The organism is Clostridium puniceum (assembly GCF_002006345.1).
Classification (GTDB): Bacteria; Bacillota; Clostridia; order Clostridiales; family Clostridiaceae; genus Clostridium; species Clostridium puniceum.
In genome coordinates, this window is sequence record NZ_LZZM01000223.1 from 57,672 (window position 1) to 115,342 (window position 57,671).

Sequence of the window (57,671 nt, forward strand, 5' to 3'; positions counted from 1 at the left end):
CCTCAAGAAGTTAAACCAGCATTAAAGGAAGTTATAAGAGATATATTGCTTGAAGGCGATTATGAAGATGATGGAGAAGGTAAAAAAGTAATGCTTGTAATTGGGGTTAATGGAGTTGGAAAAACAACTTCTATTGGAAAGTTGGCAGCTAAGAATAAAGAAGATGGAAAAAAAATATTATTGGCTGCCGCAGATACATTTAGAGCAGCAGCAATAGATCAGCTTGAAGTCTGGAGCAATCGAGCTGAAGTTGACATAGTAAAACATCAAGAAGGTTCGGATCCAGCAGCTGTTATTTTTGATGCTATACAGGCAGCAAAAGCTAGAGATGTTGATTTGTTAATATGTGATACAGCTGGAAGACTTCATAATAAAAAGAATTTAATGAATGAACTTGAGAAGATAAATAGGATAATAGATAGAGAATTAGAAGGATATAAAAAGGAAACTTTACTTGTTTTAGATGCAACTACAGGACAAAATGCTGTAATTCAAGCAAAACAATTTATGGAGGCTTGTCCGATTGATGGAATAATATTAACTAAATTAGATGGAACAGCAAAGGGTGGTGTAGTTTTATCTATAAAACAAAGCTTGAATATTCCAGTTAGATATATAGGTGTTGGAGAGGGAATTGATGATCTTCAAAAATTTGATGCAGAAGGATTTGCAGAGGCGCTAATTTAATTAAGTTAAGAGTTTAGGAAGAAATTCCTTAAGTATTTCAAAAGAAGTATGTATTGATTAGAAGATGCAAAGTGTAAGTAAAAATTTAACAGTGAAATATCAGGATGATTTGTCCTTGAAAAGAGTAGTAATAATTAAAAAGTTTAACCTGTAATTCTATATGAAATATATATTGCAAATTAATAGAATGCTTTTAAATTAGTGTTTTGATGATGTATTATAAAAAAATAGAAGTGTTAAGTAAAAGTACTTGACACTTATAAAAAATCCTGTTAAAATCTTTTTTGTGGGTAAGGTGATTAAATGGAAGATAGAGTTGAGATTTCGTTGCTTATGGATTATTATGGTCCGTTGTTAACTGAAAAACAGTGTGAAATTATGCAATGGTATTATAATGATGATTTATCTTTGGCGGAAATAGCTGAAATTAATAATACGAGTCGTCAAGCTACTCACGATTTGATCAAGAGATGTTATAAACAGCTTCTCGCCTATGAAAGTAAGCTTAACTTACTTCAAAAGAGTATGGACAGAGAAAAGGAAATTATAAATTTTTTAGAGGATTTAAAAAATAAGTATTCCATAGATAATGAGGATATTATAAAATATAAAGATAAACTAGAAAATTTATAAGGAGGAGATAAACATGGCTTTCGAAGGATTAGGTGAAAAATTACAGGAAACTTTCAGAAAATTAAAAGGTAAAGGAAAGTTGAATGAAAAAGATATAAAAGAAGCCATGAGAGAAGTAAAGCTTGCCTTATTAGAAGCAGATGTTAACTATAAAGTTGTTAAACAATTTATTTCTTCTGTTAGCACTAAGTGTGTTGGAGATGAAGTACTTGAAAGCTTAACACCAGGACAACATGTAATAAAAATAGTTAATGAAGAACTTACTAATCTTATGGGTGGAAGTGAAAGTAAACTTAATTATAGTAGTTCAGGGCTTACGGTTATAATGCTAGTCGGACTACAAGGAGCAGGTAAAACTACAATGTGTGGTAAACTTGCATTAAACCTTAGAAAAGATAATAAGAAACCATTACTAGTAGCATGTGACATTTACAGACCTGCAGCTATAAAGCAATTAGAGGTTGTAGGAAAACAAATTGAAATTCCAGTATTTTCAATGGGAGATAAAGTTAATCCAGTTGATATTGCAAAGAATGGAATAGCCCATGCAAAAGATAATGGAAATAATGTAGTTATTATAGATACTGCAGGAAGACTTCATATTGATGAAGAATTAATGCAGGAATTAAAAAATATAAAAGAAAATGTAAAGCCATCAGAAATATTATTAGTTGTTGATTCGATGACTGGTCAAGATGCTGTTAATGTAGCAGAAAGTTTTAATAATGATTTAAACTTAACTGGAGTTATATTAACAAAATTAGATGGTGATACTAGAGGTGGAGCTGCACTTTCAATTAAGAGTATAATTGATAAGCCAATTAAGTATGCTGGTATTGGTGAAAAAATGAATGATTTTGAAGTGTTTCATCCAGATAGAATGGCATCAAGAATACTTGGAATGGGTGATGTGTTATCACTTATTGAAAAGGCTCAAGAAGCTATTGATGAAAAAGAAGCTGCTGATTTAGGTAAGAGAATGTTAAATCAAGAATTTAATTTTGATGATTATCTAATGGCAATGGAACAAATGAAGAAGCTTGGACCTTTAAATAAAATTTTAGAAATGATACCTGGTATGAATTCAAAGGAACTTCAAGGAGTTGACTTTGATAAAGGAACGGAAGCACTTGATAAAACTAAGGCGGTCATTCAATCTATGACAGCTAAAGAGAGAAAAAATCCAAGTCTTATAGCAAAATCTGCATCAAGAAAGACAAGAATAGCTAAAGGATCAGGTACAAGTGTTCAAGAGGTTAATAAGCTTATGAAAGGCTATGAGATGATGAAGAAGAATATGAAACAAATGAAATCATTTCAAAAGCAATCAAAAAAAGGTGGCTTATTTGGAAAGTTACCATTTTAGAACTAAGGCATATTTGGTAAGTATTTTATCCGATAACTAGTAGTTTTAAAATTCAGCTTTTAATAAGAGCGGGATTGTAGTTGGTAGTTGATGGATAAGTTCAACTAAGATTCAAATGGATTAAACCAATATTGAATTAAGTTTCACTTAATGCGATACCTAAAATATATAAATACCTTTGAAGGAGGTGAAATTAAAATGGCAGTAAAAATCAGATTAAGAAGAATGGGATCTAAAAAGGCTCCTTTCTATAGAATAGTTGTTGCTGATTCAAGAGCACCAAGAGATGGTAAATTTGTTGAAGAAATTGGATACTATAATCCATTAACTGAACCAGTTGAAGTTAAAATCAACGAAGAAAAAGCTAATAAATGGTTATCTAATGGAGCACAACCAACAGACGTAGTTAAAAGACTTTTCACTAATGCAGGTCTTACTAAGTAATTTTTGGAGGTGAATTCTACAATTAGTACATACTGATTGTAGACGTTTATGAAGGAATTAGTTGAATATATGGCTAAATCTCTTGTTGAGAACCCAGCTGCAGTTATTGTTAAAGAAGTAGAAGAAGAGCAATCTATAATACTAAAATTAACAGTAGCACCAGAAGATATGGGGAAGATTATAGGCAAGCAAGGAAGAATTGCTAAGGCTATAAGGACAGTTATAAAAGCTGTAGCAGTTAAACAGAATAAACGAGTTATAGTAGAAATCATCTGAAAATTAAGAGTTAGGGTTAACCTAACTCTTTTTAGGTATATAAAAAAGAAATAAAAGTTTATAAATACTTATTGTAAAAAAATGAACTTGTATGTATATATTGTTGATATAGTAAGGATAAGCGTACGACGTACAGCTATAATTTAAATAATAATATTTATATACAAGTTTTAATTAATTTGCTACATTGAAAAACACATATACATTATCTAATTATATATAGTTTATTTAGGAGATTATATATAATTATAGCTTTAAGAGTGTATATTAAGTTGTGAAAATTGAATTAAGTATATTTTGAAGAATATACGTTAATTATTTTAATAAATTAAATATGAAAATAGAGGTGAAAATATTGGGACAATTATTTAAAATTGGTCAAATTGTGAATACCCATGGAATTAAAGGTGAAGTTAAAGTTTATCCATTAACAGAGGAACCTAATAAATTTAAGCGTCTAAAAACTGTTCTAGTAGGTGGTGTAGAAAAAAATATATTAGGTGTTAAATTTCAAAAAGATAGAGTTATATTAAAAGTAGAAGGAATAGATTCTATGAATGATGCTGAAACTTACAAGGGAAAATATATTGAAATACCTAGAGCTAATGAACCGGAACTTCCACCTGACACTTATTATGTTGTAGATTTAAAAGAGTGTACAGTATATGATACGAATGGAAAAGAACTAGGGAAAGTTTTTGATGTAATAAGTACTCCTAATAATGACGTATATTGGATAAAAGAACCAAAGGAATTATTAATACCAGTGCTTAAAGATATAGTGTTTACTATTGATATAAATGTGAAAAAAATAGTTATTAAACCAGTTGGTGAATGGCAAGATGAAGATTAGTATATTAACATTGTTCCCAGAAATGTTTTCTGTTTTTGATCATAGTATTATAGGAAGAGCAAGAGAAAACAATTTAATTGACTTAGATTTACTGAATATAAGAGATTATACTTTAAGCAAACATAAGAAAGTAGATGATTACCCTTATGGAGGCGGTCCGGGGATGGTTATGGCACCACAGCCAATAGTGGATTGTATAAGAGCTGCAAAAGAAACTAATAAGGGGAAGGTTGTATTTCTTGGGCCTAGGGGAAAAACTTTTAATCAAGAACTTGCAAAAGAACTTTGCACTGAAGAGAATCTTGTATTTTTATGTGGACATTATGAAGGCATAGATGAGAGAGTCTATAAACATATAGATATGGAAATTTCACTTGGTGATTTTGTTCTAACTGGAGGGGAAATGGCTGCAATTCCAGTTATAGATTGTATTTTAAGACTTATTCCTGGTGTTCTTGGAAAAGAAGAAAGTTTTATGGAAGAATCTTTTTACAATGGTTTATTAGAATACCCTCAATATACTAGACCAGAAGAATTTGAAGGTGGAAAAGTACCTGAAATATTGTTATCTGGACATCATGAAAACATAAGAAAGTGGAGAAGGTTACAATCTCTGAAAATAACTAAAAGAAATAGACCAGATTTATATAAAAATATAATCTTAACGAAGGAAGATGTTAAAATTTTAAAGGCAGATAAAAATAATATATAATTTTTGTTGAAAAATAAAATAATATGTGATATTATTAAGATTGTGCTAGTACGGGCGTTCCTCTGTCAATATTTATTATGTTAAGAACGTCAAATTATCGTTTTAAGGAGGGAATGCACAATGAACGAAATAATAAGAGCTATAGAAGCTGAACAAATTAGAACTGACTTACCGAACTTTAGAATTGGGGATACTATAAAGGTATACGTTAAGATTCAAGAAGGTAACAAAGAAAGAATCCAAATGTTCGAAGGTACTGTTATCAAGAAACAAAATGGTGGTTTAAGAGAAACTTTCACTGTAAGAAGAGTTGCTTATGGAACTGGAGTTGAAAGAACATTCCCAATGAATGCACCAATTATCGACAAAATCGAAATCGCAAGAAAAGGTAAAGTTAGAAGAGCTAAACTTTACTACTTAAGAGATAGAGTTGGTAAAGCTGCTAAAGTTAAAGAATTATTAACTAGATAGTATCAAAAGGGACTGTTTCAGTCCTTTTTTTTATATTTCCAAATAAAATTAAGGAGGAATCTACATGGTAATTAATTGGTTCCCAGGACATATGAAGAAAACTCAAAGAGAAATTAAAGAAAACTTAGCGTTAGTTGATGCTGTTATTGAAATAAGAGATGCTAGAATTCCAAGAAGCTCAGCAAATCCAGACATTGAAAAATTATTAGAAGGAAAGCCAAGAATTATACTTTTAAATAAAAGTGATTTAACTGATGGTACTGTTACAAAAGAATGGATCAAATATTTAACTAAGGAAGATGTCAGAGTATTAGAAGTAAACTGTATAAAAGGTGATGGGCTTAAAAATATAAAGCCTATGCTTCTTAATCTTTTAAAAGAAAAGCATGATAGATTAAAAGCAAGAGGTATGGTTAATATAACAACAAGAGTTATGGTTGTTGGAATACCTAATGTAGGAAAATCTACTTTTATAAATAAATTGGCAAGAAATAATATAGCTCAAACAGGAGACAGACCAGGTGTTACTAAGAGTAAACAATGGATAAAGACAGGTATAGGAATTGAACTTTTAGATACTCCTGGAGTATTGTGGCCTAGATTTGAAGATGATGAAACAGCTTTAAATTTAGCATTTACAGGGGCTATAAAGGATGAAATTATAGATATAGAAGAATTGGCGTTAAAACTTGTAGAAAGACTACAAATAAATTATACGGTTAAATTAAAAGAAAGATATAAATTAGCTGAAGTTTTTGAAAATCCACTAGATACTTTAGATGCTATAGGCAAAAGGAGAGGAACTCTAATTTCAGGAGGACAAATTGACTACAATAGAATATCAGTTATTTTACTTGATGAGTTTAGAGGTGGAAAAATGGGCAACGTTTCGTTAGAACGTCCAGGAGATGAGAAAATTGATAATAATCAATCAGGAGAAGAAAAAGCTAATGATAAGTAAAGATATAAAATCTTTGTCTTTTACAAAAATTAAAGAAGAAATAAATAAGATTTCAATAGTTGATTTATATAAAAATGAGGATAGTGCAAAAATTATTGATTGGCTAAAAAATGACAAAAGAAAGAATGTATTGGCACTTGCTAATAAAGTTCAACGGGAATTAGATTCATATTCTAATGAAGTAAAAAGAGTTAAAGCAATGTATGATTTTGACAAATCTTTTGGAAACCACAAATATGTAGCAGGCGTAGATGAAGTGGGTAGAGGTCCTCTGGCAGGTCCAATTGTTGCTTGTAGCGTTATTTTAGATTTAAATGTTTTAGATAAAGATTTGATTTTATATATAAATGATTCTAAAAAGGTGAAAGAATCTAAACGAGAAGAACTTTCTAAAATTATAAAAGAAAAAGCATTGAGTTACCATATAGCAGTTTCTTCTAATGAAGAAATAGATGAAAAAGGCATAGCCTTTTCAAATAATAAAGTATTTTTAGAAAGTTGCAATTCGCTTACTATAAAACCTGATTTAGTATTATCGGATGGATATTTAGTCAAGAATATTCAAATAGAAAATAAGTCAGTTATAAAAGGTGATACAAAAAGTGCATGTATTGCTGCTGCATCAATTGTTGCAAAAGTATATAGAGATAATTTGATGAAGGAGTATGCTAAAAAGTATTCTCACTATGATTTTGAAAATAATGTTGGGTATGGTACTTCAAAACATATAGAAGCTTTAAAAAGGTATGGAAAGTGTGAGATACATAGAAATAGTTTTTTAACAAAATTATTATAGGATAGATAATTGATAATCCTATAAGTTAATTGAACTTTATTTTTATAATACTTGAATTTAGTAAGAATAAAATGTCGAAGAAATTAGAAAACTCTATAACAATGCTAGAATAAATTAGTATTGTTATAGCGTTTTTATCTTTAAATAGCTTATAATCTAAAAGCATCCGTTATATGATTTATCTTAAAAAGTGTATTTTTTGAATTTAAATAAACTTCTATTACATCAAATCTTATGTTAATATTCATTAATTTTTTATGATATATATAAGAATTAGTAACTTTTATTATTGATTTTTGTTTGGAAAGGTTAATTGATTCTTTTGGCAATCCATAATTGTAATTATATCTTCCCTTAACTTCAACAATTATTAATAACTTATTTTGAAGGCATATAATGTCTAGTTCTCCTAAGAAATTTCTAAAATTACAATCCAATATATGATAATTATTTTTCTCTAAATATTTTTTAGCTAGAGCTTCACAATAGTTACCTATATCTTTATTTAAATTTTTCACTAAATCACTCCAATTCCGAGATTAAGATTGTAAAGGTATATAGATATTATTAACAATAAAAAAATAAATTAAACAAATTTAGTTTTTATAGGATTAATATTTAAATGTGTGTCTATAATTTTAAGGGGTGATTTATATGGCAGTAAAAATAATTAGTGCAACGCACAATGGTCTAGAAGGATTTTTGATAAATGTAGAAGTAGATATATCTAAAGGTTTGCCTATGTTTAACATAGTAGGATTGCCAGATACTTCCGTAAAAGAAGCTAAGGAAAGAGTTAGAGCAGCAATAACAAATTGTGGCTTTGAATTCCCACTAGGAAGAATTACTATTAATTTGGCTCCAGCAGATGTTAGAAAGATAGGTTCTCTTTTGGATTTACCTATGGCACTTGGTATTCTTATGGAGTCTAATCAAATATGTAGAAAAAGCATGGAAGACTCCATAATATTTGGAGAATTATCTTTGTTTGGTGAACTTAAGGGCATAAAAGGAACTATACCTATAATAGTTGAAGGTTTTAAAGAAAAAATTAGCAAATTTATTTTTCCTTATGATAATTTGGAAGAAAGCTGCTATTTAAATGGTGGAGAGTATTATCCATTGAAAACATTAAATGAAGTAATTTCTTATATTACATATAATGACGTACTTCCTTATGAAGCATCTGAAAAATTTGGTAATGAAGAAAATGATGATTCATTAGATTATGGAGAAATTATAGGGCAATATTCATCTAAAAGAGCAATGGAAATAGCAGCAGCTGGAAAGCACAATGTTATTCTTTACGGAGAGCCAGGATGCGGTAAGACAATGCTTGCTAAGGCTTTAATAACAATTTTACCAACATTATCTCAAGAAGAATTAATAGAAATTGCAAAGATTTATAGTGCATGTGGTTTAATAAATAAAACTTCACATATTACCAGGCCGTTTAGAGCCCCACATCATACAACTACAAGAGTGGCGTTAGTTGGAGGTGGAAAAGAAATAAAACCAGGAGAAATAACCCTTGCTCATAATGGAATATTATTTTTAGATGAAATTTTAGAATTCAAAAAAGAGGTTTTAGAATCTTTAAGAGAACCACTTGAAGAAAAATATGTAAACATAAATAGGCTTAGTGGTAGTTATCAAATGCCTGCTGATTTTTTACTTATTGGTGCATTTAATCCTGTTGAAAATAATGAAGATAAAGAAAATATTCACGATCAGTATTATTTAAATACTAAAATTAGAAAATACAACAAAAAATTTTCAAGTGCCTTATTAGATAGAGTTGATATTTTAAATTATGTTCCTAGATTGAATTATGATGAAATAAAGAATGAAAAAGATTCATATGATTCAAAACTTATGAGAGAAAATGTTCTTAGAGCTAGAGCAATTCAAAAAGAAAGATTTAAAAATACAGAATATAGATATAATTCTGATATAAAAGGGAAAAATATTTTTGAAATATGCAGGGTTACTAATAGAGGTGCAGAGATTTTAAAACACTACTATAATGATTCAAATGTATCTTTAAGAGGCTATGGAAAAGTAATTAAATTAGCGAGAACAATAGCAGATATAGAAAATAAAAAAGATATATTTGAAGGGCATATTTTAGAAGCATTTAGCTATAGAAAAAATATTAATGGAGAGATTATATAGGAAGGGATCGAAAAATGGATTATGATTTGTGGTTAATACTCGTTAATATATCAAATCTTCAAAAAAGAAGATTAATTGATGGATATAAAACAGCAGAAAATGTATATAATAATTTTGAAGACATATTAAAGGAAAATGAAACAATCTCAAAAAAATTAAAAAATTTTCAAAAGGAAGATTTATACTATGAAATTTTAAATCTTAAGAAAACATTAGCTAGAAAAAATATAGGATATATTACATACGCTAATCCTTTATATAGAGAGAAATTACGGGGAATTTTATCTGCACCATATTTTCTATTTTATAAGGGAAATATCGATGTTATAAATAAGAAATCTATAGGAGTTGTGGGAGCAAGAAAATGCTCAAATTATGGACTAACTGTAACAAAACTCTTGACAAAGGAGCTTATTACTAATAATATAACGCTTATAAGCGGAGGTGCAAGAGGGATAGATTCTGTTGCGCATAAAACCGCTTTAGATAATAATGGGTATAATATATCAGTATTAGGTTGTGGAATAGATATAGCATATCCATCTGAAAATAAAGACCTATTTTTCAAGATAGCAGAAAATGGTGTAGTAATTTCTGAATTTTTACTTGGAACACCACCATTAAAAGATAATTTTCCTAGGAGAAATAGAATAATTAGTGGTCTTAGTGAAGGAGTGATAGTAATAGAAGCTTCGGAAAAAAGTGGATCATTAATAACAGCAAGACTTGCTTTGCAGCAACATAAGACAGTTATTGCAGTGCCAGGTTCAATATTATATAGTGGTGCAAGTGGTTCTAATAAATTACTTAGGGATGGAGCTAGTATTTGTACAGATGTACAAGATTTAAGAACTATACTCAGCTTAGAGTATGTTAATATTACACCTATGAAAGTTACACCGGAAAAAAGTGAAATATTAGAATTTATAACAGATTCACCAATTCATATAGATGATATTTTTAAAAATACATCTTTTGATAGAGGATCTTTATATGCAATGTTATTTGAAATGCAAATAAAAAGTGAAATTATTTGTTTGCCTGGAAATTATTACGTAAGAACAATTTAAAATATATAGGGGGGTGAATACTTCATAAATTTTATGAAGTTATACTATGGGTCAAAAACTTGTAATTGTTGAGTCGCCAGCCAAAGCAAAAACAATTGGCAAATATTTAGGAAAGAATTATATTGTAGAAGCATCAATGGGACACGTGAGAGATTTACCTAAGAGTAGATTAGGTGTAGATGTAGATAATAATTATACTCCTAAATATATAACTATTAGAGGAAAAGGAGAATTAATAGATAAATTAAGAAAAGCTGCTAAAAAAGCAGAGAAAATTTATCTTGCTACCGACCCTGATAGAGAAGGAGAAGCCATTTCTTGGCATTTAGCGAATATCTTAAAAATTTCAGAAGATGAAACTTGTAGAATTGTATTTAATGAGGTTACAAAAACTGCCGTTAAAGCATCTATAAAGGAAGCTAGAAAAATTGACTTAGATTTAGTTGATGCACAGCAAGCAAGAAGGATATTAGATAGGCTTGTTGGGTATGAAATAAGTCCGATTTTATGGAAAAATGTAAAATGGGGACTAAGTGCAGGGAGAGTACAATCAGCTGCATTAAAATTAATATGTGATAGAGAAAAGGAAATAAAGGAGTTTATTCCTAGAGAGTACTGGTCTATAGACTGTATATTGAAAAAAGAAAAAAAGAAGTTTCCAGTGAGACTTTCAACATATAAAGGAAAAAAGATTGAAATTGAGAATGAAGAAACATCAAATGGAATATTAAAAGATCTTGAAGAGGGAAGCTTTGTTGTAAAAGCTATAAAGAAGGGAAAGAAGAGCAGAAATCCACTTCCACCTTTCACAACAAGTACGCTTCAACAAGATGCAAATAGAAAACTAAATTTTATGACTAAAAGAACTATGTCTATAGCTCAAGTACTTTATGAAGGTGTTGAAGTAAAAGGTTATGGTACAGTTGGGTTAATAACATATATGAGAACTGATTCTGTACGAATTTCAGAAGAAGCACAAGGAAGGACTAAAGAATTTATTGAAAATACGTACGGAGAAAAGTATGTGCCAGCGTCTCCACGAATGTATAAAGGCAAAAAAAATATTCAAGATGCTCATGAAGCAATAAGACCTACATATGTAGAAATTACACCTGAAATTGCAAAAGAAAATTTAAGCCCAGAGCAATTTAAATTATATTCGTTAATATGGAATAGATTTGTAGCAAGTCAAATGGCTTCATGTGAATTAAATACAAATTCAATTGATATACTAAATGGAGATTATAAATTTAAAGCGTCAGGTTCAGTGATTGCTTTTGATGGTTTTATGAAAATATACGAATATTCAAATGAAGATGATGAAAATTCGGTAATATTACCGGAATTAGATGAAAATGAAGAACTGCAAACAGACTCGCTTAAAGGCACGCAACATTTTACTCAACCGCTACCTCGATATACTGAAGCATCATTTGTAAAATTATTAGAGGAAAAGGGGATAGGGAGACCTAGTACTTATGTTCCAACTATTTCAACTTTGCTTGGAAGAAATTATGTTATACGTGAAAAGAAAAATTTAATACCAACAGAGCTCGGTGATATAGTAAATAATATTGTAAGTGAATATTTTAAACAAATAGTAGATGTGGATTTTACGGCAGATATGGAGAAAAAACTCGATGATGTTGAAGAAGGTAATGAAAATTGGACTAAAATAGTTGAGGAATTTTTTGATCCATTAAAAATTGCGATTGAGAAAGCAGAAAAAGAAATATCAAAGGTTGTAATTGAGGATAAAGTCAGTGATGTAAAATGTGAAAAGTGTGGACGGATGATGGTTATTAAAAGAGGCAGATTTGGTGAGTTTTTAGCATGTCCAGGATATCCGGAATGTAAAAATGCTAAACCTATAGTTGAAGAATTAGATGTACCATGTCCAGAGTGTGGAAAGAGCATTGTAGCTAAGAAGAGCAAAAAGGGGAAGAAATTCTTTGGATGCATTGGATATCCAGAATGTAAATTTGTAAGCTGGTATGAGCCGGTAAAGGAAAAGTGCCCTAAGTGTAATTCTTATATGGTTTTAAAATATTCAAAATCTAAAGGTAAGTATATAGAATGTACAAATAGTGAATGTCATTATAAAGAGGAAGTAAAAAAAGATATAGAAGAGGAAAGTTAGAATTTAATATTAAATAGATTTTCATAGTATGTTAAGTAATAATATTTTGTCGAATCAAACAAAAAGAGTGTTGAAAAGCAGAATTTTATATGATAAACTAGATTTAATAGCAACTTGTAAAAAAATTCAATAAATTAAGAATTTTCTAACAATTATATTGTTTCTATATTAAAGCATGTTGAACAGTTTGTTTTGATATGTTTAGATAAGAGTGTCATACAGTTGCCAAGGAGGATAATAATATGTCATCGTTATTAAGTAAAACTAGAATGTTAAATAAGATTCTGCAGAAGTCTGGTACAGAACCTGTAGCATTCCAAGATATATGCACATTATTAAGTCAAGTTCTTGAATGCAATGCATACATAATAAGTAGAAAAGGTAAAGTGCTTGGATATACCTTTGGTACAGAATTCGAATGTGAAGCTATGGAGAAAAAAGTAATAGAGGATAAGAAATTTCCAGAAGACTATAACAAGACACTTCTGGCTGTTAACGATACTTTGGCTAACAGTCCCAATGAAGGTAGATGTGTATTCCAGGAAATTGGCAAATGTAAAAAAGTAGATAAGCTATCAACAATAGTTCCTATTATAGGGAGTAGAGAAAGAATAGGAACACTGATTTTAGCTAGATTTGGGAATCCTTTTACAGATGAAGATTTAGTATTAGTAGAATATAGTGCAACTATTGTAGGTATGGAAATGCTTAGAGCTATGCAAGATGAAATTGCAGAAGAAACAAGAAAAAAAGCAGTTGTTCAATTAGCAATAGGAACTCTATCTTATTCTGAACTTGAGGCTGTTGAACATATATTTGAAGAGTTAAATGGAAATGAAGGATTGTTAGTAGCTTCCAAAATAGCAGATAAAGTAGGAATAACTAGAAGTGTTATAGTAAATGCACTACGAAAGTTTGAAAGTGCTGGAGTCATTGAATCTAGATCTCTAGGGATGAAGGGGACTTATATTAGAATATTAAATGAAAAATTGATTGAAGAATTAAAGAAGATTAAATAATTTAAGTGGCTATAGGAAAAAAAATCAACCTATGGCTGTTTTTTATTATTATGTATAAAATTTGATTCTTTTGATAAAACTTTAAAGTAAATAAGTTAGGTATTCAGTAGAATTTTTCGATTAATTTATGTTTAATTTTTTAAAAATTTGTTGATACATTAAACACCTTATGATATACTACTTAAGGAAATAAATACACACACTATCCAATTTATAGACTTGGTGCTCTTCAATGGAAGAGCAATTTATAAGCAAAAGATAGTGGAGGTAAAAACCAAGGAGGTAACAAAATGTCAGTAATATCAATGAAACAATTATTAGAAGCAGGTGTGCATTTCGGACACCAAACAAGAAGATGGAACCCTAAGATGGCTCCTTATATCTTCACAGAAAGAAACGGAATCTATATTATAGATCTTCAAAAAACAGTAAAGAAAGCAGAAGAAGCTTATAACTTCATCAAACAAGTATCAGAAGAAGGAAAAGATATACTTTTTGTTGGAACTAAGAAACAAGCTCAAGAAGCTATTCAAGAAGAAGCTGTAAGAAGTAACATGCATTTCGTAAATAACAGATGGTTAGGTGGAATGTTAACAAACTTCTCAACTATTAAAGGTAGAATAAGAAAATTAGAACAAATCGAAAAAATGCAAGAAGATGGAACTTTTGATGTTCTTCCTAAGAAAGAAGTTATTAAACTTAAGGGAGAAATGGAAAAGTTAGAAAAAAATCTTGGTGGTATCAGAAACTTAGATGCTGATAGAGTTGGAGCGATGTTCATCGTTGACCCAAGAAAAGAAAAAAATGCTATCTTAGAAGCTAAGATTTTAGGAATACCAGTAGTTGCAATAGTAGATACTAACTGTGATCCTGAAGAAGTTGACTATGTAATTCCAGGAAATGACGATGCTATTAGAGCTGTTAAATTAATAACTGCTAAAATGGCTGATGCTATCATGGAAGGAAGACAAGGCGAACAATTAGCTGAATAATTTATATAAAAAGGGTAAGTGGTTCACTTCAACTGCCCTTTTGTTGAATGTTAAGGATTACTTTATAATTGAGGAGGAATTTGAATAATGGCAAATATAAGTGCACAATTAGTTAAAGAACTAAGAGAAATGACTGGAGCTAAAATGATGGATTGCAAGAAAGCTTTAGTTGAAACAGAAGGAGATCTTGACAAAGCTGTTGAATTTTTAAGAGAAAAAGGTCTTGCAGATGCAGCTAAAAAATCTGGAAGAGTTGCAGCTGAAGGTGTAGTTAAGACATATATTGCAGCAGATAAGAAGACTGGAGCAGTTCTTGAATTCAACTGTGAGACAGATTTCGTTGCGTTAAATGAAGAATTTGCTGGTTTCGCTGATAAGTTGGCTAAAATGGTAGCTGAAACTTCAGTTACTACAGTAGAAGAACTTCTTAATGAAAAATTTGAAGGAGATTCTACAACTTCAGAAAGCTTAAAAGCGTTAATAGCAAAACTTGGTGAAAACATGACAGTAAGAAGATTCACTAAATTCTCAGTTGAAAAAGGAATAGTTAACAGCTATATCCATGGTGGCGGAAGAATTGGAGTTTTAGTAGAAGTTGCTTGTGAAAAAGATTCAGAAGTTCTTGATGAAGTTGCAAAAGAAGTTTGTATGCAAATTGCTGCAGCAAACCCGTTATTCTTAAGCAAAGATGATGTTGATACAGAATCTATGGAAAAAGAAAAAGAAATCTATAGAGTTCAAGCTTTAAATGAAGGAAAACCAGAAAATATCGTTGAAAAAATGGTAGTGGGAAGAATTCAAAAGTACTTTAAAGAAGTTTGTCTTTTAGAACAATTATGGGTTAAAGATGGTGATAAGTCAATCAACAAGTTCTTAGAAGAAAAATCTAAAGAGGTTGGTTCTCCAATTACAGTCACTAGATTCGTAAGATACGAAAGAGGAGAAGGAATTGAAGTTGAAAAAGTAGACTTTGCTGAAGAAGTTGCAAGACAAATGGGTAAATAGTTGAAGTCTAGAGAGAACACTTTGTGTTCTCTTTTTTTAGAGAATAAAGAAAATAAAGCCCTAAGATATTCAGGAGGTAAGAGTAAATGGCAGATTGTAAATACAAGAGAGTAATTTTAAAACTTTCAGGGGAAGCATTAGCTGGAGTTAGTGGATTTGGACTTGATTTTAATGTGGCTAAAAGAATAGCACTTGAAATTAAAGAATTAGTTGACATGGGTGTTGAAGTTGGAACTGTTGTTGGTGGCGGAAACATATGGAGAGGAAGAAGTGGGGAAGGAATGGACAGAACCACTGCTGACTACATGGGAATGATGGCAACTTGTATAAATGCACTAGCACTTCAAGATTCATTAGAACAAGTAGGTGTTAAAACAAGAGTGCAAACTGCTATAGAAATGAAAGAAATTGCAGAACCATTCATAAGAAGAAGAGCGATGAGACATTTAGAAAAAGGTAGAGTTGTTATATTTGCTGCAGGAACAGGAAATCCATATTTCTCAACAGATACGACTGCTGCATTAAGAGCCGCTGAAATTGAAGCAGATGTAATTCTTTTAGCCAAAAAAGTTGATGGAGTTTATGATAAAGACCCTCATAAGTATGCAGATGCTAAAAAATATGATACACTATCATATATACAAGTGCTAGAACAAGGATTACAAGTGATGGATTCTACAGCAACTTCATTATGTATGGATAATGAAATTCCAATTCTTGTATTTGGGTTAGATGAGCCAGGAAATATTAAAAAAGCAATGTATGGAGAAAGTATAGGTACATTAGTAACAAAGAAATAGGAGGAGAATCATGATTAAGGAAATCATAAAAAATGCAGAAGACAAAATGAAAAAAACAATATCTGTATTAGAGTCAGATTTGTCAACAATGAAGGCAGGGAGAGCAAACCCAACGATGCTTGATAGAATCCAAGTTGACTATTATGGAAGTATGTGTCCGCTTAGCCAAGTGGCAAATATTTCAGCACCAGAACCAAGAGTACTTATGATAACACCATGGGAAAAACCTTTATTAAAAGAGATAGAAAAAGCTATCTTAAAATCAGACTTAGGGTTAAATCCTTCAAATGATGGTTCGATTATTAGATTAGTAGTACCAGAACTTACAGAAGAAACTAGAAAAGTTCTTGTTAAGAATGTAAAGAAAACAGGAGAAGAAGCTAAGGTTGCGGTAAGATCAATTAGAAAAACTGCTAATGATAAAATTAAAGCTTTAAAAAAGGATTCTGATTTATCGGAGGATCAAATAAAAAAAGCTGAAGATGAAATTCAAAAGAAGACTGATGCGGTAGTAAAGCAAATAGATACTGTAATTGCTGCAAAAGAAAAATCAGTTTTATCAGTTTAGATCTTAAAACCTGCTAAGAAAGCAGGTTTTTTTCCTTAAGCAGGGAATCAAAATCTTTGATTTGGTTTGAGCCGCTTATTCCGTGAATAAGCAGATAAGAGAGAACATAAATTTGGTATTTGGTATTTGAACTTGGCTAACAACTGAAGTAAGTTATATTTGCAGGATAATGATTTGGTGTGAATAGCTTATTCGGGAAGTATGGATGAAGATGAATAAATTTTTTTGTTTTATAGTAAATTATAATAAAATAGAATCTATGACTTAGATTAAAAAATGATATAAAAAAAGCCAACGGCTTTCAATCTTAACTCTTCGCTGTTAATTTAAAACTGTTAATTGATAAAACTAGGGGGAGAAGTCATGTTAAAAATATTTAGAACCAAAAAAGAACATAAAGAAGATTTTGAATTAGATATGGATAATATGCCCAATCATATAGCTATAATCATGGATGGTAATGGAAGATGGGCGAAAGAACAAAGTTTGCCTAGAAGCATGGGGCATAAAGCTGGAATGGAGACCATTAGGTTGATTTTAAAAGAAGCTACTAGGCTTGGAATAAAGAATTTAACTTTATATGCTTTTTCAACTGAAAATTGGTCAAGACCTAAAGATGAAGTTGGAGCAATAATGAACCTTTTAGTCACTTATTTAAAGAAAGAATTAAGAGAATGTCATGAAAATGGAGTTAGAATGAATGTTTTAGGAGACACATCAAAGCTACCAGCAGAATGTCAGAAGGTTTTAAATGAAGCTATAGAAACTACTAAGAATAATATTAAGATAAACTTAAATTTTGCTTTAAACTATGGAGGAAGAGATGAAATAGTTAGGGCTATTAAGCTTATTAGTTCAGATATAAAAAACAATAAAATAAGTGAAGAGGAAATTAATGAAAAATTAGTAGAGAAATATTTATATACTAAAGGAATACCAGATCCAGATTTAATTATTAGACCATCTGGAGAACAAAGACTTAGTAATTTCTTGTTATGGCAATGTGCTTATTCTGAATTTTGGTATTCTAATATAAATTGGCCAGATTTTAAGGAAGTGGATTTAAAAAGAGCTATAGCGGATTATCAAAATAGAGATAGACGCTTTGGTAAAGTTAAATAGAGGAGTGGTTAGATTTTGAAGTCTAATAATAGATATTTAGGTGCGGTGATGATTGCCCCATTTATAATATTCGTTTTTCTTGGAGGAATTTATCTTAAGGGATTTGTATTTGCATTATCTATAATTGCACTTTGGGAGTTTTATAATGCAGTAAAAGAAAAGAATTTTAAACCAGTAAAAAGTGCAGGGTATATTCTTTTAATAATATATTATTTATTGAACCATAATTTTGAATTAATGATGTATGTTCTTGTTGCAACAGTATTTTTGATGCTAATAATTCCAGTTATAAATTTGAAATATACTTTTATTGATATTTCATTAACCCTATTAGGATTTATATATTGCGGAATTTTATTTGGATTCATATATGTAATTAATGCAAAACCAGCAGGAGAATTTTTGGTTTGGATTATATTTATTGGTTCATGGCTTTCGGATACAGCTGCTTTTTATAGTGGTAAGCTTTTTGGAAAACATAAACTTTCACCCAAAGTATCTCCTAAGAAAACCATAGAAGGTTCAATAGGTGGTCTTATAGGAGCAACAATTTTTACGGGTATTTATGGAATTATAGTTCAAAGATATATAAATATTATGCCGATATATAACTATTTCATAATAGGTGCTCTATGTGGAATATTTGGTCAACTAGGAGATTTAGTTGCATCTTCAATAAAAAGAAATGTGGGAATTAAAGATTATAGCAATTTAATTCCGGGTCATGGAGGAATATTGGATAGGTTTGATAGTATAATATTTTCTGCAACAGTTATTTTTTATTATTTAACATTTATTATAAAAATCTAATATATTATTAAAAAGAACAAATTAAAATAAAGCTATACCTATAGATTGAACACATGAAAAAGTGTTTGAATTTATAGGTATTTTTTTGCATGTTATGAAAATTAATTAGACTTATATATGCAAATTAAATTATAAAGTTTTTAATGTGAAAGTGTAAGCATATACTATAGAGTAAATCGTTTTTTTATTTTATACTTAAATACAAATTAGTGAGGTGAAAAATATCTTTAAAACATATAAAAAACTTTTTTCACTTTTATTTTCTCTTATATTTGCAGTAATAGGAACATTTCTAATAAAATATTATTTCGAACCTTTTTTGTCCATAATTATAATGTTTATAATTTGTACGCCTATATATAAAATTATGCTTAAATCCAAAATACCAAATAAAATTGCGGGTGCTTTGAGTATAATACTGGTTAATGTGATTATACTTTTAATTGGAATATATTTAGGAAGTGAAATTATAGATATTTTTAAAAGGGTATATTCACGAAATTTAGAGGTTATAAATAAATTTATTCAGGATATTTCTACTGCTATAAATATAGACTTTAAAGATTTTAAAATTGGGAAAAGTGTAGTTTCTATAATTAATGATCAAAATATAAGAAAAGGTGCAGTAAGTACAGGAGAAAGTATTTTAGCTTATTTTATAGGGAATATATGTACTTTTTTTGTATTAATAGATAAGAAAAAAATATTAGATTTGATTTCAAGGATATTTCCTAGTGAAATAATAATAAAATTTGGAGCACAAAAAGAAAATTTTATTCAAATGATTGTAATAGAAGGAATACTAGTATTAATTTCAACTTTAGAAATTGTTGTTGGTTTTATTATACTTAAGATACCTAATTCCTTTACATTAGCAGTAATATGTGGAATTTTAGATATTTTACCCTATGTTGGAACTATAATTGTATTTATTCCGATTATAATATACAATATTATAATGAAGAATTTTCTTTGCGCATTTGGATTAATATGTATATATATATTAGTGCAAGTAGTTAGAGAAATATTGGAGGCTAAATTTTTAGGGGATAAATTAAATATTCACCCACTTGTTATATTATTATCTATATATATTGGTGTGAAGGTTTTTGGGATTTTAGGAATATTGGTTGGGCCAATGTATAGTATCGTAGCAAAAGAAATAATTTATAATACAGATTGATTTATGATATGGCTAATTGATATTTGCTTTTAGGAGGAACAATGATGAGAAAAATTTCTATACTAGGGGTCACAGGGTCTATAGGAACCCAAACCTTAGATGTAATTAGAAAATCAAATGGAGAATTAAAATTAATAGGAGTAACTGCTAATACTTCTGTAAATAAAGTTATTGATATAATTGAGGAATTCAAACCTTCTTATGTAGCTATGATGGATTCTATAAGTGCTTTCGAAATAAAAAATTATTGTAGGGAACATAAGAAGTCAATTGAAGTTCTAGAAGGAATAGAAGGACTTAATAAAATAGCTTCTTTAGATGAAATTGACATCGTATTGACATCTGTAGTTGGTATGATAGGATTGGAACCTACTATGAAAGCTATAGAAGCTAAAAAAGATATTGCTCTTGCTAATAAAGAAACTTTAGTTGTTGCAGGGGAAATTGTAATGAAGGCTGCTAAGGAAAATAATGTGAAGATACTTCCGGTAGATTCGGAGCATAGTGCTATTTTTCAAGCTTTAAGAGGAAATTCTATAAATACTTTAAGAAAAGTAATATTAACAGCGTCAGGGGGGCCGTTTAGAGGGAAAACAATAAAGCAATTAGAGGAAATAAGAGTTGAAGATGCATTAAAGCACCCTAAATGGAATATGGGAAGAAAGATTTCTATTGATTCAGCAACACTTATGAATAAAGGTCTTGAAGTAATAGAAGCACATTGGCTTTTTTGTTGTGATTATGACAACATACAAGTTGTGGTACATCCACAAAGTATTGTTCATTCTATGGTAGAATATACAGATGGAAGTATAATGGCACAGCTTGGAGCTCAAGATATGAGATTGCCAATACAATATGCTCTTAATTATGAACAAAGGGAAAATCTTATTGCAGATACAATAAATTTTTATGAAATATCGAAATTAACTTTTGAAAAGCCAGATACAGATACTTTTAAAGCCTTAAAATTATCCTTTAGAGCAGGGAAAATAGGTGGACTTATGCCAACTATTTTAAATGGAGCTAATGAAGCAGCAGTAGAGTTGTTTTTAAATAAGAAAATAAAATTCTTAGAAATTTCAAGAATAATAGAAAATTGTATGGATGTGTTTAAAGAAGAGGTTCATAAGGAATTAACAATAGCAAATATTATTGACTTAGATAAAAGGGTTAAAGAATATGTAATAAAAATACAGCAGTTTAAGGAGGAAAATTAAAAATATGTATATAATTATGGCCATATTGGCTTTTGGAGTTTTAATAATTGTTCATGAATTAGGTCATTTTACTTTAGCAAAACTAAATGGTGTTAGGGTTGAAGAATTTTCTATAGGTATGGGGCCGAAAATTTTTTCAAAGCAAGGAAAAGAAACAAAGTATTCCTTAGCACTTTTTCCTATAGGTGGATATGTAAAAATGATGGGAGAAGAAGAAAATGTTGAAGATGAAAGAAGTTTTTCGGCAAAGTCTCCTTTAAGAAGAATAAGTATAATAATTGCAGGAGTTTTTATGAATTATGTATTAGCAATAGTGATTTTCGCTACTATAATACATAATTTTGGATATAGAAGTACAACATTAGCAGAGGTTCAGCCATCATCGCCAGCTCAGGAAGCAGGAATTTTAACTGGAGATAAAGTTTTAAAAGTAAATGGACTAACAGCTTTTTCATTTGAAAATATTCAAGCGGGAATAGCATTATCGTATGGAAATTCTATAAATATGATTGTTGATAGAAATGGAGAAAAAAAGGAAATAACAGTAACACCGAGAAAAAATGATGAAGGTCAATTGTTAATTGGGGTTAGTTTTCCTAAAGTACAAGATCCTACTTTAGGAGAAAGCTTTAAACAAAGTTTTAAGCAAACAGCATCACTAGTTACGCAGACATTTAAAGGTTTAGAAATGATATTTACAGGAAAAGCAAATCTTAAAACTGATGTAGGTGGACCTATTACAATAATTAAGATGTCAGCAGCAACAGCAGAATCAGGAATTTGGAACTTAGCTAGTTTTGTTGGATTTTTAAGTGTTAACTTAGCTGTGTTTAATTTATTACCATTCCCAGCATTAGATGGTGGCTGGTGTGTAATATTACTAATCGAATTAATAACTAGAAGAAAAGTTCCAGATAAGATAGTTGGAGCCTTAAATTATGTAGGATTTGCAGCACTTATAGGGTTAATGATATTAGTAACTATAAAAGATATATTATTTCCAGTAAAGTTTTAGGAAAAATAACATAAGAAATATTTTTAAATATGCTTAAAGTTTACGTCTATATAGATTTATAGGCGTAAGTTACTTATATAAACACATATAAGTAACAATATTTTTTGCGAAAAATAGGAGCGATGTACATATGGAAAGAAGAAAATCAAGAAAAGTAAAAGTAGGAAATGTATATGTTGGAGGAGATGCGCCTATTACATTACAGTCAATGACTAATACTCCAACTAAAAATGTTGAAGCTACTTTAAAGCAAATAGAAGCATTATATGATGCTGGATGCGATATTATAAGATGTGCAGTGCTTGATATGAAGGATGCTGAAAGCTTAAAAGAAATAACGGAAAAATCACCAATTCCAGTAGTTGCAGATATACATTTTGATTATAAACTAGCTTTAAAAGCAATTGAAAATGGGGTTTCAGCACTTAGAATAAATCCAGGAAACATAGGAAGTATAGATAGAATTAAAATTCTAAAAGAAGCTTGCACTGAGAAAAAAATACCTATAAGAATTGGGGTTAATTCTGGATCTTTAGAAAAGGATATTTTAGAAAAGTATGGTATGCCAACAGCCGAAGGTTTGGTAGAAAGTGCATTAAGGCATGTTAAAATTTTAGAAGATTTAGATTTTCATGATATTGTAATATCGATAAAGTCTTCTAATGTGGCAATGATGATAGAGTGTTATAGATTAATAGCAGAAAAATGTAATTATCCTCTTCATCTAGGTGTAACAGAGGCTGGAACTATTCAAAGGGGAACGATTAAATCAAGTGTAGGAATTGGAACACTTCTTGCAGAAGGAATTGGGGATACTATAAGGGTGTCTTTAACGACAGATCCTATTAATGAAATAAAGGTTGGTATTGAAATTTTAAAAACCTTAGGATTAAAGAAAAAAGGTGTTGAATTCGTGTCATGCCCTACCTGTGGAAGAACTCAAATAAATTTAATAAAGATTGCAGAAGAAGTTGAAAAGAGACTAGAAAATTATAAAAAAGATGTAAAAGTTGCAGTTATGGGATGTGTTGTAAATGGCCCTGGAGAAGCTAGAGAAGCTGATATTGGAATTGCAGGCGGAATAGGCGAAGGAATAATATTTAAAAAAGGTAAAGTAATAAAAAAAGTAAAAGAAGAAGAATTGGTTGATGCTCTTATGGAAGAAATAGAAAAACTATACACTGATTAAAAAAGCGTGAAACGCAATCAAGAACTCACATTAAAATAATAATAAAATCTGTAAAATAAATTTTAAAAATTATATTTGAAAGAATGCCAAAGAGTTTTAAAATAGATATATTTAAAATTTAAGAGTATCCCTTGTATTGTGAATTTATTTGTGATATCATATAAATAGATTTATTTCTAATAGCTAGAAAAAAGGAGTGGGAAAATTGCCCGCTCTTTCTGTTTGTAACGCAACTAATTTAAGATAGTTGCGTTTTTGATTACAAATTTTAAAAATGCATAAGATAGATATAAGTTATGTATTTTTAAAAAATGAAAGTGAGGGTTAGAAAAATGAAAAAGGATGTATTAATTGAAAAGATTGAAGAAATAGTTAAACCTATTACCACAGAATTATCATATGAATTGTATTATGTAGAATATATAAAAGAAAATGGAGAATTCTATTTAAGAATATATATAGACAAAGAAGAAGGTAGAATAGCATTAGACGATTGTGAAGCGGTCTCAAGAAGAGTAAGTGAAGTTCTAGATGTTCAAGATCCAATTAAAGATGCATATTATTTAGAAGTTTCTTCACCAGGACTTAATAGAGGTCTATATACAGAAGAACATTTTAAGAGATTTATAGGCAGTGAAGTATTAATTAAACTTACAAGTTCAATTAATGGAATGAAAAATGTAAAAGGAATATTAAAAGAGGTTTTAGAGGATTCAATAGTAATTGAATCAGAAACTGAAGTTAAAATTCTAAAAGATAAAATAAAAGCTGCCAATTTAGAAGGGGAAATATAACAAGGAGGGTATAAAAATGAATGAAGAGTTTGTAGGTGCTCTTAAAGAATTAGTTAAAGAAAAGGGGATTTGCGAAGATTTACTTTTTACAACAATTCAAGATGCAATGGTTGCTGCATATAAGAAAAATTATGCAAATGCTAATACAAATGCACAAAATGTAAAAGTTAATATCGATAGAGAAACTGGAGAAATACATGTATATGCTCAAAAAACAATAGTAGATGAGGTATATGATGATATAACAGAGATTTCAATTGAAGAGACAAAAGTAATTAGTCCTAAAAGTGAAGTTGATGATATTATAAGTATAGAAGTAACTCCTAAAAATTTTGGAAGAGTTGCAGCTCAACTTGCAAAACAAGTTGTTACCCAAAGAATTAAAGAAGCTGAAAGAAGCATAATATATGATGAGTACAAAGAAAAAGAATTCGATATAATTACAGGAACTATCCTAAGAAAAGATAAGGGCATTGTTTTTGTTAATTTAGGAAAATTAGAAGGTATAATAGGTCCTAATGAACAAATTCCAAATGAGGAATATAAATTCAACGAAAAGTTAAAACTATATATAGTTGAAGTGAAAAATGGAAGTAAAGGACCTCAAATACATGTTTCAAGAACACATCCAGGATTAGTTAAAAGACTATTTGAACTTGAAGTTCCAGAAATTTTTGAAGGTGTAGTTGAAATTAAAAATATTTCCAGAGAAGCAGGTTCGAGAAGTAAAATCGCAGTATACTCTAATAATGAAGAAGTAGATCCAATGGGAGCTTGTGTAGGTCCTAAGGGGGTAAGAGTACAAAGTATAGTTAATGAATTGAAAAATGAAAAGATAGATATAATAAAATGGAGTAAAAATCCAGAAGAATTTATAGCTAATTCATTAAGTCCAGCAAAGGTTTTAAGTGTAGTAGTTGATGAGGAAAACAAATCAGCAAAGGTTGTTGTTGAAGATAATCAACTTTCACTTGCAATTGGTAAGGAAGGTCAAAACGTAAGACTTGCTGCTAAACTTACAAATTGGAAAATAGATATTAAAAGTAAATCTCAAAAAGAAGCTCAAGATGAAGAAGAAGAAAGAATATTAAATACAGAAGTAGAGATAGAAAATGAAGCAACTACTGATTTAGCTGAATTGGAAATTTCAGAAGACATTGAAGTTGATGATTTAATTGATACAGAAGCTTCAATTGAAAAAATAGAAGAATAGTGGGGTGCTTTTCATGAAGGTTAAGAAAATTCCTTTAAGAATGTGCACTGGTTGCATGGAAATGAAACCCAAAAAAGAATTGATTAGAATAGTAAAAACTCCAGAAGGCGAAGTAGCAGTAGATTTAACTGGTAAAAAGTCAGGTCGAGGAGCATATATTTGTAAAAGTACAGAATGTCTTGAAAAAGCATTTAAAACAAAAAGACTTAGTAGAAATTTAGATATTTCTATAAGTGAAGAAATTTATGATAAATTAAAGGAAGAAGTAAGCAATGAATAAGTTTTTTAACTTTCTAAGTATTGCAAAGAAATCAGGAAATTTACTTGAAGGATATAGTAAATGTGATGATTATAGAAATAATACTAAGATTTATATGTTTATAATATCTAATGATTTGTCAAATAAGTCTAAAGATAAATTTAAAAAGCATTGTATAGAAAAGAATATACCATATATTGAAGATTTCTCAAAAGAGGAACTAGGAACTCCAATTGGACGTAAAGAAATTATGTTACTTGGAATACTGGATAAGGATATAGCAAAGAAAATGTTGTCGCTATATGAGGAGGAAAAAATATATGAGTAGATAATAATATGGGGGTGACTGCATGTCAAAAATAAGAGTACATGAATTAGCAAAAGAACTTAACATAGAGTCAAAGGAATTAATAACTATATTAATGGAAGAATTTAATATAGAAGTAAAAAATCACATGAGTACAATTGAAGATGAGGATGCTGTATTAATAAAGGAATTATTAGCAGGAAGATCAGATGAAAATTCAGCGGTATCAGAAGAATCTAATGGAGCAAAAAGTATCGTAGACGTATATGAAGATGAATTAGCAGATCAACTTAATAAGGCAAGTAAGAAAAAGAAAAAAACTAAAAAAGAAGAAGAAGCATTAATGGCTCAAGCTGAAAAGAATAGTGGAGACACTCAAATAATAGAGATAGGTAAAAGTATAACGGTTAAGGAATTAGCTGAAAAGTTAAATAAACCTACAAATGATGTAATAAGAACATTGATATTCAAGGGTGTTATGGCTGGAATAAATCAAGAAATAGATTTTGAAACAGCAGAAAAAGTATGTGCTGAATATGAAGTTCTTGTTGAAAAGAAAGAAGAAATTCAAGAGTTAGAAGTATTAGAAATAGAAGAAGATGATGAAGAAAATCTTCAAAAGAGACCACCAATTGTAACTGTTATGGGGCATGTTGATCATGGTAAGACATCTTTACTTGATTGTATAAGAAAAGCAAAGGTTACTGATTCAGAAGCTGGTGGTATAACTCAACATATAGGAGCTTATACTATAACATTGAATGGAGAAGAAATAACATTCTTGGATACTCCAGGTCATGAAGCCTTCACAGCAATGAGAGCTAGAGGTGCCCAAATTACAGATCTTGTTATATTAGTTGTTGCAGCAGATGATGGAATCATGCCACAAACTAAAGAGGCTATTGATCACTGTAAAGCAGCAGGAGTTCCAATTGTAGTTGCAATTAACAAAATTGATAAGCCAGGTGCAAATATTGATAGAGTTAAACAAGAATTAGCAGATAAAGGTTTGCTTACAGAAGATTGGGGTGGAGATACTATATGTGTAGAAGTATCTGCAAAACAAAATTTAAATATTGATAAGTTACTTGAAATGGTTCTTCTTTCAGCAGAAATGCTTGAACTAAAAGCTAATGAAAATAGAAGAGCAAGAGGAACTGTAATTGAAGCTAAGCTTGATAAAGGCAGAGGCGCAGTTGCTAGTTTATTAGTTCAAAATGGAACTTTAAGAGTTGGGGATTCAATTTTAGTTGGATCTACATATGGTAGAATAAGAGCTATGTTTGATGATACTGGTAAAAACATTAAATCTGCTGGTCCATCAATTCCAGTAGAAATTTTAGGTCTTTCAGAAGTTCCAGAAGCAGGGGATAGATTTAATCAAGTAAAAGATGAAAAAACTGCTAGAAATATGGCAGAGACTAGAAAAGATAAATTAAAGGCAGAAACTTTACTTGCAAATCATAGAGTTTCATTAGAAGACTTATATAATCAAATTAAAGAAGGTAAAGTTAAAGAACTTGCAATAATAGTAAAAGCAGATGTTCAAGGTTCGGTTGAAGCTATTAAGCAATCTTTAGAAAAGCTTTCTACAGATGATATTAAAGTAAGAGTTATTCACGGCGGTGTTGGAGCAATAACTGAAACTGATATAACACTTGCAACAGCGTCTAATGCAATAGTTATAGGGTTCAATGTAAGACCAGACAACAATGCATCATTCCAAGCAGATAGAGATGGTGTGGATATTAAGACTTATAGAATTATCTATGATGCAATTGATGATGTTAAAGCAGCTATGATAGGAATGCTTGATCCAATATATAGAGAAGTTATATTAGGATCTGCAGAAATAAGAGAAACTTATAAAATTTCCAATGTTGGAACAATAGCTGGTTGTTATGTATTAAATGGTAAACTTCAAAGAAATGCAGAAACAAGAGTTATAAGAGATGGAATAGTCGTTTGCGAATCAACATTATCATCACTTAAGAGATTTAAAGATGATGCAAAAGAAGTTAATGCTGGATACGAATGTGGTTTAACTGTAGATAAGTTCAATAACATTAAAGAAGGCGACATTATTGAATGTTTCATGATGGAAGCAATTAAGAGAAAAGAGCTTTAAAAGAGGTGAAATAAACATGGCCAATTATAGAGGTGGAAGAATTAACGAAGAATTCAAAAGAGAAATTAGTAATTTAATTCAAAATGAAATTAAAGATCCAAGACTTACAGCTATGATTTCAGTTACTGATGTTAAAGTTACTAAAGATTTAAGATATGCTAAGGTTTATGTAAGCATATTTTCAAAAGATGATGATGAAAAGAAAACTAACCTTGAAGCATTAAAGAGTGCAAGTGGGTTTATAAGAAAAACAGTAGGTCAAAAAATTAATTTAAGACACACCCCAGAAATAATTATTGAATTAGATGATTCTATAAACTATGGTATGCATATGGATGAATTAATTCAAAGAATAAGTAAAGAATAATGTATTTTAAGGCTATAAAAGAAGAAATTTTAAAATCAAAAAGAATAGGATTATCATTTCATACATCTCCAGATGGGGATGCCATAGGAAGTACATTGGCATTGCTTAATGCACTCAGATATTTAGGAAAGGATTCATACATTATATCAAGAGATGTTATTTCTGATAACCTCTCTTTCCTTTCTTTATCTAATGAGATTGATGGGAGTATTACAGAACCTAAAATAAATACAGATTTAGTAATAGTATTAGATTGTGGTAATGTTGACAGGATATCTGCAGATTTAAGTAATTATAATGGTAAAATAATTAATATAGATCACCATATTTCTAACGAAAATTATGGATTTATTAATTATGTGGATATAAAAGCAGCTTCTACGTGTGAAATATCATATTTATTAATTGAGGAATTTGGAATTAGTTTTGATGACAAAACTGATATAGAAGTAGCTATAGGAAATGCAATCTATACAGGGATTGTAACAGATACTGGTTCTTTTAGACATTCAAATGTTACAAGTAGAACTCACAATATAGCAGCAAAGCTTATAGAGAGTGGAGTAGATAACAGTAAAATTCACAGTAATCTTTTTGATAATAAGCCTTTTAACAAAGTAAAATTAATGGGAAGTGTTTTATCTGATATAGAACTTGTTTTAGACAATAAGGTAGCAATCCTTCAAATACCACAAGGAATGTTAGAAGATTTTAATTTATTAAATACTGATACTTCTGATATAATTTCAGTTGGACTTGGGATTAAAGGTGTGGAAGTTTCTATGCTTTTAAAAGAGGTTAAGGATGGAGTTAAAGGTAGTTTAAGGTCTAAAAATAATGTAGATGTACGAAAAATTGCAGAAGTATATGGCGGAGGCGGACATATAAAAGCTGCTGGTGTTATGCTAAAAGATGTAGGTATTGCAGAAGCAAAGGAAAGATTATTAAAGATACTTAAAGAAGAAATGCACTTATGAAAAATGGAATTGAAACTTCAGATATGAAGAAGGGAACAGAAATTTTAAATATGAAAAAAGAAATGGAAACTTTAATTATAGACAATGAAACAGATATTTCATCTATTAAAAAGGAAACCCTACATATAAATGGAGTATTAAACATATTCAAAAATAAAGGAATGACTTCTTTTGATGTGGTTAGAAAAATTAAATTCTTAGCTAATGAAAAAAAAGTTGGACATACTGGTACCCTAGATCCGGAAGCAACGGGAGTTCTTCCTGTTTGCCTTGGAAAAGCTACAAAAATTATCGATTATATCATGGATAGTAGAAAAGTATATGAAGTTAAACTGTTACTTGGAACAAAAACAACTACATATGATTTAGAAGGCGAAGTAATGGAAACAAGAGAAACAGATCAGCTTACAGAAGAGGAAGTTTCAGAAGTTGTGTTATCTTTTATTGGAGAATATGATCAAATCCCTCCAATGCATTCTGCACTTAAGAAAAATGGAATAAGACTTTATGATTTAGCTAGACAGGGTATTGAAGTAGAAAGAGAAGCTAGAAGAATTAATATATTTAATATATCTGACTTAAAAATTGATTTGCCTTATGTATATATGAAGGTAGCTTGCTCTAAAGGAACTTATATAAGAAGTTTATGCTATGATATTGGTGAAAAACTTAATGTGGGTGGAACTATGGCTGGGTTAAACAGAACTGAAACATCTATTTTTAAACAAGAAGATAGTATTAATGTAGGCGATTTGACTAAAGAAAATATACAAAATTATATAATAACAATTGAAGAAGCACTTTCGTTTTATCCTAAAATTACAATAAATAGTTCATTTACAAAGTTGTTAGTAAATGGAGTTAAAGTTTTTGATAAGAGGATTACAAATGAAAAGCGAGAAAAAAATGTTTTATATAGGGTTTATGATAGTGAAAAAATATTCATAGGTATTGGAAAGCAAGATGATGAAGGATTCAAAATTGAAAAATTATTAATTTAGGATTTTTAATTCACTATTTTCTTTCTAATGTCTAATTATTTTCTGGAATATTCCTTAATGTGGGAGTGAAGAAATGATTATTATAAATAAAGATATAAAAGATATTCAAAGTTCTAATAATTATATAGCTCTTGGGAGTTTTGATGGACTTCATATTGGGCATCTTTCTTTAATATATAAAGTGGTGGAAATTGCTAAAAAAAATGATGGGAAAAGCATGGTTTTTACATTTAAGAATCATCCTAAAACTCTTATAGATAAAGGAAGTATACCTAAACTTTTAATGAATAATGATAGAAAAGTTGAAATTTTAAGGAGTCATAAGGTAGATATCGTTTGCTTTCAAGAATTTAATCTTGAATTTATGAAAATGACACCTAAAGAATTTGTGGAATTTCTAGTATTTAAGTACAATGTAAAAGGATTTATTGTAGGTTTTAATTATAAATTTGGATATAAAAACTTAGGAAATGTAGAATTTTTAAAAAGCTTGCAAAGTAAGTATGGATATGAATTATATGTTATGGAGCCGTGTACATATAAGAATGAAGTTATAAGCAGTACTAGGATAAGAAAAGCTTTAGAAGCTGGAGAAGTATTAGATGCTGGTAAAATGCTTAGTTTACCATATACCTTGAGTGGAAAAATTATTCATGGAAGACAGATTGGAAGAACAATAGGTTTTCCTACAGCAAATTTACAATATGAAGAAAATTTCATTTTACCTAAAGCTGGTGTATATTATACTAATATAATGGTGAATAATAATATATATAAGGGAATTACATCTATAGGAAGCAATCCTACAGTGGATGGTAAGGCTATAACAGTGGAAACTTATATTTTAGATTTTGATAGAGAAATATATGGCGAAAAAATAAATCTAAGTTTTATAAAAAAAATTAGAGATATGGAGAAATTTAATGGGATAGAAGAATTAAAGAGTCAACTTGAAAGAGACAGATTTTTCGCTCAAAATGAGAATTACATGTCGAGTTTAAGAATATAGTTTACATTAATAGTTACTTTTGATATAATAACACAGGGAACCTAATTCTAAGTTTAAAGGTGCCATCTTTTTACTTGGAACTGGGGGATAATTAATATAATACACGGAGGTGCACTTATAATGGATAAGGCAACAAAATTAGAATTAATCAAAAAGTTTGGAAGAAGTGAAGGAGATACAGGCTCTCCAGAAGTTCAAGTAGCATTACTTACTGAAAGAATCAAATCTTTAACTGAACATTTAAAAGTTCACAAGAAAGATCACCATTCAAGAAGAGGATTATTAATGATGGTTGGTCAAAGAAGAGGTCTTTTAAACTACCTAAGTGATCAAGACATCGAAAGATACAGAACTTTAATCAAAGAATTAGGATTAAGAAGATAATTTTTAGAGCGGAGTTTTCCGCTCTATTATTTTAAAAATATATAACACATATAAATAACAAAAATAGATGAACCTAAAGGGAGGTCGAAATTATGAATAACGTTCTAACGACTGAAATCGCTGGAAGGGAATTGAAAGTTGAATTCGGAAAAGTAGGTATGTTATCAAATGCAGCAACATTTACCAGCTATGGAGATACAGTAATTTTAACTAATGTTAATGCATCAGAAAAACCAAGAGAAGGAATAGATTTCTTTCCTCTAAGTGTTGAATATGAAGAAAGATTATATGCAGTAGGTAAAATTCCAGGTGGATTTATCAAGAGAGAAGGAAGACCATCAGAAAGAGCTATATTAAATGGAAGAGCTGTTGATAGAACTCTAAGACCTCTATTTCCTAAAGGATACAGAAATGATGTTCAAGTAGTTACTACAGTAGTATCTGTTGAAAAAGACAACTTGCCAGAAATCTTAGCTGTTAATGCAGCATCACTTGCATTATGCCTTTCAAGTATTCCATATACAATTCCAACTGCAGCAGTTCAAGTAGGAATTATCGATGGTAAATTCGTTACAAATCCAGATACTAAAGGACGCGAACAAAGCACTCTTTTTCTAACCGTATGTGCGACTAAAGAAAAAGTAATGATGATTGAGGCTGGTGGAAATGAAATACCAGAAGATACTATGATTAATGCTATTAAATATGGCTTTGATGAGTGTCAAAAGATTATTGTATTCCAAGAAGAAGCTATAGCTAAGTTTGGAAAAACAAAGGATATACCAGTGTTGTATTCTGTAGATCCAGAACTTGAAAAAGACGTTAAAGAATTTGCTCATGATATGGTGAAAGAAGCAATGTACATCATGGAAAAAGATGAAAGAAATGCAGCCATAGACGAAGTGAATAAAAAAGTTAATGAAGAATTTGGAGAAAAATATGCTGATAAATCTGGTGAAATAAAAGAAGTTCTTTACAATATGCAAAAGAAGGTTGTAAGATACATGCTTTTAAAGGATAAAAGAAGGCCAGATGGAAGAGCATTTGATGAAATTAGACCTTTAGGGTGTGAAGTAGGTCTTTTACCTAGAACACATGGAACAGGATTATTTACAAGAGGATTAACTCAAGTAATGACTGTTGCAACACTTGGATCAATCAGTGAAATTCAAATATTAGATGGAATAGATGAAGCACAATCAAAAAGATATATGCACCATTATAACTTCCCAGGATACAGTGTTGGTGAAGTGAAACCTTTAAGAGGACCAGGAAGACGTGAAATTGGTCATGGTGCATTAGCAGAAAGAGCTCTTGAACCATTAATTCCATCAGAAGAAGAATTCCCATATACAATTAGATTGGTATCGGAAGTTTTAAGCTCAAATGGTTCAACATCGCAAGCATCAGTTTGTGGTTCAACATTAGCATTATTAGATGCAGGTGTGCCAATTAAGAGACCAGCAGCTGGTATTGCAATGGGGTTAATAACATCAGAAGATTTATCAGAAGAAGCAGTACTTACTGATATTCAAGGAATCGAAGATTTCTTTGGAGACATGGACTTTAAGGTAGCGGGAACAACAGAAGGGATTACATCAATTCAAGTTGATACTAAGCTTCAAGGTTTTAGCTTTAATGTAGTAGAAAATGCTATTAAAGATGCTAGAAAAGCAAGACTTACGATAATTGATAAAATCAATGAATGTATGGCAGCACCTAGAGAGGATGTTTCGTTATATGCACCAAAGACTGAAACAATCAGCATAAATCCAGATAAGATCAGAGATGTAATTGGAGCTGGCGGTAAGGTTATAAACAAGATCATACAAGACACAGGTGTTAAGATTGACATAAAGGAAGACGGAACTGTATTTGTAAGTTCAGCTGACCACGAAGGAGTTAAAGAAGCTCTTAAGATAATAGAAGGTTTAACTAAAGAAGTTAAATCAGGGGAAGTTTACTTAGGAAAAGTTACTAAAATAACTACTTTTGGAGCATTTGTGGAAATTTTACCAAGTAAAGAGGGATTAGTTCATATTTCTAAATTAGCTAAAGAAAGAGTAAATAAGGTAGAAGATGTGGTTTCTGTTGGAGATGAAATTTTAGTTAAAGTTACAGAAATTGATCCACAAGGTAGAATAAATCTTTCAAGAAAAGATGCTTTAGTTGAACAAGAAAATAAAGAAGAGAAATAAAGGGCAATTAATTGCCTTTTTTTTTCTAAATAGGAGGGCAAAGAAAAATGTATAATACATATACCCTTAAAAATGGATTAAGAATTGTAACTGAAAAAATAGAATATTTAAATTCGATTAGTGTTGGAGTTATGGTTCAAAATGGTTCTAGAAATGAAAACTTAGAGTTCAATGGAATATCTCATTTTATTGAACACATGTTTTTCAAAGGTACTGATAAAAGAACTTCAAAAGGAATAATGGAAGAAATAGAAAATGTAGGTGGGCAAATTAATGCATTTACAAGTAAAGAAGCTACTTGCTATTATATTAAAGCACTAAGTACTCATTTAGATTTATCTTTAGATGTACTTTCAGACATAATGTTAAATGCAAAGTTTGATCCGGAAGAAATAGAAAAAGAAAAAGGTGTAGTAATTGAAGAAATTAATATGAGTGAAGATTCACCAGAGGATGTATTAGATGATGTACATTCTAAGGCTTGCTTTGGAAAAGGAGCACTCGGATATCCTATACTTGGAACTATTCCTTTAGTGAAGTCATTTACTAGAGAAAAAATATTAGATTTCATTAGTGATAAATATACGCCTTATAATTCTGTTATATCAGTTTGTGGTAAATTTGACGATAAGGAATTGGAAGATTTAATTAATAAATATTTTGGTTCTTGGAAAAGCAAAAATGAATATAAACCACAATATGCTGAAACACCAATACATATTGATTCTGCATATGCTAAAAAAGAAATTGAACAACTTCATATTTCTTTAGGTCTAGAAGGATTACCATATGGAGATGAAAATAATTATGCATTAGTACTTCTTAATAATATATTTGGAGGAGGAGCTTCTTCAATCTTATTCCAAAAGGTAAGAGAAGAGTTAGGATTATGTTATTCTATAGCATCGTATCTTCAACCGTTTCAAGGAGTAGGGACATTAAATATATATGCAGGTTTAAATAGAAATTATGGAGAAAAAGCATTAGAAGTTATAGATAAAGAAATTGATTTATTTGGTAAAAATGGTATAACTAAAGAACAACTTGAAATAAATAAGGAAAAGATTAAAGCAAATTATATTTTAGGCTTGGAAAGTACTAGTTCGCGAATGTTTTCAAATGCAAAAACATATCTTTTTAGAAATAAAATAAAAACTCAAGAAGATGTTATAAAGAAAATAGATGAAATAAACGAAGATAATATTCAATATGTTTTAGATAAATGTTTTAAAAGGGGAGTTCTAAATACAGCTTATGTTGGTCAAGAAGTAGAGTATGATAAACTAAACTCTATAATTCTAAAAAATGCCAAAGCTTATGATAATTCAAAGCATAATAATATGCTTAAGTTATAAAAACAATGTAATAATTAACCTCCTTTTCTCATATTATTTTATGAGTACTAAAGGAGGTTTTTATTATGAGTGAAGAAAGTAAAGTGAAATATTTAAGTGAAATAGAGAGATATGAACTTATAAACATTAATGATGGGGAAAAATATGATTATCTTTTAAATAATGATTTAATAATAGATGAAGAAGGTAATTTCAAATATTTAATTATTAATTTAAGTGGTGGTAAATTCAATATTTTTAGTAATAAAGACTTTTTAGAAATTCCATGGGAATGTGTAAAAAAAATTGGAGCTAAAACAATTATTTTAGATGCAGATGATGAAGTAATTAAAAAGGTAAGATTATAATTAGGAGGAAATACAATGAAAATAGTTGTACAAAAATTTGGAGGAACTTCAGTATCAACTGATGAAAATAGAAAACAAGTAATCGAAAAGGTTAGAAATGCTATTAAGGAAGGATATAACCCTGTTGTAGTTGTATCCGCTATGGGAAGAAAAGGTGAACCTTATGCTACGGATACATTGTTATCATTAATAGATGATAAATTTAAAAATACAAATAAATTGGCTCAAGATCTACTTATGTGTTGTGGAGAAACTATAAGTTCTGTTGTTATGAGTAGTGATTTATATAGAGCTGGAATCGATACTATGCCTCTTAATGGTGGACAGGCGGGGATAATAACAGATAATAATTTCACAGATGCTGCGTGCATTGAAGTTAAACCAAAGAAGATTTTAGAATTAGTATCACAAGGAAGAGTTCCTGTAATAACAGGTTTTCAAGGGATTAGTGAAAGTGGATATTTAACTACTCTAGGCAGAGGCGGAAGTGATACTACAGCTTCTATTTTAGGTGTTGCACTTAAGGCCTCTTCTATTGAAATTTATACTGATGTAGATGGAATTATGACAGCTGATCCAAGAATTGTTGAAAATGCTAATTTAATTGATGTAATAAGTTATAATGAAGTATTTCAACTAGCAGATAAGGGAGCAACTGTAATTCATCCAAAAGCTGTAGAAATTGCTATGGAAGGTAATATTCCTATATTAATAAAAAACACTATGAGTAATTCTAAGGGAACTTTAATAAATAATTTTGGTGATAAAGATAAAGAAAGAATAATGACTGGAATTACTAGTCAAAAAAATAGGATTCAAGTTTCTGTTAAAGCTTCTGAAAATGAAGGAAATATTAAATATAGAAATGTTTTAGATTTAGTTGCAGCTAATAAAATAAGCTTAGATCTAATAAATATTTTTCCGAGTGAACAAATTTTTACCATAAATCAAAAAGATAAGGATGTTTTAGTGAAAATATTGAATAATGCTAAATTAAAATATAATTTAATAGAAGATTGTAGCAAGGTGGCTGTTATAGGTTCAAAAATGAAGGGGATACCAGGTGTTATGGCTAAGATTATAAAAGCTTTAAGTGACAATTGCATAGAAGTATTGCAAACAGCTGATTCACATATGACTATTTGGTGTTTAGTTCATGCTAAAAATGAAAAAGATGCAATAAATGTTTTACATAAGACTTTTAAACTTTAAAATAGATGCCTAAGAGGAAAACATAATTATAAGATTTTTAAGTTTTAACTGTGAATAAAATAATTCCTTTTGTACAAAATAAAATTGTATAGGAGGAATTTTTTATGTATAAAAATATTTTTAATAGCGAGAATACTGAAAATGAAAATAATAAATCAGAGTCAAATGATAAAATACAAAGTGTAAAGGAACTTGGAAATACAGCGTTAATAGATCCGAATAAAAGGATACAGGTTTTATCTATAATTGGGCAAATTGAAGGACATTCAGTACTTCCACCACAAACAAAAGCGACAAAATATGAGCATATTATTCCACAATTAATAGATATAGAGCAAAATGATGAAGTTAAGGGACTACTTATAGTATTAAATACTGTTGGAGGCGATGTAGAAGCAGGTCTTGGTATATCTGAAATGATTAGAAGTATGTCTAAACCTACAGTATCTATAGTAATTGGTGGAGGACATTCAATAGGAGTTCCTCTTGCAACTTCTGCAAAATTTTCATTTATAACTCCATCAGCAACTATGATAGTTCATCCAGTGAGAATGAATGGCTTTGTTATAGGAGTATCTCAAACTTTTGAGTATTTTAAGAAAATGCAAGAACGAGTAAATGAATTTATAGTTAGAACTTCTAATATTAAAATGGAAACTTTAGAACAATTCATGCTACAAACAGATGAATTACTAAATGATGTAGGGACAATGCTTATTGGAAAACAGGCGGTAGATTGTGGACTTATTGATCAAGTTGGAGGAATAAATGAAGCCTTAAATAAACTTAATCAATTTATAAAAGAATAGCTATATAATTGGGTTTCATTAATATATAAGTGGTTGTTTTATATTAAAATCTTTTCATCTGTTTGGCTTCAACCATGATATGAGCAAACTTGACATAATTTTGTTTTTAATATAGAATAAAAAGGAATACTGGTTTATCATATTCCAAATGCAGTGAGAAGAGTATGACACCTACTATACTTTCTTGTTAGTAATATAGCGAGAAAATAATAAATTAGGAGGTGTTTATGTGTTAACAGCGTTAATGATATTAGGGGATATAGTAATTCTACTAATATTGGGAATAGTGGTTTATAAAACGATTCAAAATACGTCAAAAGCTAAAATTGAATCGATTGAAAAGGAAACAGAAGAAGTTTTAATAAAAGCTAAAAAGGAAGCTGAATCAATAAAGAAAGAATCAATCCTTGAGGCAAAAGAGGAACTTCATAAATTAAGAAATGATTTTGATAAGGAATCTCGTGAAAGAAGAAATGAGATTCAAAGGCTTGAAAGAAGGGTAATCCAAAGGGAAGAATCACTTGATAAGAAAAGTGAAATTCTTGAAAAGAAAGACGAAACAATCAATCAAAGAATGCTTGAATTAGATCAAGTAGAAGCAAATGTACAGAAACTTTATGAAGAGAGAAGAGCAGAACTTGAAAGAGTATCAGCCCTTTCTGGTGAAGAAGCTCGTGAAATTCTTTTAGATGAAATTAGAAAAGAAATTACACATGATGCTGCTTTAATGATAAAAGATATTGAAAGTAAGGCGAAGGAAGAGGCGGACAAAAGATCAAGGGAAATAATTACAACTGCGATCCAAAGATGTGCTGCTGATCATGTGTCTGAAACAACTGTACACGTTGTTGCACTACCGAATGATGAGATGAAAGGTAGAATAATAGGTAGAGAAGGAAGAAACATTAGAACCTTAGAAACGTTAACAGGAGTAGATTTAATTATAGATGATACTCCAGAAGCAGTCATTCTTTCTAGTTTTGATCCAATTAGGAGAGAAGTCGCAAGATTGGCACTAGAAAAGTTAATAGTGGATGGCAGAATACATCCAGCAAGAATCGAAGAGATGGTTGAAAGAGCAACTAAGGACGTGGAATCTAGTATAAAAGAAGAAGGAGAGCAAGCAGCTCTTGAAACTAGTGTACATGGATTACATCCTGAGATTATAAGACTTCTTGGTAGATTAAAGTATAGAACAAGTTATGGGCAAAATGTTTTAAAACATTCCATAGAAGTTTCGTATTTGGCTGGCTTAATGGCTTCAGAGCTAGGTTTAGATGTTACTTTGGCTAAAAGGGCAGGATTGCTACATGATATAGGTAAAGCTGTTGATCAAGAGCAAGAAGGGCCTCATGCTTTAATTGGCGGAGATCTAGCTAAAAAGTATCATGAATCACCATTAGTAATAAATGCAATAGCAGCGCATCATTCAGATGTAGAAATGCAATCTTTAGAGGCCGTACTAGTTCAGGCAGCCGATGCAATATCAGCAGCTAGACCAGGGGCTAGAAGAGAGACATTGGAAGCATACATTAAGAGATTGGAAAAATTAGAGGAAATTGCAAATTCACATGAAGGTGTAGAAAAGTCATATGCCATTCAAGCTGGTAGAGAGATTAGAATTATGGTTAAACCAGATAAAGTTGATGATGCTGGAACAGTTGAGTTGGCACGTAGTTTAGTTAAGAGTGTCGAAGAAGAACTTGAGTATCCAGGACAAATAAAAATTAATGTTATAAGAGAAACAAGAGCAATAGATTTTGCTAAATAAAAAAATGAAGTATATTTTTTTAAGAAATATACTTCATTTTATAATATGAACAAAGATAACGTTTTCTCAAACTTGAAATTATCTCAAATAAATTAGTATATTTGTTTATTAAAGCAAAAATAATTTTAGAATTCTTAAAATTAAAAAAAGGAATTTGAGGAAAGTTATAGAATATATTACGATGTAAACGATTTGTAGAGTAAATTCTAGGAGGAATAATAAAAATGGACGTATTAAAAGTATCAACAAAGTCAAATCCTAACTCTGTAGCAGGTGCACTAGCAGCTATAATTAAGGATCAGAATATTGCAGAAATTCAGGCGGTTGGAGCAGGTGCTATAAATCAAGCAGTTAAAGCTATTGCTATAGCAAGAGGATTTGTGGCACCTAGTGGAAAGGATATCATATGTATACCTGCTTTCACAGATATAGAAATTGATGGAGAAGAAAGAACTGCCATAAAATTAATAGTACAACCTAGATAATTAAATTTTTTATTTTTAATTCATGAACAAGCAGTAATTTTAAGTTGAAATTATCTGTAAAAACGATTATACTATAATAGTTAAATGCTATATTTATTAATTTTTTGTAAAGAGGTGTATTTTAATGATAGCAAAAGAAGTTACAGTAAAAAACTCATCTGGTCTTCATGCTAGACCAGCAACATTATTAGTTAAGAAAGCTTCATCATTTAAATCAGACGTTAGTATAGAATACAACGGAAAGAAAGCAAATGTAAAGAGCTTAATAGGTGTTTTATCTTTAGCAGTAACTAAAGATGCTTTAATCAAAGTTGTTGCTTCAGGAGATGACGAAGCTTTAGCTGTTGAAGAACTTGTTAAATTAGTTGAAACTTTAGAAGACTAATATACAGAAATGGAACTGTCTTAAAGTAGAAATTTAATTTCTACTTTAAGACAGTTCATTTTTGTTTGAAAATAAAAAAATAATAGGCAAAAATCAAAAAAATATGATATAATACGAATATTGAAAGAAAAAGTATAAAATATATTCGTGTGGAGGTTTTTGAATGAGAAATTTATATAGCACACCTTTAAATTCAAGATATGCATCTAAAGAAATGAGTTTTATTTTTTCAGATGATATGAAATTTACAACTTGGAGAAAATTGTGGGTGGCTCTTGCAGAAGGTGAAAGAGAGCTTGGATTAAATATAACTCAAGAGCAAATAAAAGAATTAAAAGAGCATATTAATGATATAAACTATGAAGAAGCAGCTGAAAAAGAAAAAGAAGTTAGACATGATGTTATGAGTCATGTGCATGCATATGGTCTTCAATGTCCAACAGCTAAAGGAATTATTCATTTAGGAGCTACCTCTTGTTATGTTGGAGATAATACAGATGTTATAATAATGAGAGATGCATTAAATTTGGTTAAAAGCAAAATAGTTACAGTGTTAAACCATTTGAAAAATTTTGCATTAGAATATAAAGATATGCCAACATTAGGGTTTACGCATTTTCAACCAGCTCAATTAACTACAGTAGGTAAAAGAGCTACATTATGGATGCAAGATTTAGTGATGGATATCGAAAATGTAGATTTCTTATTATCAACACTAAAACTTTTAGGAGTTAAAGGAACTACTGGCACTCAAGCTAGTTTTATGGAACTTTTTGATGGAGACGAAAGTAAAGTTAAGGAATTAGATAAAATAGTAGCAGAAAAAATGGGCTTTAATAAGAGTTATGGAGTTACAGGTCAAACTTATCCAAGGAAACTTGATTCAATAATTTTAAATACTTTATCAGAAGTGGCTCAAAGTGCTTATAAATTTAGTAATGATTTAAGATTACTTCAAAACATGAAGGAAATGGAAGAACCATTTGAAAAAAATCAAATAGGGTCATCAGCTATGGCATATAAAAGAAATCCTATGAGAAGTGAAAGAATTAGTGCATTAGCGAGATATGTAATAGTAGATGCATTAAATCCAGCAATTACAGCAGGAACTCAATGGTTTGAAAGAACTTTAGATGATTCAGCTAATAAAAGATTATCTGTTGCAGAGGGTTTCTTAGCATTAGATGGAGTATTAAATCTATATATAAATATTGCAGAAAACATGGTTGTATATGATAAAGTAATAGCAGCGCATGTACTTAGAGAATTACCATTTATGGCTACTGAAAATATAATGATGGAAGCTGTAAAGAGAGGCAAGGATAGACAAGAATTACATGAGAATATCAGAATTCATTCAATGGCAGCAGCTCAAAGAGTGAAAGGTGAAGGTCTAGATAATGACTTGATAGAGAGAATTATAAATGATGATTCATTTGGTCTTTCTAAAGAAGAAATTTTAGCAATTATTGATCCAATTAAATTTGTTGGAAGAGCACCGAGCCAAGTTACAGAGTTTATTAGTGAATATGTAGATCCAATTATTAAGGTTAATGAAGAAGCCTTAAAGATCAAGAGTGAAATAACTGTTTAATATATATAATTTTTATTTAAATAATAAAAGTAATATATAACAAAAAACCATACGTAAATGGGAATACCCCCCTTATTTATGTATGGTTTTTATTCTGCATAATTCTAAAACCAAATGCAGTATTTAATCTTTGCTATAATTTAAGTGATAAATTAGGAGTTCCTTAACAAATACTAATGTATAACAATAGGATTCTAATTGAAAACATACAAGTCTTTATAAATATTTTAATTTATTTTCAAGGATCTAATGATTGGGTATCTATGAGGAAAAATCTGACTAAGAGGATAATTTAATTTATTATAGCTATGGCAGCAATATAAATAATCATTATTTGGAAGTTCATAAGTAATAAATCCATTATGAAAAAATCTTCCTATTTCAGGTTTTGAAAATTGAATTACACATCCTTTAGATAATGAATTTTTATTGGGAAGTTTTGTGGCTAACTTTTGTGTTGTTAAATATAAATAAATTTCTTCAACTCTAATCCAAGGCATAGTATATGGTTTCCAAAGTTTAGTTTGTTTTAAACCGCCAGCAAAAAGAATTTGTGAAATGAAATTTGTACAATCACCACCAGTGTTTTCGAAAGACTTATAGTTAGGATTTGGTTTTAAGGCAAAAGTTTCAGCATAAGCACAAGCATTTGCTATATTAAAAGTTGAATCTGTACGTTGAGTTTTATTATTATTGATAGTAGAGGAAATAGAAGTCCTAAATTTTTTATACAATAGTTCAAGGGAGGAAAGTTTATTTAACCATGAGCTTCGTTTAGTAGAAAAAATTAAATTAGTTAATTCATGCAAATCAGTTTTTAATATTGAGTTATATAAAAAAGGATTTTCCTCGTGCTCAATTAAAAATTGTATTTTAGATTTATTATTAAAGTGTTCTAAAATAACAATATATTCATAAATACATCCAGAAGGTATATTGTTTGGATGGTGCTCTATTGTAAAAAAAACTTTTAAGTTAAGTTTTACCTTTATAAAATTAGAATTTTCACTTAATATATCATAAGTATAATAAAATTTAAAATTGTTAAAGGAAGAATTAAAAAAATTTTTCCATTTAAAATAAAAAAGTTTCTCTAAGTATATTTCTTCAAAGATAAAATAACTTAAATGCTCTGTATTATTGTGGAGTAAATTTAGTTTTTCATAAGGAGTAGAAAGCAAAACACATAAATTATATAAGCTTGTAGTTAGCATAAATATTTCCTGTTCAAATTGATACTGCATATAAAAAGTTATAATAAGCAGACTATTGATATTTGATAATTATATTGCTAAAAATGAAATGGTATAGTAAATCAAAGTATTAGAATACTTTGTCTTTTTATATGCACTAGTTATTATATATCTATTAAAAATTTATAAAATTATACTAAAATATTAATAGAAAGTATATAAATAAAATAAATAATAAATGAAATTTAAATATAATAAAAAATAAGCAACATGAAAATTAATAAGTAGATATAATTGTAATTAATGTGCTATAATATAACGTGATTAAATTTAAAAAAACAATATCTGGTATTTTTATGTGTTAATATACATAACTTAAATTTTAAAATATAAATTTGGTGAATATACTTGTAAATAGTACTTGTTATAGGATAAAATCAAATTTGTTAAAGATTTTTAATAAAGGAGCTATCAAAGAATGCAAGAATTATCTAACGTAATAGCTAGCAAGTATGAAGAAATAATTAATAAGATAAAGAGTTTTTCAAACGAATATCTTAATGAAGAATATGAGAATATTTGTGTGAAAGCAACTGAAACTTTATTTTTTAATAATGAGGATAAATTGAAAAAAGGAAAAAGTTTTTCTTGGGCAGTAGGAATAGTTCATGCTATAGGAACTGTAAATAATCTATTTGATTCAAAAGAAGAGCCATATATTAAGGCTGTTGATTTATATAAAGAATTTGGTGTAAGTAGTAGTACAGGCTCTAGCAAATCAAAAGAAGTAAAGAATTTATTAAATTTATCAAAAGAAAATACAAAATGGTTAATAGAAAAAGAAAAGAGTATACAAGAGGCAGCGTTTACAGTAGATTCTGAAAAAAAGGTCAATAAAGAAGCTGAAAAAGAAATTTTTAAATTTGATATTAAAGAGGAGTATTTAGTAGCTCAAAATATTATTGAAAATGCATGGAAACAAAAGAATTATAAGAATAAAGCAAAATATGCAAAAGAAGCATTGGAAATATATGCAGATTGTTCTGATGCATATATTATCTTATCAAAAGATTCTAATTTAAATAATGTTCAAAAGAAAGAACTTTTAGAAAAAGCAGTTCAATCAGCAAAGAATGTATTAAAAATAGATGATTTAGAAGCTGCACCAACTGAAATTTTCAAACTAAAAATATCTGAACTTTTTTTTGGTGCTAAATATACTTTGGCAGTTCACTTATGGGAAAGTGGAGAAAAGGAAGCAGCAATAGAAAATGCCATTGATATTTTAAAATATAATGAGTACGATAACTTAATGGTTAGAAATTTATTAGCAAACTGGCTTTTAATAGAAGAAAGATATGTACAATTAAAAGATTTATTAGAAAAATATGAAAAAGATAATTCAGCAACCATAAACTATAGTAGAGTTGCATTTTTATATAAAACTAATGAAATCAAAGCAGCAGAAAATGCACTAAGAAGAGCATATAATAGAAATCCTTTTGTTATACAATATATAGTAAAACAAAAAAGAATTCCAAGCACATTGCCATACATAGCTAGATTTGGAAGTGAAGAAGAAGCAATAAGATATGCTAGTTTAGGGTTAGAAGTTTGGAAGGATCCTAAGATGATTCAATGGATTAAGGAAAAGAAAAAAGATTTTGATATAATAAAATTCAGTTAATACTTTACAATAGTATAATGATATGGTAATCTATAATAGAAAATTAAATAGTGTCTTCAGGGTTGGGTGAAATTCCCTATCGGCGGTACAGCCCGCAAGCTAAAAAAGCAGATTCGGTTAAATTCCGAAGCCGACAGTATAGTCTGGATGGAAGAAGATAGTAATAAATATTATTTATATTTAAAATTAAGAATTTAAATATTTATATTAATTTGTATTTTGCCCTGAATTTTTTTGAAATTCAGGGTTTTTGTTGTTTAAAGGCATACGGTATTCTGGAAAATATATAAACCAATGTAAGTTTATGATTATACCTTTATGTATGACAATCAAAATTTAGGCAAATTATTTTGAACTTTTAATTTTAAATAAAATTAATAATTGTGATTGTAATAAAAACTCTGAAGATTTTTAAAACTTCAGAGTTTTTTTGAATTTAGAAAATTATAATGGGTAAAAATATAGTAGAGGGAGATGATAACTTTTGGATGAGAAATATATGGAAAGAGCGCTAGAATTAGCTATGAAAGGAATTGGTAAAGTAAATCCTAATCCTTTAGTAGGAGCAGTTATAGTTAAAGATAGAAAAATAATAGGAGAAGGATATCATGAATGTTATGGCAGTGCACATGCTGAAAGGAATGCAGTTAAAAATTCTACGAGCCTAGTAGAAGGAAGTACAATCTATATAACTTTAGAACCTTGTGCACATTATGGAAAAACACCACCATGTGTAGATTTAATAATTGAAAAAAAATTCAAAAAGGTTGTAATAGGAATGTTAGATCCTAATATTCTAGTTGCAGGCAAGAGTATTGAAAAATTAAAGCAACATGGGATTGAAGTTGTAGTTGGTATTAAAGAAGAAGAATGCAAAAAGATTAATGAGATATTTATAAAATATATTACATCAAAAATACCTTTTGTAATTTTAAAAAGTGGAATATCACTTGATGGGAAAATAGCAACTTATAGTGGAAAATCTAAATGGATTACATCTAAAGAATCAAGAGAAGACTCACAAAAGTTAAGAAATAGATTGAATTCAATAATGGTAGGTATAAATACGGTTATTGCTGATGATCCAGAACTTACATGTAGAATTAATGATGAAAAAAAATTAATAAGAATTGTTGTAGATACTAAGCTCAGAATTCCACTGGATTCTAAAGTAATAAAAAATAATAATAATCTGACTATAATTGCAACTACGTTAAATTCAGATAAAAAGAAAAAGCAGAAGTTAATAGCTTTAGGAGTCAAAGTAATAGAAGTTTCGGAAAATAATAATAAAGTAGATTTAAAGGAACTTGTAAAAGAACTTGGTAAAGCAGGTATAGATTCAATTCTTATTGAAGGAGGAGGAACGTTAAATTTTTCTGCATTAGAAGAGAAGATAGTTGATAAAGTTATTTTTTATATATCACCTAAGATATTAGGAGGCAAAAAGAGCAAAAGCTGTATAGCTGGAATGGGATTTTCAGAATTAGAAGAAGCACCTAATCTGAAGGATATAAGTTATAGAACAATTGGTGAAGATTTAGTAATTGAAGGTTATATAAAATAATATTAACTAACAAAAAAATTAAAAATAAGTTTTATTATATTTATTAAAGTTAATGCAATTAAAATTTAAAAATATAGAAAATAAGGAGAAAAAATGTTTACTGGAATTATTGAAGAAATTGGAGTGTTAGAAGAACTTACTACAGATAATGGATTTGGAGTTATGAAAGTTAAATGCAATAAAGTTTTGAAGGATACTAAAATAGGAGATAGTATAGCAACAAATGGAGTTTGTTTAACTGTTAAGGAAATGGGTATACTTTCATTTAAGGCAGATGTAATGGGCGAAACTTTAGCTAAAAGCAATTTAGGAATCTTAAAAATAGGAGATAAACTAAATTTAGAAAGAGCTCTAAGCTTCAGTGATAGGCTAGGAGGTCATATTGTAAGTGGGCATATTGATGGAATTGGAGAAATAGTTTCAATAGAAGAAGAAATAAATGGAACTTGGCTTACAATTTCTGCATCAAAAGATGTTTTAAAATACATCATATATAAAGGCTCAATTGGGATTGATGGAATAAGCTTAACAGTTGCTTATGTTGATAATGAAGTGTTCAAAGTTTCTGTTATACCTCATACTTTAGAAAATACCATACTCCTTAACAAGAAAATTAATTCTAAAGTGAACTTAGAGTGTGATTTAGTTGGAAAATATATAGAAAAGTTATTTACTCCAAAAGATGAAAATGAAGAAATAAAAAAGAGCAATATAACCATGGAATTTTTGATGAATAGTGGTTTTAAGTAACCTTTCTATTGAAAAATAGTTTCTTACATTAATATTAGGTACAGTTATTATATATGCAGTCTATTTACTAAAGCATATACAGACAAATTTTAATAGAAAGGCAATCATATTAAAATTACGTGAAAATATATAAATTAAGGGGAGAAGAAGATGAAATTTAATAGTATAGAAGAAGGTTTAAAGGATATTAAAGAAGGAAAAATGATAATAGTGGTTGATGATGAGGGAAGAGAAAATGAAGGAGATTTGGTAATTCCAGCAGAAATTGCAACAGGAGAACATATTAATTTTATGATTAAGTATGCGAGAGGGTTAGTTTGTGCACCGGTAGAAAAAGAAATTGCAGTGAACCTAGGTTTAAATCCTATGGTTGAAAAAAATACAGATAATCATGAAACAGCATTTACAGTAGCTATAGATCACAAGGATACAACAACAGGAATATCAGCATTTGAAAGAGCTTATACAATAAACAAGCTTGTAACCTCAACAGAAGTAAATGACTTTAGAAGACCAGGTCATGTATTTCCGTTAATAGCTAAAGAAAAAGGAGTTTTAGAAAGAATTGGTCATACTGAAGCAGCTGTAGATTTAGCCAAAATTGCAGGGTTCAAAGGTGCAGCAGCTATATGTGAAATAGTAAATGATGATGGAACTATGGCAAGACGTGATGATTTAATCAAATTTGCTAAGGAACATGGTTTGAAAATTTTGACTATAGAAGAATTAATTAAATATAGAAAAGAAATACATTTAAGTGTAACTAAAGAAATAGAAGCTAAATTACCAACTAAATATGGAGAGTTTAAAGTTGTAGCTTTTAATGAAAAGGGTACAGAAAAATGTCATTTAGCACTAATTAAAGGAGAGATTAATGGAGAAGAACCTATCCTTGTAAGAGTTCATTCAGAATGTTTAACAGGAGATGCCTTAGGGTCTAGAAAGTGTGACTGTGGTGAACAATATGCAGCAGCAATGGAAATGATAAGAGAAGAAGGTCAAGGAATACTTTTATATATGAGACAAGAAGGTAGAGGAATAGGTCTTTTAAATAAACTAAAGGCTTATGCACTTCAAGATACAGGACTAGATACTGTAGATGCAAATTTAGCTTTAGGTTTTAAAGAAGATATGAGAGATTATAAAGTAAGTGCGGATATTTTAAAAATATTAGGAATTAATAATATTAGGTTAATTACAAATAATCCAGCAAAAATAGAGGGACTTAAAGGATATAATATTGAAGTATCTCAACGAGTTCCAATACAAATGCCAATAAATAAAAGTGATGAATTTTATTTAAAAACTAAAAAAGAAAGAATGAATCATATATTAAATATATAATATTAATATATTTTCAATTAGGCGTTTATTTTTATTGATAAATCACGACGTAGTTTAATTTTTGTAAGTAGTTATATTACTTAAATATATTATTTTTTAATACTGATTCAATATATAATTTAAGTTTAGTTTACTATAAAAATTAAAAGTAAAATAATATAACTAGTTAATAATTTTATGCAAAAATTTATATAAAATAATTAAAATTGGAGGAAAAATAATGAATATATTTGAAGGAAATTTAGTATCAGAAGGATTAAAATTTGGAATTGTAATAGGAAGATTTAATGAGTTTATAGGTAGTAAGCTTTTAGATGGAGCTTTAGATGGATTAAAAAGGCATGGAGTTAAAGAAGAGGATATTGATATTTCATGGGTGCCAGGTGCATTTGAGATCCCATTAATAGCTAAGAAAATGGCACAAAATCCAAAATATGATGGAGTAATATGTTTAGGTGCAGTAATAAAAGGATCGACTTCACATTATGATTACGTTTGTTCAGAAGTTTCAAAGGGAATTGCAAGTGTTTCTCTTGAAAATGGAAAACCAGTAATGTTTGGCGTACTTACAACAAATAATATAGAACAAGCAATTGAAAGAGCAGGAACTAAAGCTGGAAATAAGGGGTATGAATGCGCAGTTTCAGCTATTGAAATGGCTAATCTAATAAATAGACTGAAATAGAAGAAAATTGAAAGGAGTAGAGGAGTTACCTCTACTTTTCTGTATGGAAAGCTTAACGAAAATAATAGGCAGGTTTGAATAAAATTGTTAAAAAACACACAAACTATTTTTAATTTACAAAATATAATTTAAAATTTTCTAATATTTCAAACGTTGAGCCAAAATGATATTATCTATTTATGTAAATACAGAAAAATATAAACGTTTAAATTAAAAAGGAGGGTAAATGAGTAATTAATTTTATTGCTAAGTAAAAATAATAAAATTAGTTATAATTAAAAACAAGTATGTCATCTATTCTATAAAAAGATTGTATAAGACATTATAGTAATATTTTAACTTGCAAGAAAACGTTTAACATATTATAATAAGCAACATATAAAAAATAAAAACATAGGGGAGGAAAAGATGTGAGCTACAAATTATTAATAATAAATCCAGGTTCTACATCAACTAAAATAGCAGTATATGAAGATGAAAAGGAAATATTTGAAGAAACATTAAGACATTCATCAGAAGAAATAGGTAAATTTAAATATATATTAGATCAAAAAAGTTTTCGAATTGAGCTTATTTTAGAAATGCTTCAGCAGAACAAAATAGATATAAAAGAAATGAATGCAATTGTTGGGAGGGGGGGGCTTCTAAAGCCAATAGTTAGTGGTACTTATAATGTAAATGATGCAATGTTAAAAGATTTAAAAGAAAGTGTTCAAGGAGAGCATGCGTCTAATCTTGGAGCTATAATAGCTAATGAAATTGCAAATTCCATTAGTAAGCCATCATTTATAGTAGATCCAGTAGTAGTGGACGAAATGGAGGAAATAGCAAGATTATCAGGTATACCAGAGCTTCAAAGAAAAAGTATTTTTCATGCATTGAATCAAAAAGCAGTAGCTAAGAGATATGCTAAAGAAAATTCAAAAAAATATGAAGATATAAATGTTATAGTCGCTCATATGGGGGGCGGTGTTTCTGTAGGAGCACATAAAAATGGAAAGATAATTGATGTAAATAATGCTCTTGATGGTGAGGGGGCATTTTCACCAGAAAGAAGTGGTGGTGTTCCAGCTGGTGATTTAGCAAGAATGTGTTTTAGTGGGAAATATACATTAGAAGAAATTTTAAAGAAGATAACAGGAAAAGGCGGATTTGTAGCTTATCTTAATACAAATGATGCTAGAATTGTAGAAGAGGGAGCAGTGGAAGGCGAACCAAAAGCAAAATTAGTACATGATGCTATGGGATATCAAGTAGCAAAAGATATAGGAGGAGCAGCAGCAGTACTTAATGGTAAAGTAGATGCTATAATTTTAACTGGAGGTATGGCTTACGGTAAGCCAATGGTAAACTTAATTAGTGAAAAGGTTGGATTTATTGCTCCTATAGTTGTTTATCCTGGTGAAGATGAAATGCTTGCCCTTGCACAAGGGGTAATTAGAATCCTAAGTGGAGAAGAAGAAGTTAAAGAATATAAATAAATTGTAATGAAGTTTTTGCTAAAAAATGGAATTTTGGGCTCAGTTTAAGAACAAAAATTGAGTTGCTAAAAATTATTTAAAAGAAAAAGTTTATTAAATACATGCTCTCTAGTAAAAAATGAAAAATTTTACTAGAGGGTAAATTTTTTTGCTAAGGTTATCTTTATTCTATTTTATAAGTTAGCTTAATAAAAATATTAAGTAAGAATAAATTCTATAAGATAGAGAGGATGATATAATGATAAAACATAAAAGTTTAAAGAAAGTGTTAATAATTGCAATTGCTCTAACTGCATTATTTACATTTAGAGAAATTAAACTAATAGAAGCAAATGCAGAAGGTTGGATAAATGTAGATAATAGCTGGCGTTACTATAGTGGAACTGATATAGAAACTGGATGGTGTAAATCTAATGGAAATTGGTATTACTTAAATGAAGACGGATTGGCAAGAACAGGATGGATTAAAAGTGAAGGAAAATATTATTACCTTGATCAAAGCACCGGAAAGATGTTAACCGGTTGGATTCAAGATCAAGGAAATTGGTATTATTTAAATAGCTTTGGAGAAATGATCACAGGATGGTTTGAATACAAAGGGAATCTGTATTATTTAAATACCTCAGGGGTAATGGTTAGGGACATTTATATTGGGGAATATTATCTAGGGCCAGATGGTGCATGGAAAGAAGGCCAATATCACCATAGATAATTATATATTTATCTAATGTATATTTTAGTATAAACAATATTCTATTGTTTAAATTGACCAGTTTTACCCATAATATATGCAAGTTTTATTATAGATTTTTCTTCATCAGACATTTCTCTATTGTACATTTTTTCAAATTGTTTTATCAAAGAAATTGTATTTATTTTTTGTTTATGTTGAGCTGACTTCCTCTTGTCTGATGAAGAAGTATAGATTATAGGCTTCATATTGTGATTATGAATAATTTTAAAAATTTCTGCAGTGTAATAAGCATCATAAAAAGCATTATGGAAATCACCTTCAATTGCTATATTTAAAAGTTCAATTGCAGTTTTTAAGCCAATTTTAAATTTATTTTCTGTTTTAAGATATTTTGAAGCATATGCTTGAAGATCAATATATTTAAAAATTGGTGAGGTAGATAAACTGTAAAACTTAACATTTCTCATAAGTTCTTTAATGTCAACTGTGCCCCAAACACATAATATTGTTTCATCATCTCCAATAAAGTTTAGAAAATCTTTGTAAACAGCAATAAAATTTTTACAAGAAGAAACTTGTTCATCTGTTATTTTAGTTAAATTCTCTACAAGTGGATGAATAGTTTTATAAATAGTTGGTTTAATTAAAGCGTCGAATGTAGATATTGTTTCAAAGTTTTCGTTTAATTTTACTGCACCAATTTGAATTATTTCAAAAGGAATACTAGAAAATTGATTATTTTCATTTTCTATATATTCATTATTTTTTTGATTAAATTCTAAATCATAAATTATATAATTCATGTTTACGCACCTACTTTATTTATCTTTTTAATATTATATATGTTCTAAAAAATTTTGTTCATTAAGATTTAATTTCTATATTAGAGTGATTGGATAAGACAACCAACTAAATTATGAACTTTCTTAATTAGAACTTATATAGATCATTGTATTTTAAGATTTAATGATATAATATTTTTGTGATACTTTTGTTTTTTATCGGTATAATTTAACAATAATTAATATATGTTTAATTAGTAAATATAATGAGAAAAATGAACAAATGGTAAAATCATAAAAGCTCATTAGATTAAATGGGAAGGAGCCAATATGGAAAATTTAGAGTATGAAATAAAATATCAAAATTTAAATGTAAGTCAATTAATAAAAAATAAGGAACAATTTGACTATGACATAATAGAAGTATATATTTCAGAGTATAGTAAGGGTTTTAAAGTTAGTCAAATAGGAAAAACTCATGGAAGTGGAACTATTTTTACTTATGAAAAAATACACGATGCAGAAGAAGCGGAAATATATATAAAAGTAGTAATAGAGTTAATTAAAAAATATAATAATAAATATGCAACTTAAATAGTCTTGGATTGTTTTGAAAAAAGCGTGTAAAAATTTATTATGTGTTAATATAAAAAATATTGAAAGAATTTACGGAGTCATAAAGCAATATTATAATTTGAAATGTTAAACGATAAAAGTTATTAATTAATATAGACTTTTAAAAAATAATGTGTTAATATATAAATATACAAAAGATACTGATTTCATTAATTTAATTCTCCATAAATTTTTGAGGTGGCCATTATTTTTGCTACCTCAAAAATTATAAATTAAGTACAAAGATATAAATATTAGAAGTTTAGACAACAATTAAAAATAATATACTAGTTAAATATAAATTGTTTAAAAATTTATATTTATAGACACATAATTGACAAAAATTAATGGTATTATATGTTTTAAAAAGGATGTGAGGAATATGGGAAATTTAATAAAGATTAATATGTATGTAGAAAGAAAGAAAGCTAATAATAATCTTATAAATATAATGAAGATAGAAGAAAATATTTTAAATTACAATGAGTGGTTAGAAAAAAATCAAAGAGAGGATAAAATAGAGAATTATGAAAAGTTTTTGCAAGCTCAGTAATTATTCGTAAGGATAGGTTAGACGTTGATGTTTAATCTATTTTTTTATGTTAAATATCTGAAAATTAATATACTAAGCTTTAACGTATATCGAATATTTTACAGGTTAAATTCTAGATTAAGCTGCTTAAATTAAATTTTCACTTCTTTTAATAGTTGATAAAGATCTAGAAAAAGTGTATAGTAAGAGATTGTAAAGACATAGAAAGCGAGCTGTATATTATGGATAATAATTTTGCTAATCAATTATTACTTTGTCCTGTTTGCAAAGAAAATTTGATTAAAGACACTTTAAATAAAACATACAAATGCAAAAGTAATCATGCGTATGATATTGCAAAAGAAGGATATGTAAATTTATTAATTAGTAATCAAAAAAGAAGTAAAAACCCGGGTGATTCTAAAGAAATGGTTCTAGCAAGAATAGATTTTTTATCTAAGGGGTATTATAAGAAATTATCTGACAAAATCAATGAAAGGATTGTTCAATATTTAACTAAGCATGATAGAGACGAGTTTAATATTATGGATTTAGGTTGTGGTGAAGGCTATTATTTGATAAATCTTAAGAATTATATGGATGAAAAAAATATAAAAGCTAATTATTATGGTATAGATGTTTCTAAAGAAGCGGTGAAATATGCTGGTAAAACAAATAAAGATTGTGTTTGGGCAGTTGGTAATAATTTCAATATTCCAGTTGGTGAGAAATCTATGGATTGTATACTTTCAGTATTTAGTCCTATAGATATTGATGAATGTAATAGAATTCTAAAGGATGATGGAATTTTTATAAGAGTTCTTCCAAGAATTAATCATTTAATTGAACTTAGAAATATTATTTATTCAGAAGTTCATTTAAATGAAAAGGTATATAGAGCAAGTAATGAGGATAATGAATATGTGGAAGAATCTAATGTTACGTTTGAGATTGAATTAAATAAGGAAGAGATACTAAGTTTATTAAAAATGACACCACATTATTGGAAATCTACACCTGAAAATAAAGAAAAGTTAGAGTCTTATGAATCACTTTTTATTACTATAGATATGCGTATAGGTGTGTTTCAAAAGAAAATTGACAATTAAATTATTAATTTAGGAGGGGCTATTTTGGAAGAACGTATTGACAAAAAAGAAAACAATATTATTAAATTTTTTAAAGATTGGGTAATGCCAATAATTAGTGCGGCAATTATATACCTTTTGTTAAATAAATTTGTATTTTTTAATGTACAGGTACCAACAGGTTCAATGATTCCGACTATAAATATAGGCAATAGAGCAGTTGTAACTAGGATATACAATTTACATAATCTTAAAAGAGGCGATGTAATTGTATTTTATTCAGATGAACTTGGAGAAAGATTAGTAAAAAGGCTAATAGGACTACCAGGGGATAAAATAGAAATAAAAAAAGGTATAGTATCTATAAATGGAGAACAATTACAAGAAGATTATGTTAAAAATAAAGATAATTATAGTGGTACTTTTGAAGTGCCAGAAGGAAAATACTTCTTTTTAGGTGATAATAGACCAGTATCAAAGGATGCAAGATATTGGATAAACCCATACATAGATAGTTCTGCTATAGAAGGGAAAGCACAATTTATATTTTATCCATTTGCAGATTTTAAGTCTATAAAATAGTTTTTATCAAAAATTAATTATATCAATTTTACTTTTGAAATGGATAGGATTGTTGTTTTTTTGTTTCAGAAGGTTTATTGATTTTAGAAACTAAAAATGAAAAAAGTATTCTATAAAAACTTAAGTTATATAGGAATGCTTTTGTAAATAAATAAGTGTGAGTGTTAAACTAGAATAAGTGATTTAGCATTTGCACTTATTTTATTTATTAATAATTGGAATAATTATATGAATTTAAATTTAAAAATTAGTATTTTTAATATAATGTAGAATTTAAAAGAGATTTTCATATTGAAAATTATATTTAGAGGATTGTTTTTCAATAATTTTAATTACTATAATATTAAAAATGATTTGTCGAAAAAAAATTTGAAAAATTTTTGAAAAAATATAGAATATTTTGTCACAATGTGTTAATATATAGCTACACAAAAGAATAAAACTCAAAATCCCCCAATCCCAACCCCAATCCCTCATAATTTATATATAGGTGCAGTCATTAATTTGGCTGCACCTTTTGTTTGTATTAAAAAATATAATATAGCTAGAATTTAGAAGAAGAATTTTTTGCAGCGACTTTTGTAAATGATATGAATCAAATGCAAAAAGTAAGATTTTTTATTACATACGAAAGTGAAATAGGAGTAGCTTTTAGGATAGTTGTTTCATATATTATAGAACTAAAAGGCATTATATATAGGAAGAAGGAGTTTGTATGTTAAAAACAATGCTTGAAAAAATAGAGAAGGTTTTAAAAGGTAAATTAGATAGATCAAAATTGCAAGAAAAAATAGTAAAGCATCCTAATTATATTTTGAAAGCAAAAGAAATTTGGAATATGATAAATGCAGATTTAGGAATTTCAAATACAGTAGAAAATAAATTCATATCAAAAGTGGAAAAGTTTGAAAAAACAGTACTTGCTAAATTTCCAGAATTAACAAAGGCAGATGTTATAGAACTAAGGAAAACTATTATTGGAGGTGCTAATGCTGGGAAAGAGATGGTATTAAATCAAGTAGATAATCTAAAACAGTTGCAAATTTTTAATACTAAGTTAAAAGAAGAAAATGAAAAACTTAAGGAACAATTGAGTAAGTTTAGTATAAATGAAACTTTAAATATAGATAAAATATTAGAGGAAGAGCCAAAAACAGTGACTGAAGAAAAGACAGAGGAAGAATAAATAAAAAAATATATATATTGTAATAATAAAATTACATTCAAAAAAGTTATATGCTGAATAAATGACTAGACGCATGATGTAAAAAACTAATTGCAAAATATATAGGATAGTTTAAAATAATTTATTTATGGTTAAATAATGTAATGCATATGCAAATTTAATTGAAAGAGTAGCTGATATAGCTGCTTTTTCATATTATTTAGAATTAAAAATTTTAATGGAATTATTTATCAACGTATCATTAGGTTATATTTATTGCATTAGTGGAGCCGGTGCAGTAGCAATGAACTTTAAAATTTTTTTAGAAGATATTAAGAAAATATTCAGATAATTGACAAAGAACTGACAAAAAAGAATAATATAATAATTGTTAAAGAGGGAGTTGGTATTATGATAAAAGGTAATGAAGAATTAAAAATTAGAGATAAAGTTACAATAGATGATAAAAAAATATTAACTAGGGCATTAGATGGAATTAAGGGATGGAATTTTAATCCTGTAGCAGTAATTACTAATGAAGGGGAAGATTATTATTTTATTTGTAAGGTAAAAACAATAATAGAAAATTTGCAAATGACTATGGCAAAAATATATATTAAAATTCAAAAGGGTAATAAACCAAGATTATTGAGTATAGAAGAAATTGTATAAATAAAAATACTTATATGGATTATAGTTTAATTATTCAGTGTTAATTAAGCTATAATCCACTTTATTTTAGAAACTGGAATTAAGCAGAGATATTAGTAGGAGTATTGTTTTGGTTTATGTTGTAAGTTTAGCTAAATTAATATAAAATTTTAACTAGATTTATAGTTGAACTTTGAATAATTAGAAGAGACTTTTTTTATATTATTTAAGAAGTATATATATAAGATGTCAAATAATGAACAAAAAAAACCAAGAATTAAAATTAATTTATATTCATGAAAGACACCATATAAAATAGTAGGAGCTAGAGTACCTATCCATTTATATATTCCAATAGATAGATTTTGACCTTTAAGATTATTCCTATTTACAAGCATGTTAATAAATAAGATGGACATTATAAGATTTTGAAGAAATCTCGAATATACTCCTCCTAAGGTTCCAAAGTCTATGAAAAAATAGTATTGAATGAGAAAAGCCATTAGAAATATTACTATAGTCCAAGGCATGAAATATTTTTTGCTTGTATATTTTGGAAAATGTTGTTTTCCATATCTTAAGTATGTATATACAATTATAATATCTAAAAGAAACCAGACTAGGGTGATGAAGGTCTGAAGGTTTAAAATATCGTTTTTTAAATTAATAAAAGAATTAATTGATTCCCAAGCAAAGTTCAGTGCTAATGCAATAAATGGCATTCCGTAGGTTTTTTCCTTAAAACCTAGAATA

Annotated in this window: 60 protein-coding genes and 1 riboswitch (2 of these 61 cut by a window edge); of the genes, 56 read left to right on the plus strand and 4 right to left on the minus strand. The window is 28.8% G+C overall.

Annotation, left to right across the window (positions count from 1 at the left end; genetic code table 11):
- From ftsY to CLPUN_RS23665, 10 genes are all read left to right on the plus strand, one after another.
- Positions 1-687: the 3' portion of a signal recognition particle-docking protein FtsY gene (ftsY, locus tag CLPUN_RS23620; protein WP_077849658.1), read on the plus strand. The gene continues 222 nt to the left of window position 1, outside the view; 687 of the gene's 909 nt are visible here — the last part of the coding sequence; the start codon falls outside the window, past its left edge; the stop codon is at positions 685-687.
- 303 nt (positions 688-990) lie between these two features.
- The gene (locus tag CLPUN_RS23625) at positions 991-1,320 is read left to right on the plus strand and encodes a putative DNA-binding protein (protein ID WP_077849659.1); all 330 of its coding nucleotides are present in this window, start codon (positions 991-993) and stop codon (positions 1,318-1,320) included.
- Between the two features lie 13 nt (positions 1,321-1,333).
- Positions 1,334-2,686, plus strand: a complete 1,353-nt coding sequence (gene ffh, locus CLPUN_RS23630) for a signal recognition particle protein (protein ID WP_077849660.1) — start codon at positions 1,334-1,336, stop codon at positions 2,684-2,686.
- Between the two features lie 198 nt (positions 2,687-2,884).
- On the plus strand, positions 2,885-3,130 hold the full coding sequence (gene rpsP, locus CLPUN_RS23635; RefSeq protein ID WP_077849661.1) for a 30S ribosomal protein S16: 246 nt from the start codon (positions 2,885-2,887) through the stop codon (positions 3,128-3,130).
- A gap of 48 nt (positions 3,131-3,178) precedes the next feature.
- Positions 3,179-3,406 carry a KH domain-containing protein gene (locus CLPUN_RS23640; protein ID WP_077849662.1) on the plus strand — a complete coding sequence of 76 codons (228 nt, stop codon included), beginning with the start codon at positions 3,179-3,181 and terminating at the stop codon, positions 3,404-3,406.
- 355 nt (positions 3,407-3,761) lie between these two features.
- On the plus strand, positions 3,762-4,259 hold the full coding sequence (gene rimM / locus CLPUN_RS23645; RefSeq protein WP_077849663.1) for a ribosome maturation factor RimM: 498 nt from the start codon (positions 3,762-3,764) through the stop codon (positions 4,257-4,259).
- Complete coding sequence (gene trmD, locus CLPUN_RS23650) at positions 4,249-4,971, plus strand: tRNA (guanosine(37)-N1)-methyltransferase TrmD (RefSeq protein WP_077849664.1); 723 nt, start codon at positions 4,249-4,251, stop codon at positions 4,969-4,971. The genes rimM and trmD overlap by 11 nt, the downstream gene beginning before the upstream one ends.
- A gap of 120 nt (positions 4,972-5,091) precedes the next feature.
- Positions 5,092-5,442 carry a 50S ribosomal protein L19 gene (gene rplS, locus CLPUN_RS23655; protein WP_077849665.1) on the plus strand — a complete coding sequence of 117 codons (351 nt, stop codon included), beginning with the start codon at positions 5,092-5,094 and terminating at the stop codon, positions 5,440-5,442.
- Positions 5,443-5,506: 64 nt separating this feature from the next.
- Positions 5,507-6,403: a ribosome biogenesis GTPase YlqF gene (ylqF, locus tag CLPUN_RS23660; RefSeq protein WP_077849666.1), complete on the plus strand. Its 897-nt coding sequence runs from the start codon at positions 5,507-5,509 to the stop codon at positions 6,401-6,403.
- Entirely contained in the window at positions 6,393-7,199 is an 807-nt protein-coding gene (locus CLPUN_RS23665) for a ribonuclease HII (protein WP_077849667.1), read from the plus strand. The genes ylqF and CLPUN_RS23665 overlap by 11 nt, the downstream gene beginning before the upstream one ends.
- Before the next feature lie 149 nt (positions 7,200-7,348).
- Here CLPUN_RS23665 and CLPUN_RS23670 read toward each other — a convergent pair whose 3' ends face one another.
- Positions 7,349-7,717 carry a YraN family protein gene (locus tag CLPUN_RS23670; protein WP_077849668.1) on the minus strand — a complete coding sequence of 123 codons (369 nt, stop codon included), beginning with the start codon at positions 7,715-7,717 and terminating at the stop codon, positions 7,349-7,351.
- Between the two features lie 136 nt (positions 7,718-7,853).
- Between CLPUN_RS23670 and CLPUN_RS23675 the strand changes: the two genes are divergently transcribed.
- From CLPUN_RS23675 to purB, 33 genes are all read left to right on the plus strand, one after another.
- Positions 7,854-9,374, plus strand: coding sequence for a YifB family Mg chelatase-like AAA ATPase (locus tag CLPUN_RS23675; protein ID WP_077849669.1), 1,521 nt, complete (start codon positions 7,854-7,856; stop codon positions 9,372-9,374).
- 14 nt (positions 9,375-9,388) lie between these two features.
- On the plus strand, positions 9,389-10,444 hold the full coding sequence (gene dprA / locus CLPUN_RS23680) for a DNA-processing protein DprA (protein WP_077849670.1): 1,056 nt from the start codon (positions 9,389-9,391) through the stop codon (positions 10,442-10,444).
- Between the two features lie 46 nt (positions 10,445-10,490).
- On the plus strand, positions 10,491-12,584 hold the full coding sequence (gene topA / locus CLPUN_RS23685) for a type I DNA topoisomerase (RefSeq protein ID WP_077849671.1): 2,094 nt from the start codon (positions 10,491-10,493) through the stop codon (positions 12,582-12,584).
- A 242-nt stretch (positions 12,585-12,826) separates the two neighbouring features.
- Positions 12,827-13,603 carry a GTP-sensing pleiotropic transcriptional regulator CodY gene (gene codY, locus CLPUN_RS23690; protein ID WP_077849672.1) on the plus strand — a complete coding sequence of 259 codons (777 nt, stop codon included), beginning with the start codon at positions 12,827-12,829 and terminating at the stop codon, positions 13,601-13,603.
- A gap of 290 nt (positions 13,604-13,893) precedes the next feature.
- On the plus strand, positions 13,894-14,595 hold the full coding sequence (gene rpsB / locus CLPUN_RS23695) for a 30S ribosomal protein S2 (protein WP_077849673.1): 702 nt from the start codon (positions 13,894-13,896) through the stop codon (positions 14,593-14,595).
- An 87-nt stretch (positions 14,596-14,682) separates the two neighbouring features.
- Complete coding sequence (gene tsf / locus CLPUN_RS23700; protein ID WP_077849674.1) at positions 14,683-15,600, plus strand: translation elongation factor Ts; 918 nt, start codon at positions 14,683-14,685, stop codon at positions 15,598-15,600.
- An 86-nt stretch (positions 15,601-15,686) separates the two neighbouring features.
- Positions 15,687-16,400 carry a UMP kinase gene (gene pyrH, locus CLPUN_RS23705; RefSeq protein ID WP_077849675.1) on the plus strand — a complete coding sequence of 238 codons (714 nt, stop codon included), beginning with the start codon at positions 15,687-15,689 and terminating at the stop codon, positions 16,398-16,400.
- A gap of 10 nt (positions 16,401-16,410) precedes the next feature.
- The gene (gene frr, locus CLPUN_RS23710; RefSeq protein ID WP_077849676.1) at positions 16,411-16,968 is read left to right on the plus strand and encodes a ribosome recycling factor; all 558 of its coding nucleotides are present in this window, start codon (positions 16,411-16,413) and stop codon (positions 16,966-16,968) included.
- A 363-nt stretch (positions 16,969-17,331) separates the two neighbouring features.
- Positions 17,332-18,090 (plus strand): isoprenyl transferase, encoded by a 759-nt coding sequence (locus CLPUN_RS23715; RefSeq protein WP_077849677.1) that lies wholly within the window; start codon positions 17,332-17,334, stop codon positions 18,088-18,090.
- 15 nt (positions 18,091-18,105) lie between these two features.
- Positions 18,106-18,900: a phosphatidate cytidylyltransferase gene (locus CLPUN_RS23720; protein WP_077849678.1), complete on the plus strand. Its 795-nt coding sequence runs from the start codon at positions 18,106-18,108 to the stop codon at positions 18,898-18,900.
- Positions 18,901-19,114: 214 nt separating this feature from the next.
- On the plus strand, positions 19,115-20,083 hold the full coding sequence (locus CLPUN_RS23725) for an AI-2E family transporter (RefSeq protein ID WP_077849679.1): 969 nt from the start codon (positions 19,115-19,117) through the stop codon (positions 20,081-20,083).
- 44 nt (positions 20,084-20,127) lie between these two features.
- A complete protein-coding gene (gene dxr, locus CLPUN_RS23730; protein WP_077849680.1) occupies positions 20,128-21,303 on the plus strand; it encodes a 1-deoxy-D-xylulose-5-phosphate reductoisomerase in 1,176 nt (391 codons plus the stop codon).
- 4 nt (positions 21,304-21,307) lie between these two features.
- Positions 21,308-22,318, plus strand: coding sequence for a M50 family metallopeptidase (locus tag CLPUN_RS23735; RefSeq protein ID WP_077849681.1), 1,011 nt, complete (start codon positions 21,308-21,310; stop codon positions 22,316-22,318).
- A gap of 97 nt (positions 22,319-22,415) precedes the next feature.
- A complete protein-coding gene (gene ispG / locus CLPUN_RS23740; RefSeq protein WP_278281679.1) occupies positions 22,416-23,507 on the plus strand; it encodes a flavodoxin-dependent (E)-4-hydroxy-3-methylbut-2-enyl-diphosphate synthase in 1,092 nt (363 codons plus the stop codon).
- 332 nt (positions 23,508-23,839) lie between these two features.
- A complete protein-coding gene (rimP, locus tag CLPUN_RS23745) occupies positions 23,840-24,301 on the plus strand; it encodes a ribosome maturation factor RimP (protein WP_077849683.1) in 462 nt (153 codons plus the stop codon).
- A gap of 16 nt (positions 24,302-24,317) precedes the next feature.
- Positions 24,318-25,514, plus strand: coding sequence for a transcription termination factor NusA (gene nusA, locus CLPUN_RS23750; RefSeq protein WP_077849684.1), 1,197 nt, complete (start codon positions 24,318-24,320; stop codon positions 25,512-25,514).
- A 13-nt stretch (positions 25,515-25,527) separates the two neighbouring features.
- Positions 25,528-25,794, plus strand: coding sequence for an RNase P modulator RnpM (rnpM, locus tag CLPUN_RS23755; protein ID WP_077849685.1), 267 nt, complete (start codon positions 25,528-25,530; stop codon positions 25,792-25,794).
- Positions 25,787-26,101: a L7Ae/L30e/S12e/Gadd45 family protein gene (locus CLPUN_RS23760; protein ID WP_077849686.1), complete on the plus strand. Its 315-nt coding sequence runs from the start codon at positions 25,787-25,789 to the stop codon at positions 26,099-26,101. Before rnpM ends, CLPUN_RS23760 begins: the two co-directional genes overlap by 8 nt.
- Before the next feature lie 22 nt (positions 26,102-26,123).
- Positions 26,124-28,208, plus strand: a complete 2,085-nt coding sequence (gene infB / locus CLPUN_RS23765) for a translation initiation factor IF-2 (protein ID WP_077849687.1) — start codon at positions 26,124-26,126, stop codon at positions 28,206-28,208.
- A gap of 16 nt (positions 28,209-28,224) precedes the next feature.
- Positions 28,225-28,575 (plus strand): 30S ribosome-binding factor RbfA, encoded by a 351-nt coding sequence (gene rbfA, locus CLPUN_RS23770; protein ID WP_077849688.1) that lies wholly within the window; start codon positions 28,225-28,227, stop codon positions 28,573-28,575.
- Entirely contained in the window at positions 28,575-29,552 is a 978-nt protein-coding gene (locus CLPUN_RS23775; RefSeq protein ID WP_077849689.1) for a DHH family phosphoesterase, read from the plus strand. The genes rbfA and CLPUN_RS23775 overlap by 1 nt, the downstream gene beginning before the upstream one ends.
- A 125-nt stretch (positions 29,553-29,677) precedes the next feature.
- A complete protein-coding gene (gene truB / locus CLPUN_RS23780) occupies positions 29,678-30,553 on the plus strand; it encodes a tRNA pseudouridine(55) synthase TruB (protein ID WP_077849718.1) in 876 nt (291 codons plus the stop codon).
- A gap of 73 nt (positions 30,554-30,626) precedes the next feature.
- Positions 30,627-31,562: a bifunctional riboflavin kinase/FAD synthetase gene (locus tag CLPUN_RS23785; RefSeq protein WP_077849690.1), complete on the plus strand. Its 936-nt coding sequence runs from the start codon at positions 30,627-30,629 to the stop codon at positions 31,560-31,562.
- A 120-nt stretch (positions 31,563-31,682) separates the two neighbouring features.
- Complete coding sequence (gene rpsO, locus CLPUN_RS23790; protein ID WP_077849691.1) at positions 31,683-31,946, plus strand: 30S ribosomal protein S15; 264 nt, start codon at positions 31,683-31,685, stop codon at positions 31,944-31,946.
- Positions 31,947-32,038: 92 nt separating this feature from the next.
- The gene (locus CLPUN_RS23795) at positions 32,039-34,144 is read left to right on the plus strand and encodes a polyribonucleotide nucleotidyltransferase (RefSeq protein ID WP_077849692.1); all 2,106 of its coding nucleotides are present in this window, start codon (positions 32,039-32,041) and stop codon (positions 34,142-34,144) included.
- Between the two features lie 47 nt (positions 34,145-34,191).
- The gene (locus tag CLPUN_RS23800; protein ID WP_077849693.1) at positions 34,192-35,499 is read left to right on the plus strand and encodes a M16 family metallopeptidase; all 1,308 of its coding nucleotides are present in this window, start codon (positions 34,192-34,194) and stop codon (positions 35,497-35,499) included.
- A gap of 65 nt (positions 35,500-35,564) precedes the next feature.
- Entirely contained in the window at positions 35,565-35,846 is a 282-nt protein-coding gene (locus tag CLPUN_RS23805; RefSeq protein WP_077849694.1) for a YlmC/YmxH family sporulation protein, read from the plus strand.
- A 15-nt stretch (positions 35,847-35,861) separates the two neighbouring features.
- The gene (dapG, locus tag CLPUN_RS23810; protein WP_077849695.1) at positions 35,862-37,058 is read left to right on the plus strand and encodes an aspartate kinase; all 1,197 of its coding nucleotides are present in this window, start codon (positions 35,862-35,864) and stop codon (positions 37,056-37,058) included.
- 104 nt (positions 37,059-37,162) lie between these two features.
- On the plus strand, positions 37,163-37,867 hold the full coding sequence (locus CLPUN_RS23815) for a ClpP family protease (protein ID WP_077849696.1): 705 nt from the start codon (positions 37,163-37,165) through the stop codon (positions 37,865-37,867).
- A gap of 229 nt (positions 37,868-38,096) precedes the next feature.
- Entirely contained in the window at positions 38,097-39,638 is a 1,542-nt protein-coding gene (gene rny / locus CLPUN_RS23820; RefSeq protein ID WP_143329121.1) for a ribonuclease Y, read from the plus strand.
- Positions 39,639-39,862: 224 nt separating this feature from the next.
- Entirely contained in the window at positions 39,863-40,123 is a 261-nt protein-coding gene (locus CLPUN_RS23825) for a stage V sporulation protein S (RefSeq protein WP_077849697.1), read from the plus strand.
- 124 nt (positions 40,124-40,247) lie between these two features.
- Entirely contained in the window at positions 40,248-40,508 is a 261-nt protein-coding gene (locus CLPUN_RS23830) for an HPr family phosphocarrier protein (protein ID WP_077849698.1), read from the plus strand.
- 163 nt (positions 40,509-40,671) lie between these two features.
- Positions 40,672-42,102: an adenylosuccinate lyase gene (gene purB / locus CLPUN_RS23835; protein ID WP_077849699.1), complete on the plus strand. Its 1,431-nt coding sequence runs from the start codon at positions 40,672-40,674 to the stop codon at positions 42,100-42,102.
- Between the two features lie 227 nt (positions 42,103-42,329).
- Here the strand turns inward: purB and CLPUN_RS28970 are convergent, their stop codons facing one another.
- Positions 42,330-42,836: an amidase domain-containing protein gene (locus CLPUN_RS28970; RefSeq protein WP_242954242.1), complete on the minus strand. Its 507-nt coding sequence runs from the start codon at positions 42,834-42,836 to the stop codon at positions 42,330-42,332.
- Between the two features lie 937 nt (positions 42,837-43,773).
- Here CLPUN_RS28970 and CLPUN_RS23845 point away from each other — a divergent pair.
- The 7 genes from CLPUN_RS23845 (at position 43,774) to CLPUN_RS23875 (ending at position 51,521) form a co-directional block, all read left to right on the plus strand.
- Entirely contained in the window at positions 43,774-44,982 is a 1,209-nt protein-coding gene (locus CLPUN_RS23845) for a DUF6398 domain-containing protein (RefSeq protein WP_077849701.1), read from the plus strand.
- Positions 44,983-45,030: 48 nt separating this feature from the next.
- A riboswitch (FMN riboswitch) is annotated at positions 45,031-45,145 on the plus strand.
- Between the two features lie 321 nt (positions 45,146-45,466).
- The gene (ribD, locus tag CLPUN_RS23850; protein ID WP_077849702.1) at positions 45,467-46,549 is read left to right on the plus strand and encodes a bifunctional diaminohydroxyphosphoribosylaminopyrimidine deaminase/5-amino-6-(5-phosphoribosylamino)uracil reductase RibD; all 1,083 of its coding nucleotides are present in this window, start codon (positions 45,467-45,469) and stop codon (positions 46,547-46,549) included.
- A 93-nt stretch (positions 46,550-46,642) separates the two neighbouring features.
- Positions 46,643-47,299 carry a riboflavin synthase gene (locus CLPUN_RS23855; protein ID WP_077849703.1) on the plus strand — a complete coding sequence of 219 codons (657 nt, stop codon included), beginning with the start codon at positions 46,643-46,645 and terminating at the stop codon, positions 47,297-47,299.
- 150 nt (positions 47,300-47,449) lie between these two features.
- The gene (locus CLPUN_RS23860) at positions 47,450-48,643 is read left to right on the plus strand and encodes a bifunctional 3,4-dihydroxy-2-butanone-4-phosphate synthase/GTP cyclohydrolase II (RefSeq protein ID WP_077849704.1); all 1,194 of its coding nucleotides are present in this window, start codon (positions 47,450-47,452) and stop codon (positions 48,641-48,643) included.
- Positions 48,644-48,863: 220 nt separating this feature from the next.
- Positions 48,864-49,328, plus strand: coding sequence for a 6,7-dimethyl-8-ribityllumazine synthase (ribH, locus tag CLPUN_RS23865; RefSeq protein ID WP_077849705.1), 465 nt, complete (start codon positions 48,864-48,866; stop codon positions 49,326-49,328).
- Positions 49,329-49,738: 410 nt separating this feature from the next.
- A complete protein-coding gene (gene buk / locus CLPUN_RS23870) occupies positions 49,739-50,809 on the plus strand; it encodes a butyrate kinase (RefSeq protein WP_077849706.1) in 1,071 nt (356 codons plus the stop codon).
- A 238-nt stretch (positions 50,810-51,047) separates the two neighbouring features.
- Positions 51,048-51,521, plus strand: coding sequence for a cell wall-binding protein (locus CLPUN_RS23875; RefSeq protein ID WP_077849707.1), 474 nt, complete (start codon positions 51,048-51,050; stop codon positions 51,519-51,521).
- Between the two features lie 41 nt (positions 51,522-51,562).
- On the opposite strand, the gene CLPUN_RS23880 is transcribed toward CLPUN_RS23875, so the two are convergent.
- On the minus strand, positions 51,563-52,306 hold the full coding sequence (locus CLPUN_RS23880) for a 3'-5' exonuclease (protein ID WP_077849708.1): 744 nt from the start codon (positions 52,304-52,306) through the stop codon (positions 51,563-51,565).
- 309 nt (positions 52,307-52,615) lie between these two features.
- On the opposite strand from CLPUN_RS23880, the gene CLPUN_RS23885 reads away from it, so the two are divergent.
- From CLPUN_RS23885 to CLPUN_RS23905, 6 genes are all read left to right on the plus strand, one after another.
- Positions 52,616-52,879 (plus strand): hypothetical protein, encoded by a 264-nt coding sequence (locus CLPUN_RS23885; protein ID WP_077849709.1) that lies wholly within the window; start codon positions 52,616-52,618, stop codon positions 52,877-52,879.
- A gap of 403 nt (positions 52,880-53,282) precedes the next feature.
- Positions 53,283-53,453: a hypothetical protein gene (locus tag CLPUN_RS28260; protein WP_198944401.1), complete on the plus strand. Its 171-nt coding sequence runs from the start codon at positions 53,283-53,285 to the stop codon at positions 53,451-53,453.
- A gap of 221 nt (positions 53,454-53,674) precedes the next feature.
- The gene (locus CLPUN_RS23890) at positions 53,675-54,541 is read left to right on the plus strand and encodes a putative RNA methyltransferase (protein ID WP_077849710.1); all 867 of its coding nucleotides are present in this window, start codon (positions 53,675-53,677) and stop codon (positions 54,539-54,541) included.
- A gap of 84 nt (positions 54,542-54,625) precedes the next feature.
- Positions 54,626-55,102 carry a signal peptidase I gene (gene lepB / locus CLPUN_RS23895; RefSeq protein WP_143329123.1) on the plus strand — a complete coding sequence of 159 codons (477 nt, stop codon included), beginning with the start codon at positions 54,626-54,628 and terminating at the stop codon, positions 55,100-55,102.
- 715 nt (positions 55,103-55,817) lie between these two features.
- Positions 55,818-56,288, plus strand: a complete 471-nt coding sequence (locus tag CLPUN_RS23900) for a hypothetical protein (RefSeq protein ID WP_198944402.1) — start codon at positions 55,818-55,820, stop codon at positions 56,286-56,288.
- A gap of 390 nt (positions 56,289-56,678) precedes the next feature.
- Complete coding sequence (locus CLPUN_RS23905; protein WP_077849712.1) at positions 56,679-56,939, plus strand: cupredoxin domain-containing protein; 261 nt, start codon at positions 56,679-56,681, stop codon at positions 56,937-56,939.
- Positions 56,940-57,088: 149 nt separating this feature from the next.
- On the opposite strand, the gene CLPUN_RS29845 is transcribed toward CLPUN_RS23905, so the two are convergent.
- On the minus strand, positions 57,089-57,671 hold the 3' portion of the coding sequence (locus CLPUN_RS29845) for a transmembrane-type terpene cyclase (protein ID WP_077849713.1). Its footprint extends 65 nt past the window's final position; the window shows 583 of its 648 coding nt (coding positions 66-648); its start codon lies beyond the right edge, outside the window — the gene reads right to left on this strand; the stop codon is at positions 57,089-57,091.

Excerpts from the sequence above, each read along its gene's own strand:
- CLPUN_RS23625 (WP_077849659.1), top strand. The coding sequence starts at position 991 with ATGGAAGATAGAGTTGAGATTTCGTTGCTTATGGATTATTATGGTCCG.
- ffh (WP_077849660.1), top strand. The coding sequence starts at position 1,334 with ATGGCTTTCGAAGGATTAGGTGAAAAATTACAGGAAACTTTCAGAAAA.
- rpsP (WP_077849661.1), top strand. The coding sequence starts at position 2,885 with ATGGCAGTAAAAATCAGATTAAGAAGAATGGGATCTAAAAAGGCTCCT.
- CLPUN_RS23640 (WP_077849662.1), top strand. The coding sequence starts at position 3,179 with ATGAAGGAATTAGTTGAATATATGGCTAAATCTCTTGTTGAGAACCCA.
- trmD (WP_077849664.1), top strand. The coding sequence starts at position 4,249 with ATGAAGATTAGTATATTAACATTGTTCCCAGAAATGTTTTCTGTTTTT.
- rplS (WP_077849665.1), top strand. The coding sequence starts at position 5,092 with ATGAACGAAATAATAAGAGCTATAGAAGCTGAACAAATTAGAACTGAC.
- ylqF (WP_077849666.1), top strand. The coding sequence starts at position 5,507 with ATGGTAATTAATTGGTTCCCAGGACATATGAAGAAAACTCAAAGAGAA.
- CLPUN_RS23665 (WP_077849667.1), top strand. The coding sequence starts at position 6,393 with ATGATAAGTAAAGATATAAAATCTTTGTCTTTTACAAAAATTAAAGAA.
- CLPUN_RS23675 (WP_077849669.1), top strand. The coding sequence starts at position 7,854 with ATGGCAGTAAAAATAATTAGTGCAACGCACAATGGTCTAGAAGGATTT.
- dprA (WP_077849670.1), top strand. The coding sequence starts at position 9,389 with ATGGATTATGATTTGTGGTTAATACTCGTTAATATATCAAATCTTCAA.
- topA (WP_077849671.1), top strand. The coding sequence starts at position 10,491 with ATGGGTCAAAAACTTGTAATTGTTGAGTCGCCAGCCAAAGCAAAAACA.
- codY (WP_077849672.1), top strand. The coding sequence starts at position 12,827 with ATGTCATCGTTATTAAGTAAAACTAGAATGTTAAATAAGATTCTGCAG.
- rpsB (WP_077849673.1), top strand. The coding sequence starts at position 13,894 with ATGTCAGTAATATCAATGAAACAATTATTAGAAGCAGGTGTGCATTTC.
- tsf (WP_077849674.1), top strand. The coding sequence starts at position 14,683 with ATGGCAAATATAAGTGCACAATTAGTTAAAGAACTAAGAGAAATGACT.
- pyrH (WP_077849675.1), top strand. The coding sequence starts at position 15,687 with ATGGCAGATTGTAAATACAAGAGAGTAATTTTAAAACTTTCAGGGGAA.
- frr (WP_077849676.1), top strand. The coding sequence starts at position 16,411 with ATGATTAAGGAAATCATAAAAAATGCAGAAGACAAAATGAAAAAAACA.
- CLPUN_RS23715 (WP_077849677.1), top strand. The coding sequence starts at position 17,332 with ATGTTAAAAATATTTAGAACCAAAAAAGAACATAAAGAAGATTTTGAA.
- dxr (WP_077849680.1), top strand. The coding sequence starts at position 20,128 with ATGAGAAAAATTTCTATACTAGGGGTCACAGGGTCTATAGGAACCCAA.
- CLPUN_RS23735 (WP_077849681.1), top strand. The coding sequence starts at position 21,308 with ATGTATATAATTATGGCCATATTGGCTTTTGGAGTTTTAATAATTGTT.
- rimP (WP_077849683.1), top strand. The coding sequence starts at position 23,840 with ATGAAAAAGGATGTATTAATTGAAAAGATTGAAGAAATAGTTAAACCT.
- nusA (WP_077849684.1), top strand. The coding sequence starts at position 24,318 with ATGAATGAAGAGTTTGTAGGTGCTCTTAAAGAATTAGTTAAAGAAAAG.
- rnpM (WP_077849685.1), top strand. The coding sequence starts at position 25,528 with ATGAAGGTTAAGAAAATTCCTTTAAGAATGTGCACTGGTTGCATGGAA.
- CLPUN_RS23760 (WP_077849686.1), top strand. The coding sequence starts at position 25,787 with ATGAATAAGTTTTTTAACTTTCTAAGTATTGCAAAGAAATCAGGAAAT.
- infB (WP_077849687.1), top strand. The coding sequence starts at position 26,124 with ATGTCAAAAATAAGAGTACATGAATTAGCAAAAGAACTTAACATAGAG.
- rbfA (WP_077849688.1), top strand. The coding sequence starts at position 28,225 with ATGGCCAATTATAGAGGTGGAAGAATTAACGAAGAATTCAAAAGAGAA.
- CLPUN_RS23775 (WP_077849689.1), top strand. The coding sequence starts at position 28,575 with ATGTATTTTAAGGCTATAAAAGAAGAAATTTTAAAATCAAAAAGAATA.
- CLPUN_RS23785 (WP_077849690.1), top strand. The coding sequence starts at position 30,627 with ATGATTATTATAAATAAAGATATAAAAGATATTCAAAGTTCTAATAAT.
- rpsO (WP_077849691.1), top strand. The coding sequence starts at position 31,683 with ATGGATAAGGCAACAAAATTAGAATTAATCAAAAAGTTTGGAAGAAGT.
- CLPUN_RS23795 (WP_077849692.1), top strand. The coding sequence starts at position 32,039 with ATGAATAACGTTCTAACGACTGAAATCGCTGGAAGGGAATTGAAAGTT.
- CLPUN_RS23800 (WP_077849693.1), top strand. The coding sequence starts at position 34,192 with ATGTATAATACATATACCCTTAAAAATGGATTAAGAATTGTAACTGAA.
- CLPUN_RS23805 (WP_077849694.1), top strand. The coding sequence starts at position 35,565 with ATGAGTGAAGAAAGTAAAGTGAAATATTTAAGTGAAATAGAGAGATAT.
- dapG (WP_077849695.1), top strand. The coding sequence starts at position 35,862 with ATGAAAATAGTTGTACAAAAATTTGGAGGAACTTCAGTATCAACTGAT.
- CLPUN_RS23815 (WP_077849696.1), top strand. The coding sequence starts at position 37,163 with ATGTATAAAAATATTTTTAATAGCGAGAATACTGAAAATGAAAATAAT.
- CLPUN_RS23825 (WP_077849697.1), top strand. The coding sequence starts at position 39,863 with ATGGACGTATTAAAAGTATCAACAAAGTCAAATCCTAACTCTGTAGCA.
- CLPUN_RS23830 (WP_077849698.1), top strand. The coding sequence starts at position 40,248 with ATGATAGCAAAAGAAGTTACAGTAAAAAACTCATCTGGTCTTCATGCT.
- purB (WP_077849699.1), top strand. The coding sequence starts at position 40,672 with ATGAGAAATTTATATAGCACACCTTTAAATTCAAGATATGCATCTAAA.
- CLPUN_RS23845 (WP_077849701.1), top strand. The coding sequence starts at position 43,774 with ATGCAAGAATTATCTAACGTAATAGCTAGCAAGTATGAAGAAATAATT.
- CLPUN_RS23855 (WP_077849703.1), top strand. The coding sequence starts at position 46,643 with ATGTTTACTGGAATTATTGAAGAAATTGGAGTGTTAGAAGAACTTACT.
- CLPUN_RS23860 (WP_077849704.1), top strand. The coding sequence starts at position 47,450 with ATGAAATTTAATAGTATAGAAGAAGGTTTAAAGGATATTAAAGAAGGA.
- ribH (WP_077849705.1), top strand. The coding sequence starts at position 48,864 with ATGAATATATTTGAAGGAAATTTAGTATCAGAAGGATTAAAATTTGGA.
- CLPUN_RS23875 (WP_077849707.1), top strand. The coding sequence starts at position 51,048 with ATGATAAAACATAAAAGTTTAAAGAAAGTGTTAATAATTGCAATTGCT.
- CLPUN_RS23880 (WP_077849708.1), bottom strand. The coding sequence starts at position 52,306 with ATGAATTATATAATTTATGATTTAGAATTTAATCAAAAAAATAATGAA.
- CLPUN_RS23885 (WP_077849709.1), top strand. The coding sequence starts at position 52,616 with ATGGAAAATTTAGAGTATGAAATAAAATATCAAAATTTAAATGTAAGT.
- CLPUN_RS28260 (WP_198944401.1), top strand. The coding sequence starts at position 53,283 with ATGGGAAATTTAATAAAGATTAATATGTATGTAGAAAGAAAGAAAGCT.
- CLPUN_RS23890 (WP_077849710.1), top strand. The coding sequence starts at position 53,675 with ATGGATAATAATTTTGCTAATCAATTATTACTTTGTCCTGTTTGCAAA.
- lepB (WP_143329123.1), top strand. The coding sequence starts at position 54,626 with ATGCCAATAATTAGTGCGGCAATTATATACCTTTTGTTAAATAAATTT.
- CLPUN_RS23900 (WP_198944402.1), top strand. The coding sequence starts at position 55,818 with ATGTTAAAAACAATGCTTGAAAAAATAGAGAAGGTTTTAAAAGGTAAA.
- CLPUN_RS23905 (WP_077849712.1), top strand. The coding sequence starts at position 56,679 with ATGATAAAAGGTAATGAAGAATTAAAAATTAGAGATAAAGTTACAATA.